Raw genomic sequence first — 56231 nt, forward strand, 5'->3', positions numbered from 1 at the left:
GTCCGCGCTCTGGGGGGGAATGAACGGGTCCATCCTCTTCTGGTGCGCGCTGCTGGCCGTTTTCTGCTCCTTGGCCGTGGTCCTGAACCGGACCAACAACTTGAGGCTGTTGCCCTTCACCAGCTTCGTGCTGCTCCTGACCCTTCTCTTTTTCCTCGTCCTCCTGAACTTCAAGACGAGCCCCTTTGAGCCCCTCATGGACTCCGAGGGCCTGGCCGTCAAGGCCTATGCCCCTGAAATGCTGGCCCGAATCGAGGGGAACGGCCTCAACCCCCTCCTTCAGAACGTCTACATGGCCATCCACCCGCCCATGCTCTACCAGGGCTACGTGGGCTTCGCCATCCCCTTCGCCTTCATCCTGGGCGCGCTGGCCCACAGGGAGCGCAACACCTTCTGGATGCGGTCGGCCAGAAACTGGGCCATGTACTCGTGGCTCACTCTGGGCATCGGAATCCTCCTGGGCGGATACTGGGCCTACATCGAACTCGGGTGGGGAGGCTACTGGGCCTGGGATCCCGTGGAGAACGCCTCCTTCCTGCCCTGGGTGACGGGGACGGCCTTTCTTCACTCCTTCTTGATGCAGGAGAAACGCGGGATTTACCGGTTCTGGAACGTCTTCTTCATCATGGCCACCTTCCTGCTGTGCATCTACGGGACCTTCCTCACCCGCTCGGGCATCCTGCAATCGGTCCACGCCTTCGGACAGGAGGACCCGACGATCCCCTGGTACTTCAAGATCGGGAACATCTTCATCGCCTTCATGCTGGGCATGCTGGCCCTCGGCGTGGTTCTCATCCTGAGAAGGCAGGGCCTTCTGAAAAGCGGGCAGAGGCTCGAATCCGCCGGGAGCCGCGAGAGCCTCTTCCTGTACGGGAACCTGCTCCTGGGCCTGATGACGTTGATCGTCCTTTTCGGCGTGACGAGCCCGATTTTCGTCCGGATGGTCACGGGCAAGGAGGTGAGCCACGGCCCCGAGTTTTACAACCCGAGGATCCTGCCGGTGGCCCTCGCCATTCTCCTCGTCATGGGCATCGCATCCATCGCCCCCTGGCGGCGCGGCGGCTGGGCGGGCTACCGCCGGCACCTTCTCTTTCCCTCCTTGGCCGGCGGCTCGGCCCTGGCCGTCTCGATCGCGGCCTTCCTATACGGCGGAGCCGCCTCCCGAGCGGACTTCGCCTCCCGGCCCCTCACCTACGCCTACCTCTTCGCCTGCATCGCGCTCTCTTTCTTTGTGGCCGCCATCCTGGTAGAGGAGTACATCCGCTCGGTCAAGACATCCGTGGCCCACGGGCGGGCGACCATGCCAAGGGCCCTCCTTTCGCCCTTCCGCGACAACCCGCGTCGATACGGGGGATACCTCGTCCACCTGGGCATGGTCTGCCTCTTTCTCGGCGTGGCCTTTTCCGGGACGTTTCAAAAGGAGTACCAGGAGACCATGCGCCCCGGGGACGCCGTGCGCTTCGGGCCCTACACGGTCCGAATGGCGGGGCTCAACCATGACGATCTGAACGCCGACCTGACGAAGGTCAACGAGGCCCGGGTGTGGGCCGACCTTCACGTGTTCAAGGGGGACCGATTCGTGGCCCACCTGAGGCCCCAGCGGGTCTTCTACGCCGCGAACCCTCAGCAGCCCACCTACGAGGTCGCGATTCACTCCCGCCTCATGAACGACTTTTACACCCTCCTGGCGGGCTTCGACCCCAAGGACGGCACGGCCGTGATCGGGGCCTTCGTGAACCCCATGGTGGCATGGCTGTGGCTCGGCGGCCTGCTCGTCCTCATTGGCGGCACCACGGCCCTCGTGCCGATGAGGAGATACTGATGGCGCCCCTTCTCGCGACCCTCGTCCTGGCCGTCGCCGCCTTCGTCTGGGTCCTTCGGCCCCTATTCGAGGAGGCGCAGGCGATTCCGCAGGAGCGGGCGGCCGGCCTTTTGGCCGACGCCGTGACACGGTCCGTCCAGGAACTGGAGACGGACCTTCGCCTCCAGAAGATCGAGCCCGCAGATTTGGACATGATCCAGGAACACTTGAAACGGGAATCCGCGTCTTGAGGGGGGCCGATGCGCGCTCACATCCGGTGGACGGGGAGGGGCAGCCTCGAGCTTCTCGACCAGAGGCTCCTGCCTTCCGAAGTCGTTTTCAGGGAATGTCGCACGGCCGCCGAGGTAGCAACCGCCATCCGTGACATGGTTGTGAGGGGCGCGCCCGCCATCGGAATCTCCGCCGCGTATGGCATGGCGCTGGCCGCCCGAGCGGCCAGCGTGTCCTGCGCGAACCGCCGCGACTTCCGGCGCCAGATGAACTCCGAGGCCGAGGTGCTGGCCTCCGCGCGGCCCACGGCGGTCAACCTTCGATGGGCCGTGGACCGCCTCCTCCGCCTGGCGACGGATCTCGCCAAGAGCGGCGCGGATCCAGAGGACGTGGCCGCCTCCGTGGAGGAGGAGGCCATCCAGATCCATCGGGACGACGTCAACGCGTGCAAGTCCATCGGCAAGGTCGGCGCGGCCTTCGTGCCCAAGAAGGCTTCCATCCTCACCCACTGCAACGCCGGGGCACTGGCCACCGGCGGCTTCGGGACGGCGCTGGGCGTCATCCGCGCGGCTCGGGAGGCGGGCAAGGCTCCCCGGGTTTTCGCTGACGAGACTAGGCCCTTCCTCCAGGGAGCCCGTCTCACGGCCTGGGAGTTGATGGAGGACAACATCCCCGTGACCGTCATCTGCGAGTCCGCGGCGGCTTCCCTCCTGGCCTCCGGTAGGATCGACCTCGTCCTGGTGGGCGCCGACCGGATCGCGGCCAACGGCGACACCGCCAACAAGGTCGGGACTTACCCCTTGGCGGTCCTGGCCCATCGGCACGGCGTGCCCTTTTACGTGGCCGCCCCCCTGAGCACCTTCGATCCTGACCTGCCGGACGGCTCCGGAATTCCCATCGAATTGCGGCCCTCCCAGGAGATTCTCCGATGGGGCGAACAGGCCGTTGCTCCTCCCGGAGCCGAGGCCTTCAACCCCGCCTTTGACGTGACCCCGCACGATCTTATCACGGCCCTGTTCACCGAGGCGGGGGCGGTAAAGCCCGTGGACGCCGGCACGGTGGGGGATCTCCTTGGCCGCCTGAGGCCATGAGCCTCATCCTCGGGATCGAGACTTCCTGCGACGACTCCTCGGCGGCCCTCCTGCACCGGGACGGCCGGGTGGTTTCGTGTCGCGTCGCGGGTCAGGACGAGGTGCACGCTCCTTATGGAGGCGTCGTTCCCGAACTGGCGAGCCGGGCGCATCTCCAGAAGCTCCCCGGAACGGTGGAGGGGGTGTTGGCCGACGCGGGATGCACCCTCGCCGACGTGGAGGAGATCGCCGTCTCGTGCGGGCCTGGACTCCTTGGCAGCCTCCTGGTGGGGGTGGCGTACGCCAATGCCCTCGGGTGGGCCAAGAACCTCCCGGTTCGAGGCGTAAACCACATCGAAGCGCACCTCCGGTCGCCGTGGATCGAGCGTCCGGATCTTCCCTATCCCGCCCTTGGCCTTGTGGTCTCCGGGGGGCACACCCATCTCTTTTGGTGCCGAACCGCAAGCGAAATCCAGCGGATCTGCGCAACGCGCGACGACGCCGCGGGCGAGGCCCTGGACAAACTGGCCAAGCACCTCGGACTGCCCTACCCGGGAGGTCCGGTGATTGACCGCCTGGCTGAGCGCGGGAATCCCCGGGCCGTGCTCTTCCCCCTTCCGCGGATGTCCTCCGGAGACCCTCTGGACTTTTCCTTCTCGGGGCTCAAGTCGGCGGCTCTCCACTGGCTGAGGAGCCATGGGTACGGTCCACCTTTCGAGACGGACACTCATGCCCTCCCCGGATGGGAATACGACCTGCTGGCATCCTTCCAGAAGCGTGTCGTGGACCACCTGATCCAGAGGATGCGTGTGGCGGCCATCCGCAGAAAGCCCGCTTGCCTCACCATGGCGGGCGGGGTCGCCTGCAACCGCCTCCTTCGCCGCAGACTCCTGGCCCTCGGCGAGGAGCTGGGGGTTCCCGCGGCCTTCCCTTCTCCACGATACTGCACCGACAACGCGGCCATGGTGGCCTTCCGAGCGCTCGACGGGTGCGGACCAGCCCGACCGGGAGTGGCCCCACTGGACGCCTTTCCAACGGCTCACTGGACCCCCTCGGGTTGACTTCGAAGCCGTTTTCGGGCAAACTGCCCCGGCTGGATGGGCCATTAGCTCAACCGGTAGAGCAGGGGACTCTTAATCCCAAGGTTGTAGGTTCGAGTCCTACATGGCCCACCACCCATCCCCCCTTCACCAACCGGAATCGTGAGCGAAGGCGCCAGGATCACGGCGCCTTCGCCGCCTCTTTGCGCAAGCGGCGGCTTCGGTCGCACATCGGTGGGTCCATCCGGCGAGCCCCGGTCCACGCCTCCGGTCCCGCCCGCCGTCCCGAGGGCGCATCGGCTTGCGGCAGGCGCCCCGCCCGTTCTAAAATGAGAGGCCTATGACGGGGTTGAGCCCATGAAGTCGGCATGGAATCTGCTCTGGAGGTACACACTCGGGGCGGCCGTGTCGGTTCTTCTTTCGCTCCTGCTCCTGCTCGGTTTCTTCCGGCCCTTTCGAGTGTCCGGTCAGAGCATGGCGCCCACCCTCGGAGACCGGGACCTGATCCTCGTGGACCGTTGGGCCTTTCGCCTGGGGGGGCCCCAGCGAGGCGACCTCGTCATTCTGACGGACCCTTCCGGAAGCGGGTTCCTCGTCAAGCGCGTGGCCGGGCTTCCGGGGGATCACCCCGAGGCGCTTCCCGCCTCCGCCGGGGGAGTCCCCGACGGATTCCTCTATTGCGTCGGAGACAATGCCGCGGAAAGCCTGGACAGCCGGCACCTGGGGCCATTTCCCATGGACCGGGTTTATGGGCGGGTTCTCGTCCGCATTCCGGAGCGCCATGCCGCCCGCGTCACCACAGGGGGCCTCGCCCAGGCCATCGGGCCCGCGGCCCCTCGGAAAGAGCCGCCATGAGCCTCGGAGCTGTTCCCCTCCAAGGCGACTACTCCCAGCTCGGCCTCCCCGAGATCCTGGACTTTCTCAAGACCACCGGGAAGACCGGCGTCCTCCTCGTCCGGAACGGGACCGTGACGAAGACCCTTCACTTCAAGAACGGCGTCGTCACCTTCGCCACCTCCAATGTGCCCGAAGAACGCTTCGGGGACATGCTCCTGCGCCAAGGCCGGATCAGCCAGGCCCAATTCGACGAGGCCAGCCGCCACGTGACCCGAGGCAAGCGGCTGGGCAAGATTCTCGTGGAAATGAAAGCGCTCACCCCCAAGGACCTCTGGAACGAGGTCCGGCGCCAGGTGCAGGAGATCGCCTTTTCCATCCTCCGTTGGGATTCGGGGTCGTTCCAGTTTTTCGAAGGGGAGGAGAAGGCGGGCGAGAACATCACGACGGCCATTTCCGTCCCGGAGCTTCTCCTGGAAGGTCTCCGACGCATCGAGGACCCGGCTCTTTTCGAACGCTACATGCCCAACAAGGACGTGGTCTTCGAGCGGGTGCTTCCGGCCCACCGCCCCCAGGGCCTCCACTTCGAGGAATACGAGAAGCACGTCTTCCGCCTGGTGGACGGGGCACGCAGCGTCCAGGAAGTGTGCGACCTGAGCGAAATCGGGGAGTTCGAGACGCTCAAGACACTGTATATCTTCTTCTCCATCGGGTTCCTCCACGTCAAGGGCCGGAAGGACCGGTTCGAGGAGGAGCGCCGCGAGTTGAAAGAACTGGGCGGCCTCATCCGCAATTACAACGAAATGTTCTCCTTCCTGTACCACTACCTTCTGCGTGAAGTCGGGCCCATCGCGGAGAACATCCTGGAGAAGTACCTCGGACGCCTCAAGACCGTTCAACCGGAGGTTTTCGGGAGAGTCACCATCCGGAGCAACGGATCCCTCTCCGAGGAACGGCTGATCGAGAACCTGCGGGCCCTTCAAGGGGATCGCCAGGCCCTCCTGGTGCAGTCCCTCAACGAGTTCCTCTACAGCGTGCTCCTGGCCATTCGAAGGACCCTCGGGCCGGACCACGAGACCCGGGTCCTGGAGACCCTCCGCCACACGCGAAAAGACCTTTTCCGTGAGCCCTCCTGACGGCGCCCTCTTCCCGGAGGGCCCTCTCCTCGCCTTCGTCGGTCCCACCGCCACGGGCAAGACCCGCCTGGCGGTGGAAGCGGCGCTCCTCCTCGGGGGAGAGATCGTCTCCTGCGATTCGATGGCCGTGTACAAGGGCTTCGACATCGGGACGGACAAGCCCTCCCCAGCGGAGCGCCGGGGGGTCCCCCACCACCTCATCGACGTCGCCGAGCCGGGGAGCTTCTACTCCGCGGGCTCGTTCCGGGCGGACGCGCTGAAGGCCCTTTTGGACATCTGGTCCCGGGGGCGGACGGCCATCCTCGTGGGTGGAACGGGCCTCTACTACCGGTCCCTAACGCGCGGGCTCGTCTCCGCGCCAGGACGGCACGGAGAAATAAGGGAAAGGCTCAGCCGCCGCGCCCTGGCGCGGGGCCCCGAAGGACTGCACCGGATCCTTTCCCGGCTGGACCCCGACCGCGCCCGCGAGGTGGGCCCCCGCGACACCCTGCGGATCGTACGGGCGCTCGAGGTGCGACTGCTGACCGGGAGGCCCTTTTCCAGGTGGATCCGGCAGGACCCGGCCCAAAAAGGAGTCACCCCGGGGCTCACGGTGGGTTTGACGGCACCCAAGCCCTTCCTCTACCATAGAATCGAGCGCCGGGTCGAGGAGATGATGGCCGCGGGCCTGCTGGATGAAGTCCGGCGGCTGAGGGAAGCGGGCCACCTTTCCGGACCCGCCTCCAAGGCCATCGGCTACGGGGAATTGGCGTCCTTCCTCGAAGGTTCCTTGGACCTGGAGGAGGCGGTCCGGCGAATCAAGCAGCGGACCCGGAACCTGGCCAAGCGCCAGCAAGCGTGGTTCAAGAAAGAAGAAGGAATTCATTGGTTCGATATCCAAGAGGAGGAATGGCGCGATGATGCCCTCGAACTCATCCAGAGATGGCGCGAAAAAGCCGGCGCCCAACCGTGAAATCAACATCCAGAACCAGATCCTCAATTTCGTCCGCAAGGATCGTTCCCTCATCACGATCTTCCTCGTCAGCGGGAAGAAGTTCGTCGGTCAGGTCCTTGGCTTCGACCGCTACACGATCCACATCCGCGGGCGCGACTACGACCAGATCGTCTTCAAGCACGCCATCACCAACGTGTCGGTTCCCCGCCACGTGATGCAGAAGATGACCGGTGGAGAGGGCGACGAGCCCATGGACGGGGCCCTTCCCTCCTCGGAGGGGGAGGACCCGATTCCCGAGGACGACGAGTCCCAATGAACCGCATGGGGAAGGGGGGCCGGGCGGCCCCCCTTCCCGCCTTGCGCGGGCCGGCCCTCGTCCCGGCCGCTTGGGGTGAGCGTTGGACCAGACGGAACTGCTGAAACGGATCACCTGCTTCAGCGGGCTGGATGAAGCCCATCTGGAGGAGGTTCTCCGCTTTTCGGAACGTCGCACCTTCAGCCGCGGGGAAGTCCTGTTCGAGTTGGGCGATCCGGGCGAGGCGCTTTACATCCTCCTCTCGGGGCGGGTCAAGTGTTACATCAACGGCAAGGACGGACGTCAGGTGACGCTCGCATTCCTGGGTCCCGGAGAACTGGTCGGCGAACTGGCCCTGTTCGATCCGGCGGAACGCCGCTCGGCATCCGTCCAGGCGGTGGAAGAGACGGACTGCGTGTGGCTTTCCCGGGAACGCTTCCTGGAGGCCCTCGCCTCCAATCCTTCCCTTGCCCTCTCCGTCATCCGGACCCTTTCCCAGAGGCTTCGGGAAACCTCCCAGCGCGTGGGCAGCCTGGTTCTGATGGACACCTTCGGCCGCCTCGCGCGCTTCATCACAGAACTGGCGGAGCGCGAAGGGCGCCAGCTGGCCGACGGCTCCATCCTGATCACGCGGCCGACCCAGGAGGAGATCGCCCATTTCATCGGAACCAGCCGCGAGACCGTGAACCGCCTGCTGAAGGAACTGGAGACCCAGGGGTTCTTGCGCCTTCTCGGCCGGAAGATCCTCCTGTTCAAGACCCCCTCCTGAGGAGGACCCAAAGCCCCCGCGTGGTACACTCCCACCGCATGGAGGGATGCATGAACGACGCGTCCTGGAAGAGGGTGCTCCTCGTTGCCTGCACCGTCACCTTCGCCGCTCTGGGCGGTGTGGACCCCGAAGCCCCCTATCGAGAAACCGTTTCCGGAGGGAGCGTGGATTGGGACGCGGGGTGGATCCGGGCCGAAGCGGAGGTCCCCCTTCCTGCCGCGGGACCTTCCACCGCCCAGGCCCGTGTGGATGCCCGGAGAGTCGCCGTTCTCAAAGCCCAGGCCGCGGCGCTTCGAATCGCCATGCGCCTTCCTGTCGACTCCGAGCGTCGGCTCGAATCCTTTGAGGCGCTCCGGACCCGGGTCCGGGGCATCGTCTCGGGAGGCCGGGTCGTTTCGGAGGGGGACCGGGACGGACGCTACGTTCTGACCCTCGAGGTGCCCATCAACGGCGTCCAGGGCCTCGCTTCGGAGGTGGCCCTGGTCACTCTCCCCGCGCCCCCGCCCGAACCCGCGCCCCCCCGGAGAACGCCCTCGGACCCGCCTGCTCCGCGGGCCGAGCCGACTCCCCCGCCGAGTCGCGAGCTCTCCTCCTTCGCCACGGTCACCGTGGATGCCCGGGAGGCGGGAGTGAGGCCCGCCCTGCAGCCGAGGATTCTGGATCCCGCCGGGAGGGAAGTCTACGGCATCAAGACCATCAAACCCCTGCGCGCCCGGGAAGGGATGCTCGCCCGCTACGTAACCCGGCCGGCCGCCTCCCAGGGGCGCTTCCGCCTCACGGACCCGCACCTCTCCCCCGCCCTCCCCCTCGCCCTCGCCGCCCTGCCCCGGATCGAAAGGGCGCAGCGGCCGCCCTCCACCCGTCCGCGGGGGGAGGAGGCGGCCATCGAGGTGAAGGCAATGGGAGCCTCCGGCTCCCTCGGGGCCGACATCCTCGTCACCGAGGAGGAGGCCCGCCGCCTGCGCGAGGCCGAAGCCGCAACGGGGGCCCTCTCGGAGGGGCGGGTCCGAATCGTGGTTCGTCCCGACGTGGGCGGAGTGGAGGGTCGCGGCCTCCGCCCGAAACCCTCGGACCTCTGGCTCGCCGAACGCTGAAGGGGGTACCGTGGCGCTGGCCTGGCCCCGCTTTCGCCGGGGCGGACTCATTCTCGGCGGGATTCTGACCGTCCTCGGGGCGCTCCCCCTCGCTCTGGGGATCGCCTCGCCCGGCGAGGGAAGGCTGTACGATCTCCTGCTCCGAACGCGGAGGCACCCTCCCTCCGGCCGGGTGGTGCTCGTTGCGGTGGACGATGCCGCGTTTCAGGCCTTGGGGGGACGCAATCCCAGCCGCGCCGACATCGCCGCTGTCGTGGATCGCCTCTGGGCTTCGGGCGCCGCCCTGGTGGCGCTGGATTTTTTGTTCCTCGAGCCAAGAACGGAAGCCGAAGACGCGCTCCTGGAAGGCGCTCTCGCGCGCGCGGATTGCCTCCTGGCCTGCAGCCCCGGCAACGGTCTCTATCCCTTGGACCGGTTTCGGCGCCAGGCCGTCGGACTCGGCTCCATCGACCTCCTCTCCGATCCGGACGGCATCTTCCGCAAAATCCCCGCTCCGTACGTGGAGGCGCAGGAGGGCCGATTCAAGATCCGGCACCCGCCTCTCGCCCTGGCAAGCGCTCTTCTTTACTGGTTTCCCGAGGGACCGCCGGAGGTGAGGCTGGAAGGGAACACCCTGCACCTGGGAGAGAGGCGGTTCGCCACCGATGGCACGGGATGGTGGATCCCTTACCTCGGCGGTGAAGGAACCCTGCCGCGGATCCCCTTTCTGGAGGCGTTGAAGGGGTCAGGGCCCCTCCCCGCCTTGAAGGGCCGCATCGTCCTCGTGGGTTCCGCCCGCCCCAGCCAGCACGACTTTTTCTCCGTCCCCCTCCCCAGGCTTGCGGACCCGGGACAGACCTCCCTTTCGAGCCACACCATGGCGGGGGTCGAGGTCCATGGCCAGGCTCTGGAGGCCCTACTGGCCGGCCGGGAAATCGTACCCGTCCGCGGGCCATGGGCCTGGGCCCTTTTCGCCCTTCTGGCCGCCCTGGGCACGGTGCTCACATCCCTTGCCCTCCGGCCCGGCCCGGCCCTGGCCGTCTGGTTCCTGGTTTTCGCCTCCCTGGCGTGGGGCGCCATCGCCGCCGTGCGGGCGGGAAGGCCCCTTCCGATCTTGGGCCTGGCGCTTTGCGCGCTTCTCTTCGCGGGGGGGTCCTTCGCCTACCACCGGGCCCGCGACTACAGCGAGCGCCGGGCGGTGGAAGGCCTTTTCAGCCGGTACGTCTCGCCGAACATCGCCAGGACGCTCCTTCGGAACCCGGGTGTCGTCCAGCTCGGAGGCCGAAGGAAGGACCTGACCATTCTCTTTTCCGACATCCGCGGGTTCACGCGCCTCTCCGAAGACCTTCCGCCGGAGCGCGTCTGCCTCCTGCTCAGCGAGTACTTCAACGAGATGACGGAGGTTCTTTTCGCCTTCGACGGCACCCTGGACAAGTTCATCGGAGACGCAATCCTGGCCTTCTTCGGCGATCCCCTGACGCAACCCGACCACCCCGCCCGCGCTCTGGCCTGCGCCGTCGCCATGCAGGAACGCGCCAGGGCCCTCCGGGAGCGGTTCTCCAGGGAGGGGAAACCGCCGCTGCACATCGGAATCGCCGTTACGTCGGGGCCCGTGGTGGTGGGGAACAACGGCTCCAGGAACAACTTCGCCTACACGGTGATCGGGGACACGGTGAACCTGGCCTCCCGGCTCCAGGGCCTCGCCGTTTCCGACGACGTGATCGTGCCGGCCGGCTTGGCGGCCCGCATCCCCGAGTTGTACGAGACTTACGAGGTCGAACCCCTCGATCCGGTCCGGGTCAAGGGCAAGAGCGAAGAGATCCCCATCCTGCGCGTTCGGGGGAGGCGGTCCTCCGGCTCCGACCCGGCGCAGACGCACGGAGGTGTTCCATGAAGCGATCGGCTGGACTCTTGGCGTTCCTTCTCTTGCTTTTGGGAGGCGGCGCCGCCTCCGCCCAGTCCCGGGTGACGGCCACGGGAACGGCCGCCATCCTGTCCGGAGACGCCGCGCGGGCGCGCGACCGCGCGGTGGAGGCCGCTCTCCGCACGGCCGTCGAGCAGGTCATCGGGACGCTCGTGGACTCGGAGACCCTGGTTCAGAACAACCAGCTCCTGGCGGACCGCATCTACACGCAAACCAGGGGCTACGTCTCCAACTACTCGATTCTCTCCGAGAACGCCGACCGGGACTCCAATATCTACACGGTTCAGGTGGAGGCGGAGGTGCGGGAGGGCAGCCTGGCGGACGACCTCGGTGGTCTCGGGCTCCTTCTGAGGCGGATGAAGATGCCCCGCGTCGCGGTGGTGCTCAAGAACGACGACGGGACCGTCGCGGCCTTCGTTCAGAAGGTGCTGAGGGAAAAGGGCTTCCTCCTTGTGGAGACTCCGGACGAGGCGGGAGGCGCAGGGTTCTGGTCCATGGATCAGGGCGCCCAGTCCGACCTCCTTCGACGCTACGGAGCGGAGGTGGCCATCCTCGGTGCCGCTTCCGGTGGGGCCGGCGGAAGCGTGAGGGGCTCCAACTTGACCTCCTACCAGGCGTCGGTCAACCTGAAGGCGGTAAAGGCCGATACCCGGGAGATTCTGGCCACCGCCTCGGGACATGGCACCTCCGTCCACGTGGGCGAGGCCGGATACCAGGAGGCGGCCCGCCAGGCGGCCACCGTGGCGGGAGGCGACCTGGTCCGCCAGATCACGTCCCAGTGGGCCCGCGAATCCTCCTCGTCCCGGGCCCTTCTGCTTGATATCGATGGCGTGACGCCCGAGCGGGCCGCGGAGGTGGCGGCCCGGCTGGAGCGGGAAGCCCGCGGCGTTCAGGAGGCGATCCTTCGAAGCTCGGAAGGGGCCCGCGCCACGCTCCACGTGTCCATGCAAGGAGACGCCTCCGATCTGGCGCAGGAGATTCGAAAGCTCTGGCCCAGGGCCAAGGTCACTTCCCAGAGCGCCAACCGTTTGACAGTGGCTTTCTAGGACCGCTATCCTGGGCCCTTAGGAGGAATCCCGATGAAACGCCTCGTAGCCCTGTCGCTCGTCCTCGCCTTCTCGGCCGCATCCCTGGCGACCTTCGCCCAGAAGCCCCGCATCGCCGTGCTGAAGATCAGGAACGAGTCCCAATACGGCCACGGGCGTCTGGGGCCCGCCATCGAGGACTGGCTGGTGGAGAAGCTCGTCCAGTCCGGCCAGTTCCGAGTCATCGAGCGAAAAGAGCTGGAATCGGTCCTCGCCGAGCAGGAGCTCTCCTTGAGCGGAGCCATCGACGACAAGACCGCCGTCAAGGTGGGCAAACTCCTGGGCTGCCAGCTCGTGGTGATGGGCGCCGTCACCGATTTTTCCATCCGCAAGGCCGGAGGGGAAGCCTTCTTCAGGCTCGGCGTCGACGCCAGCAAGACGACCGCCGAAGGCACCCTCAGCCTCCGCCTGGTCAACACGACCACGGCCGAGATCCTCTTTACGGGCAGCGAATCGGGCAAGGACTCCTTCGGGAAACTCCGGATCGCCGGTATCGGCGGCGGCACGGACTGGGACGAGTCCCAGGCGCGTAAGATCTTCCAGCCGGCGGTGGACCGCCTGGCCCAGCAGATCGTCAACAGCGCGTCGAGCCTCAAAGAGGGGCTCGGCGCCGCGGCCCTGGTCTCCGGAAAAGTGGCCAAGGTGAGCGACGGCAAGGCCTACGTCAATCTGGGCAGTACGGACGGAATCCGCGAAGGACAGCAGTTCGGCCTCTTCCGGGTGGGGGAGACCATCACCGATCCCGACACGGGAAAGGTCCTCGGCCAGGAGAAGTCTCGAATCGGAACGCTGACCATCACCAAGATCGTGGGCGAGCACCTGTCCATCGGGGTGGTGGACGGAGGCGGCCAGGCCCAGGTCGGAGACGTCCTGGAATAGTCCGAGGGAGCCGGCCATCCGGGCCGGGGCGAGCGCATGACCGTTCCCAACATGCTCTCCATCCTGCGCATCGCGCTCATCCCCGTGTTCATCCTCGCGGTGGCCTACGGGCATCCGCGCCTCGCCCTCTGGGTCTTTCTTGGATCGGGAATCACGGACTCCCTGGACGGGTTTATCGCGCGCTTCTTCAACCAGCGGTCGGAGCTCGGGGCCTTCCTGGACCCCATGGCCGACAAACTCATGCTCACGGCCACCTACGTCGCCCTCGCCCTTCCGGAGACGGGCATCAGCCATCCCATTCCCGCCTGGGTCCCCATCCTCACCATCGCCAGGGACGTGGTGATCGTCACCCTGGCCCTGATCTTGAACCTGACCCACGGGATCAAGAGTTTTCCGCCCTCGCTCCCGGGAAAGTGCACCACCGTCGTCCAGATCTCCTACGCCGTGGCGGTTCTGATCCAGAACGCCTTCTGGTTCGACCCTCGTTTTGTGGCCGCGCTCAAGTGGGGTGTCGCCTGTTTCACGGTGTACTCGGGCGTTCACTACTTCTGGAGAATGCGCTCGTGGACACGCACCCAGCCTTGAGCCGCCTGGGGGCGATGATCGCCATCGCCACCCTCGGGCTCGCCTGCGCGGGGGGACCGCCCGCGTCCCCGCCTCCGCCCTCCCCCGCCCCGACCACGGTGGTCCTCCCCAACGGATTCACGGTCCGGGTGGAGCCCGCCCTGAACCCCCTGGAGCAGGCGAGAGGATTGATGTTCGTGGAGTTTCTCGCCCCCGACGAGGGCATGCTTTTCCTGTTCGACACGGAGGAGGCGCGACCCTTCTGGATGAAGAACTGCAAGATCCCTCTCGACCTGGTGTGGCTGGACGCGGGGTTTCGCGTCGTCGAGATTTCTCCCGACGTGCCCCCCTGTCCCGGCGACCCCTGTCCGAGCTACGCCCCTTCCGTCCCCATTCGCCACGTGCTCGAGGTGAACGGAGGCTTCTGCGCCCTGCACGGCCTCCGTCCGGGGGACCAGCTCCTCGTGGTCGGGCTCCCGCCCCATCCAAGGGGGGAAGGGATGCCTGGGTGAGATGAGCGGGCCCCCGTTCGCCCCTCCACCAGAAGGAGGCCCGACATGGCGCCTGGCCCCGTTTCCAGTGACCCCTTCGCGCCTCGCCTCCACGTGTACACGGGCGACGGCAAGGGAAAGACCACGGCCTGCATCGGCCTCGCGGTCCGCGCTGTCGGAGCGGGGCGAAGGGTCTGGATGATCCAGTTCGACAAGGGGTACGACGGCACGAACGAACACTACGCCGAGCGGAAGGTACTCCGTACCCTGCCCCGCCTGAGACTCGACCCCACCGGCTGCGAACGGATACGGCCCGACGGGACCTTCCGCTTCGGCGTGACGCCTCCCGACCTCGAGGAGGCGTCACGCGGGCTCTCCTTGGCGAGGGAAGCCGTGCGATCGCGGGACCACGACCTGGTGATCCTGGACGAGGTCCTCTCGGCCCAGCAGTACCGGCTCATCCGGGAGGAGGACATCCTGGACCTTCTGAATGCGTGGCGAAGCGATGGGCAGGCGGAACTCGTCCTTTCGGGCCGGACCCGACTCCAGTCCGTCCTGGACGCCGCGGATCTGGTCACCGAGATGAGGAAGGTGAAACACTACTTCGATGCGGGCGTCCCGGCCCGCGAGGGCATCGAGTATTGACGGGGCCTGCGGCCTCGGATTCCCCCCTCGTAAACCCCTGGAAGGCCCCGGGCCCGGCCGGCCCCGGACAGGGGCCTCCCGGCCTGCCCCCGCCGGCGACCCCATCTCATTGACAGCAGGTGGGTTCCGGGATACAATCGGTTCAGATTTCGTCTTCGGGCGGGATCAAATCCAAGATCGGGAGGTACACGTACATGTCGGTTACGGAAGAACGGGACCATCAGGGTCCAGGTGCGCCCTTTGAGGTGCCCCAGGAGTGGCTCGACCTGAACTCCGACAACATCGGGGAAGAGAGCCAGGTGGATATGGGGGCGCTCCTCAAGGCCCAGGTGGCCGATCATAGCGAACGGCACCTCATCCGCGGCCGGGTGGTCGCCATCACGCCCACCGACGTCCTCATCGACGTGGGTCTCAAGAGCGAAGGCGTGGTGCCCAAGGAGGAGTTCCTCAACGCGCGCGGCGAACTCGCCGTGGCGCCGGGGGACGAGGTGGAGGTCTTCCTGGAGCGCTTGGAGGACCAGAACGGGCACGTGGTTCTGAGCAAGGTCAAGGCCCAGAAGATGAAGGCCTGGGAAGAGGTGGAGCGCGCCTACAAGGAAGGGCGTCCCATCAAGGGCATCATCCTGGACCGGGTGAAGGGCGGCCTGGCGGTGGACGTGGGCGTTCGCGCCTTCCTCCCCGGCTCCCTGGTGGATCTTCAGCCCATCCGCAACCTCCGCGCCCTCAAGGGCCAGGAGGTCGAAATGCGGGTCATCAAGGTGAACCGCAAGCGCGGAAACATCGTTCTCTCCCGCAAAGCCTACCTGGAAGAAAAGGTCTCGGTCCAGAAGGAAAGGATCCTCGAGGCCGTCCAGCAGGGCGTCCCCCTCCGCGGCACCATCAAGAACCTCACGAACTTCGGCGCCTTCGTGGACCTGGGCGGCATCGACGGCCTGCTTCACGTGACGGACATGTCCTGGAAGCGGGTGAACCACCCCTCCGAGATGTTCCAGGTCGGCGATCAGATCGACGTCCTCGTTCTGAACTTCGACGAAGAGACGGGGAAACTCCAGCTGGGCTTCAAGCAGCTCGAGCCCTCCCCGTGGACGAACGTGGGCGACAAGTATCCCATCGGGATGAAGGTCCGGGGCCAGGTCATCTCCCTGACGAACTACGGCGCCTTCGTGGAACTGGAGCCCGGCATCGAAGGCATGATCCACGTTTCCGAAATGTCCTGGACCAAGAAGGTCAAGCATCCCTCCGCCGTCCTCAACGTGGGCGACATGGTCGAGGTGGTGATCCTGGACGTGGACGTGGAGGCCCAGCGCATCTCCCTCGGCCTCAAGCAGGCCGAACCCAATCCCTGGGACATCATCACGGAGACCTTCCGTGAGGGCGATCGGGTGACCGGCAAGGTGCGCAACATCACCGATTTCGGGGTCTTCGTGGAGGTCCTCGACGGAGTGGACGGCCTCGTCCACATTTCCGACCTCTCCTGGAAGCGGATCAACCATCCCAGCGAAGTGCTGAAGAAGGGGGACGACGTCTCGGCGGTCATCACCAACATCGACGCCGTGAACCAGCGCCTTTCCTTGAGCATCAAAGCCCTCCTGCCCGACATCTGGGAGCAGTTCTTCCAGAATCACTACGTGGGCGACGTGGTTCCCGGCGCCGTCACGAAGATCGTGGACTTCGGCGCCTTCGTGGACCTGGGCGACGGTGTCGAGGGGCTCGTCCACATTTCCGAGCTATCCGACAAGCACATCACGAGCTGTTCGGAGGTGGTGGAAGTCGGACAGAGCTACCCCTTCAAGATCATTCGTCTCGAGCCCCACGAAAAGCGCATCGGCCTCTCTCTCAAGGAAGGCCAGAGGCGCGAGCGCCAGGCGAGGGAGCGTGAGGACGACCCGCAGTACCGTCCGGCCGAGGACGGTCGGGTGAGCCTCGGGGACGTCCTGGATTTCAGCGGGTTCCAGAAGAACGGAGAGGAGTGAGGTCATGACGAAGGCTGACCTGATCGAACTGGTGGCCAAGCAGTCCACCCTGCCGAAGAAACCGGCGGAGATCATCGTCAACACCATCTTCAAGGCCGTGACCGACGCCCTCGAAAGCGGAGAGAAGGTCGAACTCCGCGGCTTCGGGAGTTTCCGCATGAAGGTGCGGGAGGCCCGCACGGCCCGCAACCCCAAGACCGGCGAAAAGGTCCAGGTCTCACGGAAGAAGGTCCCCTACTTCCGGGCTGGCAAGGAACTCAAGGAAGCGGTGAACCGTCACTGAACCCGCGCGGGGCGGGGGCCCCAGCGGGCTCCCCGCCCCCACCGCCGCTCGGCCGCCCCGGGTCCCGGCGGGGCCCGGGGCCATTTCTGCGGGGGCGCGACCATGGAGATCGTCTTTTCGCCCTGGCGCCTTCAATACGTGAAGGATCCCGACAAGCAGGCCGGCGGGTGCGTGTTCTGCAAGGCCTTTACCGATCCGCCTTCGTTGGACAACCTGGTGGTGTACCGCGACGGCGCGACGGCCGTTCTCCTGAACAAGTTCCCGTACACGAACGGCCATCTCCTCGTGGTCCCCAGGGCCCACGTGGACACCCTCACCGGCCTGGACACCGCGGCCCGGGCTTCAGCCATCGAGACCGTCGCGTATTGCGAGCACCTCCTCAGGCGGGTTTACAACCCGCACGGATTCAACGTGGGCCTCAACCTGGGCGAGGCGGCCGGGGCCGGAATCATCGACCACCTGCACTTCCACATCGTGCCCAGGTGGACCGGAGACACGAACTTCACGACGCTCTTCGGCAAGCTCCGGGTCATCCCCGAGGATCTCCAAGGCCTTTTCGAGCGCCTCCGCGTCGAATTTCCGGAGAAGATCGGGTAACCCCCCGTGCGCGAGAGCCGTACCGCCGATCGCGTCGTTCAGTGGTTGGACCGGGCAACCGAGGCCCGCCGGGCGTGCCTCCGCTCGGCCTCCGAGGGCAGGGTTTACGACAGCGCCCTCTCGGCCTTCGACTCGGTGCGATTCGCCCTCCACGGCGCCGCCGAAGCTCACGGCATCGCCTCCCGTGAAGGAGACAGCCTGCTGGCCCTGGCCGAGTCCCTCTCGAAGGCCACGCAATTCGGGTGCATCCCCTGCCGATTCTCCTCGCTCCTCGTGCTCGGGCAGGACCTCCGGGCCGCCGGATATCCCCCGGACCGCGTGCGGCGGATGCTGCCGAAGGCCCTGGAGGTATCAGAGAACCTGGCCCACCTGGCCCTGGCAAGGGTCCCCGAGGCCTCCCGGCAGGACTAGTCCCTCCCCTTCCGATCTCTGCCCCTCCCATCCTCCAAGGGATTCTCCGGCGCGGAGAACCCCCCTCGGACCTCCGGGTGGCGGATCTGCCCTCCCAGGTTCGCGGCCCAGGTCACCAGGCCGGCGGCGGCCAGGAGCAGGACGAGGCAGAGGGCGGTGGCCCTCCGGCCCGGCGATTCCGCTTTCCGTTGAAGGAGGAGAACCGCCCCCGCGGCGAGGCCCGCGACGGCCATCGCCAGAAGCGCGGCAAGGGCCGCCTCCTCGTGAGCCTCCAAGATCGCGTGGGGCATTTCCGGAAAATCTTCCACAACCTCCTCCGCCTCCCGTCCGGAAAAGAAGGCGAGGAGGGCGGCGGGCGCCAGCAGGAAACTGCCAAGAAGCGAGGCTCGCCGTAGCTCGGCGCTTCGCCTGACGAAGGCCCACGCGCCCAGGGCCAGCACGAAGAACGCGCCCATGACGGGCGCGTGGTTCACGATAAGGTGCAGGTGGGCCCAGTTCATCGCCATCTCCTCGAAAAAAATATGCCGTTAGAATACTCCAAACGCTCCTTCGCCGCAGTCCATTGCCGGAGGCCTGCTCCCGCCGTATACTCGGGTCTCAGGCATCAGCGGCGTGCGTTTCGCCTTTTTGGAGGTGCGTCCATGGTCGGCTCCTCGTTCACCGGTCCCGCCGGTGGCCCGAAGGTGGGGATGGTCTTTTCCGGCGGCCCCGCGCCTGCCGCCAACGCCGTCATCTCGGCGGCCGCTCTCGGTTTCCTGGACCACGGAATCGGAGTCCTGGGGTTCCTCGACGGGTTCTCCCGCCTGGAGAGGTGGGATGGGTCCGAGGGGTCCCGGCTCGAGCCCGGCCGTGACTACCTCGTCCTCGACGACTCGATCTCCACGATCCGGAACCACCGGGGCATCTTCCTCCGGTCCTCGCGGGCCAATCCCGGCAAGTCCGTTCGAAGCCGCGGCGACCTTGAGGACGCGTCCAAATCCTCCAAGCTGCGCGCCATCGTCAGCGGGCTGAAGGCCCACGGCGTTGGCGCCCTTCTCACCATGGGCGGCGACGACACGCTGAAGACGGCCAACTTCCTCCACCTTCTCGGGATGCCCACCATCCACATCCCCAAGACCATCGACAACGACTACTATGGAATCGCCTGGACCTTCGGATTCTGGACGGCGGTGGACTCCGCCCAGAAGGCCCTTCTCAACCTGAAGGCCGACGCCGACTCCACCAACGCCTACTTCCTGGTGGAGCTCATGGGGCGCAAAGCCGGCTGGATCACCTACGCCGCGGGGGTGGCGGGCGAAGCGTGCGACATCCTCGCCGCCGAGGACGTGGACGGAGACGTGGACCCGGATGCCCTCGCCTCCCGTTTCGCGGACCTGATCATCCGGAGGGAGAAGGCCGGGCGCACGGCTGGACTCATCTGCATCGCGGAGGGCCTCGCGGACCGCCTCGGCGAATCCCACCGTCCCCGGGAGGTGGACGCCCACGGGAACGTGTACTTTGGCAAAGCCGAACTCTGCAGAAGCCTCGCGGAAAAGACCGCGGCCCTTTATACGGAGCGGACGGGACGGATCAAGAAAGTCAATCCGAAGCAAATCGGATACGAGACGCGCACGGCCCCACCCATCTCCTTCGACGTGGTCCTGGGTTCCATGCTGGGCCACGGGGCTTTCCGGCTTTATCAGGAAGGCCGCTTCGGGTGCATGGTGAGCGTGGAGGACCAGTTCCAGATTCGCGCGGTGCCCTTCGCCGACCTCATCGATCCGGAAACCCTGCTCACGAAGATCCGCCTCGTGGACCGGGACAGCGACCTCTTCCGATTGAAGGACGCCCTCTCCTACCCGAGGGGCTGAGGGCGGCCCGGGGTTCTCGCCCCGTGACGCGGGAGGGGCCTTCCGTGATAAGATAGGCGCTGGTCTGAGGAGAGGGAACCCATGTCCGGTCACAACAAATGGGCCAATATCAAGGCGCGCAAAGGCTCCCAGGACGCCAAGCGCGGTAAGATGTTCACCAAGATCGCCAAAGAGATCATCGTGGCGGCCAAGCTCGGCGGAGGCGACCCCGATAACAACCCGCGGCTTCGGGCGGCCATCCAGGCGGGCCGGGCCATCAACATGCCCAACGACAACATCAAGAGGGCCATCTCCCGCGGGACGGGTGGCGAGGGCGCCGAGGCCATCGAGGAAATCCTCTTCGAAGGATTCGGGCCCGCCGGCGTCGCCATCATGGTGGAGGTCCAGACCGACAACCGGAACCGTACCACCGGCGAGATCCGCCATCTGTTCAGCAAGTACGGGGGGAACATGGGCGTCCCCGGTTGCGCTGCCCGGAACTTCCAGCGGCAGGGGCAGATCACCGTGGCGGGCGAGGGGCTCACCGAGGAGAAGGTCTTCGAGGCCGCCATCGAGGCCGGGGCGGAGGATGTTCAGAGCGACGGCGATACCTACACGGTCGTCACAACCTTCGAATCCCTCAACAGCGTGAACGATGCGCTCGTCAAGGCCGGCCTCCCGGTCACCGGCTCCAGGCCCGCGTACGTCCCACTCCTGACCGTCCGCCTCCAGGGGGACCAGGTGAAGGGCCTCCTCAAGCTGGTGGACGCCCTGGAGGACAACGACGACGTGGCGGCCGTTTGGGCCAACTTCGACATCGACGACAAGGACCTGGAGGCTTTCGAGGCCGGATGATCGCGCTCGGGGTGGACTCGGGCTCCCGGTGCACCGGTTACGGCGTCGTGGAAGGACGCGGGCCCGCCCACCGGGCGCTTGCCTTCGGGGCCGTGCGGTTGTCCCCGGATCTGCCCCACTCCGAACGGCTCGCCCTCATCGGCGAGAGGCTCCGCGCTCTCATCGGGGAATTCCACCCGGAAGTCCTGGCCCTCGAAGGGGTCTTCATGGCCGAGAACGCCCAGAGCGCGCTCAAACTGGGGCAGGTGCGAGGGGCCGTCATGTTGACCGCCGCCCAGGTGGGCGTGCCTGTCTTGGAGATTTCGCCGGCGGAAGTCAAGGCGGCCGTCACCGGCTACGGCCGGGCGGAAAAGGTTCAAGTCCAGAAAATGGTCCAGGCCATCCTCGGTTTGCCCAAGCCTCCGACGCCGCTCGACGCCTCCGATGCGCTCGCCCTGGCCATCTGCGCCCTGGCCCGGAGCCGGCTTGGGTCCGTCGGAGCCCCAAGATGATCGGGCGCCTCCGGGGGAAACTCCTGGAGCGCGAGCCCTCCGGCCTGGTGGTGGAAGCGGGCGGCGTGGGCTACCAGGTCCAGGTGCCCCTGACCACCTTCACGCGGCTCCAAGAAGACACGGTGGACCTTTACATCCACACGGAGGTGAGGGCCGACGCCATCCTGCTCTTCGGCTTCCTCACCCGCCCCGAAAGGGAAACCTTCCGGAGACTCATGGCCGTTCAGGGCGTGGGTCCCATGACGGCTCTGGCCGTGCTCTCGGGACTCACGTTTGACGAGCTTCTGGCGGCCATCCGGGGTGGCGACACCCGAAGGCTCCAGTCCATCCCGCGCGTGGGCAAGAAGACCGCCGAGCGGATCTGCCTCGAACTGCGGGAGAAGATGTCCGATTTCGGCGGGATCTCCCTCCCGGGGACCCCAACCTCCACCCTCGGCGGCGAACTGACGGACGCGCTGACGGCCCTGGAGAGCCTCGGATACAAGACCGCCCAAGCCGAAAAGGCCCTCGCCGACGCGCGCGCTCAGGCGCCCGCCGGACCCATCGAGACGTGGATCCGCCTCGCCCTCAAGTCCTTGTCCTGAATCACGAGGAGCGCCCGGCCCCAGGGGCCTTGCACCGCCGGCCGCGGGCGGGAGGCTAAAGGCCGCCCCTCAATCCCGCGTCCACGAAAGCCTGGATACGGCGCCGGTCTTCGGGGCCGAGGTCCTCGAACTGGACCCCGTAGGCGTTGAGGCGCGAATCCACCTCCCGAGCCTCCCTCACCACCTTGCCCGAGACCCTCACCTTGTCCTTTTCGAGGGGGAGGGTGATTTGGAGTTGAATGGAGTCGCCCAGCTTCAATCGCCGGGCGGTCAAAATCAGGATGCCCGAGGCACTCAGGTTGAGGGAATTGCACAGGAACAGACTCGATTGCACGTACCCCTGCACCTGAACGTAGACCAGAAGGCGGGCGTCCTTGCGCACGGCGATCGAGAGGAGGCGGCGGCAGGCCTCGTTGAAATCGCCCCCCACGACGGGTTTTCGCAGGACGGTGTTGACCCCCTCCGGCTTCTCCGCCGACGGGCTCCCGCTCAGAAGGATCAGGGCGGCGTGGCGGCCCGCCGGGTTGAGCCGAACTTGCTTTACGAAATCCCGGACCTCCATGTCGGCCAGTCGGTCGTCCGTGATGATGAGGCTCGGGCTCACCTCCGAGATTTTTCGGAGGGCCTCCTCGCCCGTCGCGGCGCGTAGGACCTCGTGCTCCTTCCTCAGGAGGAGGCTCTGGTCAAACGGCACCACCGGAATTCCGCTCTCCAAGATCAGAATGCGATGTCCCATGGGCCCCTCCGGGTCCGCACCCCCCTCGGCGGGGACGCGGGCCCATGATGACTCGATTGCGCCTAGCCCCGTAGCAAGTGTAGGCCCAGGCGGGAGCCCGATTCAAGAGCCCACGGGTCAGGGGGCGGCGGATTCCGGCTCCTCGTAGGGATAAAGCGGGGTGGAGAGATACCGTTCGCCGCTATCGCACACGACGCTCACGACGCGCTTCCCGGGCCCGAGCTCCCGGGCCACCCCGAGGGCGGCGTGAAGGATCGCCCCCGAGGAGATGCCCGCCAGGATGCCCTCTTCGAGTCCGAGGCGGCGGGCCGCCTCGAGGGCCTCGTCGAACCCGACGCGCACGACCCGGTCCACCACCGAGGGGTCGTAGTTGTCCGGAACGAATCCGGCTCCGATTCCCTGGATCCGGTGCTTTCCTGGCTCTCCACCCGAGAGCACGGGCGAATCCGACGGTTCCACCGCCAGGACCATGACCGATGGCCCCAGGCTGGCCTTGAGCATTCTCCCGACGCCCGCCACCGTTCCACCCGTCCCGACCCCCGCCACGAAGGCGTCCAGTTTTCCCCCCGTGTCCCTCAGTACTTCCAGGGCCGTCGAGTTCCTGTGGATCCAGGGATTCGCCGGATTGTCGAACTGTGAGGGCACGAAGCACCCCGGCGTTTCGGAGGCGATGCGGAGGGCCACGGCGATGGCCCCCTTCATCCCCTTCTCTCCCGGAGTCAGAATCAGCCGGGCGCCGAAGGCCTGGAGCAGCCGCCTCCGTTCCAGACTCATGGTGTCCGGCATCACAAGGGTCAGCCGGTATCCCTTCTGCGCGGCCACCATGGCGAGACCGATCCCCGTGTTCCCGGAGGTCGGCTCGACGATGGACATCCCAGGCAGGAGGGTTCCCGCTTCCTCGGCGGCGGATATCATCGCGTGCGCGATGCGGTCCTTTACGCTGGCGCCGGGATTGAGGGATTCGAGTTTGACGCACACTTCGGCCATGTCCGCCGATGGAATCCGGTTCAGGCGCACGAGGGGCGTATCCCCTATGACCTGCGAGATGTTGTCGTAGATTCGTCCTCTCATCTCTCTCGCTCCTGAGCCTCGGGACGGACCGCGCCCTCCCTGGCCCGCTCTCTCCCGAAGACAGGCCCGGCGGCAGGACGTTCCTGGCCGAGGCCGATTCGGGGACAATCGCTCATCAACAGGCATCCGCCGCACCTGGGCACCCGGGCCGTACAGATGGCCCGACCGTGCCGGATCAGCCGGTGGCCGAGGGCCGTCCATTCCCGCCTGGGAAACCGGGCCATGAGATCCGCCTCGATGGCTTCGGACCTTCGATGCGCCGTCAACCCGAGCCGCCTCGAAAGCCGCGCCACGTGCGTATCCACCACGAACCCCTCTTGGATTCCAAATCCCGTTCCCAGAACCACGTTGGCCGTCTTCCTGGCCACTCCGGGGAGCCGAAGCAGTTCTTCCATGGTCCCTGGCACCGCTCCTCCGTGCCTTTCGGCGATGAGGCGGCTGACCTGCCTCAGGAAACGGGCCTTGTTCCGGAAAAACCCCGTGGGACGAACGATCTCTTCCAGTTCCTGGGGCTCGGCCTCCGCCAGCTCCCCGGGTCCAGGCCATCTCCCGAACAGGGCCGGCGTGACCTGGTTCACACGCTCATCGCGGCATCGGGCCGACAGGATCGTCGCCACGAGGAGCTCAAAGGGCGTCCGGAAGGACAGGGTGCAGGATGCGTCCGGATAGAGAGCCCTCAAGCCTTCCGCGACGCGTTTGGCCCGTCCAGACTCCTCCCGCATGCCAACCCCCTTCCGGACCTCTCCGGAAAACGATGACGGTAAAGGGAAAAACCGTCCCCTTCACCCGGCCTATTCCCGCAGGCGGCCGGACAAACCGGGTCCGGAGGAGGGTGGATCGCCCTTATAGGGTGCGTCCTTCCTTTTCGCCCGACGATCTTCCGGCGAACCCGCCGACCCCTTGAACCCGAATTTGGGTCGGACGTGCCCCCGGAAACCTACTAACCTGAAGCGGCCCGATTCAAACGGCCCTGCGGGCGACCCTTTCCTGCGCCCAAGAGAACACCGACTCGGGCTGGTCTAGGAATGCGCCTCGACCGGGTGGACTCCCGGAATTCGACTTATCTCACGCCACACTCGCCAAACATCTCAACAATGAGGTGATTTCGATATATAAAATATAGCCAGTAGCCAAGTTCCAACACCCGTTTCAGCGCACCCCAGACAAGGCCAAATGGGGGTTCTTTTCTTCCCACTGTGATGGTTGACCCGCAACCATTCTACTGTAGAAATTGGTGCCCAAGTCTGGAATGCTCTCTCCGGACCATTCGAAGAACCCAAAGGAACCCGGCGATCTCCGGTGTTTCTTCATGAGGTTTCCTTCAACGACCCAGGCGCTCTTGGTCCCCCTCCCCCTCCCTCCGCTCAGGGGCTCTCGATCTCCGCGGCGGGCGCGTCCAATCGTCTTCCCCCGAGTCTTGGCCAGGGCACGGCGGCCAGGAAAAGCAGAACCAGGGGCGCCACCAACCAGAGGGCCCCCACTTTCACCCAGAGAGTCTCCGTCTTCCTTGGGGCGACGATGCCCCAGAACGAAGCCGGTTCCCCCGGCGTGGCCGCGGATTGCAGCCGGCCGCGGGGATCCACGATTCCGCTGATCCCGCCGTTGGCGCTCCGGATCAGGAACCGGTCCGTCTCCACGGCGCGGACGCGTTCCATGAGGAAATGCTGGGCGGGACCGGGGGTCCCTTCGTACCATGCATCGTTCGTGAGATTCACGAGAATCTCGCCCCCCTCCCTCACCTGCCTTCTCACTAGACCGGGGAAGATGGCCTCATAACAGATGGTTACGGAGGCCGCGCCGGCGGGAGTGGACAGGGGTCGGAGGGAGTCTCCTGGAACGAAGTCCCCCACCGCCTCCACGAGGGGTCGGGCAAAGAAGAGAAGGCGGCGCAGCGGCACGTATTCCCCGAAGGGGACAAGGTGGGTCTTGGCGTAGCGACCGCCCTCCCCACCCTCCGGCGGCACCAGCACGGCGCCGTTCTGGAACCCCCCTGGACCCTTGAAGGTCGTACCGAGCAGGATGGGAGCGGACAGCTCCCGAGCAATGGAGGCCACCCCCGATCGGTAGGCCTCGTCCCCGTCCCATGCCACGGGTGTGCAGGACTCGGGCCAGACGAGCAACCGCAGGCCGAACTTGCGGAAAGCGAGGCTCAGGGTCTCCAGCCTGGTCCAGGTGCGATCCGCCTCCTCGGGGTCCCATTTCTCATCCTGACGGATGTTCGGCTGAAGGTATCCGACGGCGAGGCGGGGCATGGGAGACACGGGGCGCCCGGCCTGGACGGTCCCCCAGGCGAAGGCGCCCCCATACAGGAGCACCGATAGAAGGACGCCCGCCAAGGTGGACGGGGCCCCGCGCTCCCGGATCCAGAGGGCCACGGCCGCGGCGCCCAGCACGGCCAGGAAGGAGAGGCCGATGACTCCGAGGAACCTGGCGTTCTGGAGCAAGGCGGAGTAGAGGCTGAGGGAATAGCCGGGGCCCCACCACGGAAACCCCGTGAGGAGATGGCCCCTCAGCCATTCCCAGACCACCCAAGCGCAGGGCGCGAGGAGAAGCGCTCCCTCTCCCCGGCGCTTCACGGCCCAGGCCACCGTTGCGTAGAAACCCGCCCAGTAAAGCCCGAGGAGCACGGACAGCCCCGCCACGAGGGGAATGGCCATCCATGGAGCGATCCCCCCGTACCGGACCATGGTGGGAACGAGCCACCAGAGGGTGACGGCTTCGCAAAGGGCTCCGCCCGCCCACCCCCACGACGCCGCCCGGCGGGGTGTCTCTTCCGGCAGAAAGAGAAGGCCCGGAACGAAGGCGGCCACCGCGAGGATGCCCACGCCGTACGGAGGGAGCGAAAGACCCCACAGGACGGCCCCCGCGACCAGGGCCAGGGGGAACCTCAACCGATCTGAGCCAAGCCGCTCGAAAAGACGCCCGACCGTTCCAGCCACTCCAGGTACCTCTCCCTTTCACCGGTCCCCCATTTTCGGCCGGGATCCGAGAGTCGCGCCGCCCAGAGGCGCGCCCGCACCAGCGTATCATGATCTCTTACCGGGTCCGCCACGCGAAAGCCCGCACCGCCCCACTGCCGGACGCCCGCCAGATCCCCTCCCCCCCGAAGACGGAGATCCGCCTCCGCGATCTCGAACCCGTCCTGAGTCCTTTCCAGGACCCTCAGCCGCTCGATGGACTCGGGCGCGGCGGCGGGGGAAACCATGAGCACGCAATAGCCCTTCTGCCCTCCGCGCCCGACCCGCCCGCGAAGCTGGTGCAACTGCGCGAGTCCAAACCGTTCCGCGTGTTCCACCACCATCACGCTGGCCCCGGGCAGATCCACCCCCACCTCCACCACCGTCGTGGCCACCAGAAGCCGAACCTCTCCGGACCGCACCCTCGCCATGACGGATTCCTTCTCCTCGGGCCTCATGCGCCCGTGGAGAAGGGCCGACGGGTACCCGCGGAACGCGCCGGTGGAGAGCCGCTTGAATGCCTCGCTCGCGGCCTGCAGGTCCAGAGCCTCGGACTCCTCCACCAAGGGGAACACCACGAACACCTGGCGCCCCGCATCCATCTCCTTCCTCATGAAGGCTTCCGCCTTTCGCCGGGCCCCTTCTTCGCGGATGGCCGTCACCACTGGGGACCGTCCGGGAGGCATCTCGTCCAGCACGGAGAGGTCCAGGTCTCCGTACAGGGTCAGCGCAAGGCTCCTGGGAATAGGCGTCGCCGTCATGACGAGCACGTTGGGCCGTCTGCCCTTTTCCACGAGGTGGGCCCTCTGAAGCACCCCGAATCGGTGCTGTTCGTCGATGACGACGAGGCCCAGCTCTCGGTACGTCACATGTTCCTGGAAGAGACTCTGGGTCCCGACGAGGATCTGGATGTTCCCCGCGGCCACCTGGGCGAGGATCTCCTTTCGCCCTTTCCCCTTGACGCCGGACGTGAGGAAGGCGGCCCGCAGACCCGTCCCATCGAGCATGGCCTCGAGTTTGAGGTACTGCTGGCGCGCCAGGACTTCCGTGGGCGCCATGAAGGCGGCCTGCAGGCCCTTGTGGGCCGCAAAGATCATGGCCAGAAAAGCGACGACGGTCTTGCCGCTTCCCACGTCCCCGTGAAGGAGCCGGTACATGGGCCGCGGCGAGGCAAGGTCCTCGAACACCTCCCGCAGGACCCGCCGCTGGGCCCCCGTGAGGCGGAAGGGAAGAACACGGCGCAGCAAGTCGCCCGCATCGGGCGACGGGGCGATGACCGGTCCCGGCTTCAAGTCCCGGTCGCGCCGAACCAGAGCGAGGGACCACTGGAATCGCAGGAGTTCCTCGAAGGCCAGCCGCTTGTGGGCCTCGGGCGGCGGCCCCACGGGAACGCCCTCCCCGGGCGCGGGGGGAAAGTGGGCGGTCCTGAAGGCATCGGCCCGTGGAAGCAGGGACTCCTCCCGGAAGAGGTCCCCCGGGAGGATCTCCTGGATCTCCACCGACCCCTTGTCCAGGAGCAGGCCCATGAAAATCCGTCGCAGGGTGCGCGGATGCACCTCTCCTTCCCGGCGGTAGACGGGGACCAGGCGATCTGAGAGGAGGGCCTGGTCCGGACCGTCCGCGGCCTTCTCGACCTCCGGGTTTTCGAGCTGAAGCCGCAGTCCTCCCCGGACCGAGTAAAGTCCCACCTTTCCGTAGAGGAACACCTCGGTTCCAGCGGGCAGGCTCTTCGACAGCCACGGCTGGTTGAACCACACCGCGTGGAGACTGCCCGAGTCGTCCTGAACGATGGCCTCGGTGACGTGAACCCCGCCTCGGAAGCTACGCCTCGGATGGATGGCCGCGATCCGCGCCCGGAAGCATGCGACGGTGCCCGGCTTGGCGGCCCCAAGGCGGGAGGGCCTACGTCGGTCCTCGTATCGGAAGGGAAGCCTCCACAGGAGTCCCTCCAGATCACGCACTCCCGCGGCGGCCAGGCGGCGTGCCGTGGCCGCCGTGATCCCGGGCAGGAGTGCGAGCCCCTCGGTGGACCGCTGGGCGTTCGAAGGACCGCCGGGCCGACTAGTCCGCCTTTCCATTGCCGTTGGAGGCGTACATCTCTTCGATCAGGTGGCCGAACTTCTGGTTGATGACGCGCCGCTTCACCTTCATGGTGGGGGTCAGCTCGCCCTCCTCGGCGGTCAGTTCCTTGGGCAGAAGGCGGCACTTCTTGACCTGCTCGAAGCGGCTCAAGTTCGCGTTCACCCTCTCGAGGACGTTTTCGAAGAGGTGGGCGACGACGGCCTCCCTGCACAGGTCCCGCGGGTCGATCTTGTTCACGCCCTTGCTCTTGGCGTAGTCGATCACGTTGTCCCAGTTGGGAACGATGAGGGCCGTGATGAACGGGCGTCGGTCTCCGATGAGGACGGCCTGGGAGACGTACTTGTTGCGCTTCAGCTCGTTCTCGATGGGCTGGGGAGCCACGTTCTTGCCGCCCGAGGTGACGATGATCTCCTTCTTGCGGTCCGTGATGTAGAGGTACCCGTCCTCGTCCATGGTGGCGATGTCCCCCGTGGCGAACCAGCCGTCCGGAGTCAGGACCTCGGCCGTCTCCTTTTCCATCTTGTAGTAGCCCTTCATGATGCTCGGTCCGCGGACCCAGAGCTCGCCGTCCTCGGCGATCTTGACCTCCACGTTCTTCAAGGGCCTGCCCGGGGACCCGAAACGAATGCGGTCGTTTCCGTGCTGATCCACCTCGTTCACCGTGACCACGGGCGTCGTCTCCGTGAGCCCGTAGCCCTCGGCGATGGGAATCCCGCATCCGTAGAAGAAGGAGGCCAGGTGCCGCGGCAGGGGGGCCCCGCCCGAGACAAAGAAGCGGACCCGCCCGCCGACCCTTGCCCGAAGCTTCTTCGGGACGATCTTATCCGCCAGGGCCCTTCGGAACGAAAGCCCGGCCGGCACCTTCCCACCGCCCGCCTTGAAGGCATCGGCCCATTCGCTGACCGTCCGGATGCTCCAGTGGATCAGGGCCTTCTTGAGGGCGGAACTCTGGGCGGCCTGGTCCATGAGGCGGGCGTATACCTTCTCGTAAAGGCGCGGGACGGCGGCCATGATGGTCGGCTGAACCTCGCCCAAATTGTCGGCCACTTTCTCGATGCTCTCGGCGTAGGCGATGGAAACGCCCTTCCAAAAGTAGCAGTAGTCGATCATGCGTTCGAAGGAGTGGCAGAGGGGGAGAAACACCAGGGCCTTGTCGTTCTGGTCGATGTACAGGTAGTCCATGCCCGCCCGACAGTTTTCCACGAAGTTGTAATGGGTGAGCATGACCCCCTTCGGGACCCCGGTCGTCCCCGAAGTGTAGATCAGGGTCGCGAGGTCCTCCGGCTTGACCTGGGCCGCCACCCGGCGGTGGATGCCCGGGTTCTTGGCGGCGTAATCCTTCCCCCACGCGATGACCTGGTCCCAGGGTAGAAGGTCCCCCAGGCCCTCCGAAGGCGGGTCGAAAATCACAATGTTCTTCAGCCGTTTGAGGTTTTCCTTCTGGGAGAGGAGCTTGTTCGCCTGGTCCTGGTTGGAGACGACCGCGACCTCCGCGTCGCTGTTGTTGGCGATGTACGCGGTTTCCTGGGCGTTCAAGGTCGGATAGATGGGCACGTCGGCCGCCCCTGCCGTGAGCACCGCGTAGTCCGTGAGCAGCCACTTGGGACGATCCTCCGAGATCAGGACCACCTTGTCGCCCGGCTTGACCCCCAATGCCATGAGGCCGCACGAAAAGGCCTCCACCGTCTCGGCGATCTCCTTCGTGGAAACGACCTCCCAGAGGCCTTTTCGCTTTCTCATCAAATGATCCGGCCTTTGAAGCGTTTCGATGGTGTTGAAATAGAGGTCGCAAAGGGTCTTGATTTCGGCCATGGTCCCCTCCTTACCCTGGCATCCGGCCCGAATGGCGTTGCCCGATGCCTCCATGGTGAGAGCCCCGTCGAGCCCTGTCAAGGGGGCACCCCGTTGCCCGGGCGGGTTGCCGCCCCGGCTAGGGGCGTGGGTTCCAGTCGACCTGTGCCATGAGAACCCGAGGGACGGCGACGCCCAGAATCCCGTCCACGAGCCGGTCCCCCTCCTGAAAGAAGGGAACCACGGCGTAGGCGACCCGCTCCACTTCAAAAGAAGCTTCCACGCCCGTCACGTCCGCCGCTCGGTCCACGTGGGCGAGCCACGCCAGACGGGCCATCTCGGAAAGGGGAGCCGGGTCCCTGACGCCGTCGAGAAGGGGACCCTCGAAAGGCTCCTGGAAGGAGAGAAGGGACGGGTCCGCGAGGGCGTACCGGCGCGTCAAGTCGTCGTAGTAGGAAAGCCGCAGGGTCCAGAAGGCGGGGAAGAACAGGGGGCCGAGCCGCCGCACGCGCGAAATAGCGGCTTCCTTACGAGCGTCGGGGCACCGGATCCGCAAGGCGCCCGTGACCATCCAGAAGGGCGCGCCGATCGGTTCGCCCGCCGCCCCGACGCGGGGGCTCAGCCATCCCGCCGCGTAGACGCGCCCCGGGTCTTCCATGAAGACGGCGGTTCGGCAAGTCCGGCACACGAAGATTCGCGCCGCATCCCCTCCCGCGAGTTCGCCCCCACAGGTGGAACAGGTCAACGGGACGAGGACGGGGCTTGCGCTCATTCGAGCCACCTGGGTGCGCGGTCCGGGCCGAAGCCGGACTTGAGGATTGTCCAGATCACCCGGCGGACGGGGTTGAGAGGGCTGGGAGGGACGTCCGCGGCCGCCTCCACCCGAATCCCCGTTCCCGTAATCCTCACCAGAAAGGGCGTGCGGATAAACGCCCACGCCAGGTCCAGCCCCGCGGCCACCAGAACCCCGAGAATTCCGAGTATCACCGCCAGGGCCGGCCATGCCGCCGCACCCCTGCCCGGGGCGTCGAAGTCCGGAGCGAGAGCCCTCACCATCCCCTGGAGGAACTGGCCCGTCAGGAGACCCATGAGGCCAACCAGCACGGATCCCGCCAGGACCGCCCAGTCACGACGAAAAGGCAGGGTCCCCGAGAGCCAGCGGCCCGAAACCTCCTCCCTGACCATCTGGAAGATCTGGGATCCGTAGCGGAAGGTCAACAAGGCCACGGGCACGTAGACGAGCGTGGCCTCAACCGCCAGGATCTTCAACTCGCCCGTCGAAGAAGCCTGGCTCTCAACGCCCTTTTCCAGCACCGTTTCCAGAGGTATGTTGGCGTCCACGACCTCTCCGGTCCCGGACAACTTCGACAGGTCCGCCGGCTCCGCCGAATCCAGCGCACCCAGGACGGTCTCCCTCACGTCTGCGTCGCTGAAGTCCCAGGCATGGAGGCTCACCGCCGGATAGAAGTACCTGAAGTCCCCCAGGACGACACGGCTGTCCTCCTCCACCACGACGCTGGGCCTTCGGGGCCGGGCGACCGCCTGGAGGTCCGGATCACCCGACATGGCCCCGATGCGCTGCCACGGACTCAGGAAATCCCGTTCGCTGACAACCCTCTCCCGGCCTGTTTCCAGAACGCCCCCTCGCTTGCCCGTCAGGAGATAGAAGGGCAAATAGAGCCGTCGTCGGTTCAGGAGAAGCGCCCTCCGGGAGAGGTCCCGGGGCGCCACGAGACGGCCCATCATTTCCGCCGCCGAGGCCCGCAAATCGGCCTCGCCCAAGCGCGGCGGGACAACCAGCGCCGGAAGGAAGTCGCCGCCGACGCAGTAGTGGGCACGGCCGCAGTAGGCGCATCGGACCTTCCGGGAGGCCAGGGGAGCCGCCACGGCGCCCCCGCAGGCCGGACAACTGAGGGCCCGCACCCGATTCATCGGGGGGCCCCCTGCACCATGCGGCGAAACAGGGGAAAAACGAGGAACCCCGTGAGCGGGACCGCCGCCGCCGCGGCCGGCCCGGGAAGGAAGAAGGACTCGACGGCGAACACCATGAAGAGAAGGCTCATGGCCGCCCAGAACCGATGCGAAATGTGAGCCGAAAGGGGCGGTGGAGTTTCTTCGAAATAGGCCCTCCCCAGCACGGCATCCACCCAGGCGGTGTAGGCCCTTCGAGCCGTCCCGTACTGGATCCGAAAGAAAGGAACCAGGTAGAGGCTGAAGGAGGACTCCTCCCCAGGCCTCATCCACGCCGTGGAGGCACCCTGGGTGCAGGGAACCGCCGTGAACCCTCTTGGCTCCCCCCCCTCAACTCGGGCGCCCGCGCCGGGAAGCCGGAAATCCTCCAGGCAGGAGGGCCGGGGCGAAAAAGCGGGCACGGCGCCCTGGCTCTCACTTCCCCTCACGCTCCAGAACGGCAACAGGAGGCCCTCGGTCTTCAAGACGGGGAGTTCGGGGAGTTCGCCTTTCCTCCACGCCTCCCTCAGTTCAAGGAGGGCCCGGGCCGGAGAATGCGATGGCGGAAGCACAAACCTCAGAAAGGTCCGGGCCCGGTCCAGGTAGAGGGTCGAGGCGCAGTACGGGCAATCCAGGAAGGGGAGATCCCGATCGAGGCCGAATTCGCCTCCGCAACTCGCGCACCGGACCTTCATCGCCCGTTCCTTCTACTGGATTCCTTTCCCGCCGCAAACCGGCTCGTCCAGGAGAGCCAGCCTCCCCGCCAGCTTCTGGGGGAGCCCGTGAAACGCGCCCGAGGAGAAAAAGGCCACCAGACCCGGCTCCAGGGCGCCCGCCTCGAACTCCCGCTCGTATTCTTCGGCAGAGGCCAGAGCCCGGGCCTTCCGGCCGAGGGACTCGATGTCCCGGACAACCCGCTCGACGTCCAGTCGGCTCCCGGAGGGGATTCTCCCCGGGGCAGGCAGGGGACCGATCCAGACTTCGTCCGCCAGGGAGAGGGCTCCCGGTAGCTCCCCCTGGTGCAAGGCCGTCTGGCAGGTATAGGAGCGCGGCTCGAAGCAGGCCGTCACACGCCGCCCGGGGAAGCGCTGCCTCAAGGCCTTCAGGGTCTCCCTCAAAGCCGTCGGATGGTGCGCGAAATCGTCCACGACGGCCCAGCACCGCCCCGCGTGCAGAACTTCCTGCCTCCTCCGGACTCCGGGAAAGGAGGCCAGCCCCTCCTTCAGGGCCTCGAGTTCGGCGCCCGCCTCCAGCGAGGCGGCGAGGGCGGCGAGGGTGTTGCGGAGGTTGTGGGGGCCGTGAAGGGGGCTGGTGAAGGCGCCCAGCCTTCTCCCGGAGTGGAAAAGGAAGAAACGGGTCCCTTGCTCGCTGTAGGTGACGTCGGTGGCGGTCCAGTCCTCCCCGCCCCCCAGACCGAACGTGGTCGTGCGGCGGCCCACCTGCGGGAGGAGCCTCGCGACGGACGGCGACTCGGTCCCGGCCAGGACGGTTCCCCCCGGGTTCACAACGCCGAAGAGACGCACGAAGGCCGTCTCCAGGGCCGAGAGGTCCGCGAAATTGTCGAGGTGGTCCATTTCGATGTTGTTGAGGATCAGGATGGAGGGCGCATAGTGAAGAAACTTCGGCCCCTTGTCGAAGAACGCCGTCTCGTATTCGTCCCCTTCCAGGACCGTCCAGGTTCCGTCGCCCCAACGGAAGGAGGCTTCCCATCCTTTCACGATGCCGCCCACGAGGAGGTTGGGCCGCATGGCCGCGGACTCCAGGAGCCATCCCGCGAGGGCCGTGGTCGTCGTCTTGCCGTGGGTGCCGGCCACAACGAGGCTCTTCCTGCCCTCCACCGCGAAGCGCCGAACGGCCTCCGCCATGGAGCAGTAGGGAACGCCGTCGGCGAGGGCCGCCTGAGCCTCGGGGTTGTCCGCGTGGATGCTGTTTCCGATGACCAGGAGGTCCGGACGGAGCCGTTGAAGGTGCCCCGGATCGTACCCCGCTTCCACGGGGATGCCGTACCGCGCGATGGCCTCCGACATGGGCGGGTACAGGACCGTGTCGCACCCGGTAACGTCATGGCCCTGCGCCTTGAGGAGTCCGGCCAGGGCCCCCATTCCCGTTCCTCCCACGGCCATCATGTGGATCCGCATGGCGCCCCCTGGAAAGTAGACTACCACAAGAGAGCGGGGCCTCCTGTTGTATTCGGGCCTCCGCCCTGATACCTTGGCCCGCGGAGGTCCTATGAGCGGGGCGGCACGCATCGCGCGGGAGTGCGGCATCGTGGGGGCCGGCGGAGCCGGCTTTCCGACGCACGTCAAACTGCAGGCGAGGGCCGACACCTTCGCCGTGAACGCCGCCGAGTGCGAACCGCTCCTGTACAAAGACCAGGAGATCCTCGAAAACTTCCTGGAGCCTTTCGCGGAGGGCCTCGTGCGTTGCGGCGAGGCGGTTGGCGCCAGGCGGCTCCTCGTGGGGATCAAGGACAAGCATCCCAGGCTGATCGAGCGTCTGAGGGACGAACTGCCCCGCTCGGTGGAGGTCCTCACGCTCCGGGACACGTACCCATCGGGAGACGAGCACATCCTCGTGTGGGAAACGACGCGCCGCGCCATCCCGAAGGGAGGCCTCCCTCTGGACGTGGGGGTCGTGGTCCAGAACGTGGAGACGGTCCTCAACGTGGGTCTGGCGAAGCCCGTCACGGAGAAGTTCGTCACCATCTCGGGCGCCGTGCCGGAGGTCCTCACGTTGAGGGTCCCCCTCGGGACTTCCCTTCGAGATGTCCTCTCGGCGGCGGGCGCGCCCGTCTCCGGAATGGGCTACGTGGTCAACGGCGCCATGATGGGGACCGTGGCCGAGGACCTCGACGAACCCGTGACCAAGACCACCTCGGGGATTCTCGTCCTGCCCCTCGACCACTCGGTTCTGGCCCGCAAGAAGCGGACGCCGCTCCAGGTCCACAAGATCGCCGCGACCTGCGACCAATGCATGCGATGCTCGGACCTTTGCCCCCGGGACCTTCTGGGTCACTTCGTCAAGCCGCACAAGGCCATGATCTCCATCGGCTTCGCTCCTGACCAGGCGGTCGCCTGGCAGGAAACGGCCCTCTACTGCTGCGAATGCGCCCTCTGTTCCCTCTACGCGTGTCCCGAGGACCTGGACCCCTTCCGCGTCATGGTGGAAAGCAAACGCGCGCTCCTGGCGAGGGGAGTTCGCCCCAGCAAGGAGGAGGTCGCGCCCTCCCCCCTCTTCGAGTACCGCCGGACGCCCACCCGGCTGCTCATGCGCCGCCTGGACCTTCTCCGGTTCGAAGCGCCCCACCGTTTCGATGCCCGGCCCATCCCGGCGCGGATCCTTCGGCTTCCGCTCAAGCAGCACGCCGGAGCGCCCTCCGCCCCAACGGTTCAATCGGGCGACAGGGTCCAGGCGGGCCAGGTGGTTGCGGAGATACCCGATCGCGCCCTGGGAGCCAGGATCTTCGCACCCAAATCGGGCCGCGTCCTCGTGGACGAGAGCGCGGTGACCGTGGAGGTCTCATGAGTCCAAAGATCAGCCAGATCCGGTCGGGCGCCACGCGCCCCACCGCCTCGTCTTCGGCCCCCCCGATCGGCGCCGCCCCGGGGAGCGGGGCCCGCGACGCCATCGGGCTCCTCGAGCTGACCTCCGTCGCCAAGGGCGTGGAGGCCACCGACGTCATGCTGAAGGCGGCCGACGTCGAACTCCTGGGAAGCCGGTCGATCTGCTCGGGCAAGTACATGATCCTCGTACGGGGAGACGTGGCCGCCTGCACCTCCGCCGTGCGGGCCGGGGAGGACCTGGCGTTGGAGACGGTGGCCGACTCCATCGTCATCCCCAACCTTCACGAGCAGGTGTTCCCGGCCCTATCCCAGTCCTGTGAGGTGGAGGAAGTGGAGGCTCTGGGCATCCTGGAGGCCTTCAACGTGGCCACCCTCATCGAGGGGGCCGACGCCGCCGTCAAGGCGGCGGAGGTCCACCTGCTGGAAATCCGCATCGCCATGGCCCTGGGTGGAAAGGCCTTTTGCATCCTCACGGGCAGCGTGGCCGCGGTCCGCGCAGCCGTGGAGGCGGGAAAGAGCCTGATCGGAGAGAAGGGCCTCCTGACCAACTGGGCCGTGATTCCGGCTCCGAAGAAGGAACTCGTTCGCGAAATTCTGGGCGGCCGGCTCATCTGACCCGGCACCCCTGGGGGAATGCGCCATGGCTATCGAGAGTCCCATGTCCCTGAACGGCTCCCTTCGGTCTCCCCTCCTCGCGAGTCTTACCTGGATGTCCATGCTGATCTTCGGTTCCGCCATGGGCCAGGGCGCGCCCCCGCCCGCCCCTTCCCAGCCGACCCCGGCGGCCGCCCCGTCTCCGCCCTCGAACCAGATCACGGGCGTCATCACGGAGAGCGGATTCACGCGGCTCGCCATCGCCGTTCCGCCCTGCCGCACCGATTCCCAGAACGCCGCCGCAGGCCAGGAGGTCCTTTCGGTCGTTTCCGCGGACCTCGACTTCTCCGGCTATTTCAGGCTCGTGGATCCTGCCCTCTTTGCCGGCTTGAGCCTCCAGGACGCCAAGGTGGACTTCGACGCCTGGAAAGCCATGAACGCGGATTACCTCCTCCTCACGTCCCTGTTCTCTTCCGACGGCCAGCTGAGCCTCGAGGGAAGGCTCTTCGACGTGAAGCGCTCGGAGATGGTCACCGGAAAACGGATCAAGGGCCCCAAGGCCGACGCCCGCGTGCTTGGACACAACCTTTCCTCGGTGATCTTGGACTACCTCTTCGGCGCGGGAATGTTCCCGACCAGCCAGATCCTCTTCACCTCCCATCTGGGAGCCACCGAGGACATCTTTCTCTGCGACTACGACGGGAAAGGGCTGGTCCGCCTCACCGCCCTGGGCCAGTTGAACGTCACGCCCGACGTGAGCCCAAAGGGCGACCGGATGGTCTTCACGTCCATCCTGAAGGACCGGCAGGAGCTCTTTCTCCTGGACCGCCAGGGACGCCGGGTCAAACTCTACGGCGAAGGCGAGGGCCTCAACTCCAACCCGCGCTTTTCCAGGGACGGGAAACTCATCGCATTCTGCTCCTCCCGGTCGGGCAACCCGGACATCTGGGTCCTTGGACTGGATGGAAAGAACCCCACGCGGCTGACCTTTTCCTGGGCCATCGACACGGCGCCCTCGTGGTCTCCCAACGACCAGCAGATCGCCTTCACGTCGGACCGGTCCGGATCGCCCCAGATCTACGTGATGGACCGGGACGGAGCCAACGTGAAGAGGATCAGTCCCGAGGGGGGAGGCCGCTGCGACCAGCCCGCGTGGTCGCCCCGGGGGGATAAGATCGCCTTCAGTTCCTTCCGAAACGGCCATTTCGACATCGCCGTGAAGGACCTCAACTCCGGCGAGGTGTCCTTCCTGACGGACGGGCCCGGCAACAACGAGGCCCCCTCCTGGTCCCCGGACGGACGCTACATCGCCTTCGCGAGCAATCGCACCGGCTCCTACCAGATCTACATCATGCGATGGGATGGGACGGGGGTCACCCGGATCACCAGCCAGCCCGACTGTTACGGCCCCTGCTGGTTCCGGGGCTAGGGCCCCGGGCGGTGCTCGCCCATGCTTCGTGAACTCCGCCTGAAGGATTTCGCTCTCGTCGAGGACCTTCACCTGGATTTCGAGGAGGGTCTCACCCTTTTGACGGGCGAGACCGGCGCCGGAAAATCCATCCTCGTGGAGGCGCTCGGCCAGGCGGCGGGCGAAAGAGCGGAACTCGAGATGATCCGCCATGGGGCCCGGGAAGCCTGGGTGGAGGCTCGTTTCGTCCCCTCCGGTGGCCCCGCCCTGGCCGTTCGTGCCCTCCTCAATGGATGGGGGCTCCCTTCCGAGGAGGACGTCGTGATCCGACGCCGGATCGCGCGGGAAGGCCGAAGCACGGCGTGGGTGAACGGGGCCGTTGCCTCCGTGGGCCAGCTTCGGGAACTCGGCTCCCATCTGCTGGAGATCCACGGACAGAACCAGGGACACCGCCTGGCCGACGAGGCCCGCCAGAGGGAGCTCCTGGACTCCCTGCCCGAGGTGCGCGTTCGGGCGACGGACACGCGGTCCGCCTACGCCCGCCTCGCCTCCGCCATGGAGCGTCTCGCGGCCCTTCGGCGGACCCAGTCCGAGAGGTCCGCCCGACTGGAGGCCCTTCGCCGCGAGCGGGAGGAGATTGAGCGGGCGGACCCCCGGGAGGGCGAGGAGGAGGAGCTCCGGGCCGAGAAGGAGCGCCTCCAACACGCCGAAGAGATTTCCGGCGCCGCGTCCTCCGTCGCCTCCCTCCTGGGGCCGGGCGAGACATCGGCGGCCGGAGCCCTGAAGGAGGCGGCCCGCCACCTGAAGCGGCTCTCCGAGGTGGATCCCGCCTGGAGCCCCTATCTCAAGGACCTCCAGACGGCGACGGGGGTCCTGTCCACCATCGCGACGGAAGCCGAGCGCACCGCGTCCACCGTTCAGAGCGACCCGGAAAGGCTGGACCGGATCCAGGCTCGGCTGGCGGACCTCGACCGCATCAAGCGCCGCTACGGTCCCTCGGTGGCAGAGGTCTTGTCCCGCCTCGAGCAGGTCCGCAGGGAAGAAGACCTTCTCTCCGGCGGGGCCGGCACCGTGGAGGGCGCTTCGGCGGCCCTCGAGGAAGCCTTTGGAGTGTACGCCCGCGCGTCGCAGGCTCTGAGCCGGGCCAGGGGGGAGGCCGCCTCCGCGTTTGCGCGCCGCGTTGAAGCGGCCTTGCGCCCGCTGGCCATGGAGAAGGCCCGATTCGAAGTGGAGGTGGAGAGCCGGCCGCTCCGGAACCCGGAGGATGCATCGCCCGCGGGGCAGGATGAGGTGCGGTTCCTCTTCTCCGCGAACCCCGGGGAACCCCTCAGGCCCCTGTCCAAGGTCGCCTCGGGAGGCGAGTTGAGCCGCACCCTGCTGGCCATCGCGAGTCTCGCCACGGGCGAAGGCCCCCGCGCCGCGGTATTCGACGAGGTGGACGCGGGCATCGGCGGACGCCCCGCCGAGCATGTGGGGCGCCGTCTGCGCGATCTCTCCTCCACCCGCCAGGTGCTGTGCATCACGCACCTTCCCCAGATCGCCGCCTTCGCGAGACGCCACATCCGGGTCGAAAAGACCCAGTCCGAGGGCCGAACGGTGGTGCGGGCCCGAGTCCTTTCGGAAGAGGAGCGACCGGGGGAGCTCGCGCGGATGCTGGCCGGTGAGCGCGTACCGGAAACGGCCCTCCGTCATGCCCGGGAGCTTCTCAAGGGCGCCCGGCTCCCGACGGCGGACGGACCCTGAGGCGCCCTCACCGAGGGCGGACGGACGACAGAGCGACGCCACGGGGAGCCTTCTAACGGGAAGGTGTCCCGCTCCCGGGCCCTTGAGGCCGCGGCTCAGTCCTTTTGGGTGTAGGCCGCCACGAAGGTGCGCGTATCCGGATCCATCTGGCGGAAGGCCACGCCGTACCCGCCGTCCGTGCTGCGGACCACGCGGGCCTTGAACTCCACGATCTTGAGGGGAACGGTTCCAGGGATTCCGATGATGAGGGTGATCAGGTCGTTGATGTTCAATTTGCCATCGAGGTGCACTTTCGCACCGGTGAGGGAGATGTCGCGGATCAGCCCCTTGTACTTTTGCCCGAGGGTGGAAATGATACAGGCGGCCTGGAGGGGTTTCCTCGAGGCCTTTCTGGCCTCGGGCCCGTCGAACTCTTCCGGCACGCGCATGGGCGAAGGCGGAGCGGCGGTCTCCTCCCCCCTGCGCCCGCAGAAGGTCCGGAGGGCCTCAAGGAAACTACCCACGCTGACGGGGCGGAGGAGGCAGAGGGAGGCGCCGGCGTTGTACGCATCCACACGGTGATCTTCGGTGGAAACGAGAACGATGGGCAACCGTTCGAACCCGGGCTGCTTCTTGAGCGCGGCCACCGTTTCGAGACCGATGACGCCCGGGAGATCCAGGTCCACCGCCATGATCTCCGGCATCCCCGTGATGTAGACGGACTGGACCGCCTCAAGGTCCGTCGAGAAAACGCTGAGCCGGGCCGCGTCGCCCGAATAGGCGGCGAGCGCTGACCGAAAGGCGGTCAATTCGGGCTCACGAAGTACGGCCGTTGCTTTCAATCCTCTCCTCCCTGTACCCGGTCCCCTGCCCTCCCTGTCCAACGCGGGGAAGGCGCCTCATGTTTCAAAAACGTGTTGGACTCCTTGTACCACAGGTTCGGAGGAATTGGAACCGGCCTCTCAAGCCGGTGCGGGCGCGTCTCTTCGGCGGAACATCCAGGAAATGAGCAAGCCAAGCCCGTAGAGCAGGATGAGAGGCACAGCGACGGCGGTCTGGGTCACGGGATCTCCCGAGGGTGTGATCACGGCGGAGATCACGAAGGAGCCGAGGACGGCCCACTTGAATTTCCGGGCCAGAGTCCCCGTGGACACGAGCCCCAGGCGGGTGAGCAGGAAGATGAGGATGGGCGTCTCGAAGGTCAGCCCCATGCCCAGGAGAAAGACGATCTCGAAGTTCCAGAAGTAGGAGATCGTCACGACGTTCGTGAAGCCCTCGTTGAACTGGAAAAAGAACTTGAACGTCAGGGGGAGGATCACGAGATAGCAGAAAACCACTCCACCCATGAAGAAGAGGCTCGTGGCCAAGACGAAAGGAACGGCCCACCGCCGCTCGGCCGGCTTCAAACCGGGGGAAATGAAGGCCCAAAGCTGGTAGAAAATCCAAGGGGCGGCCAGAAACACCGCGAGAACCATGGCGATCTTCATGTAGACGAAGAAGATCTCCGTCACCTGCGTGTAGGCCAGGCTCTTCTGCCCTTCAGGCAGATAGCGGTAGTACGGGGCCACCAGCAGCCTCATGACGCGGTCCATGAAGGGGATCACGGCCACGAACGCGACGAGAAGGCCGAGGACGGCCCGCACGAGGCGCATCCTCAACTCCTGGAAATGCTCCAGGAAGGTCATCTCCCCCCGTCCCCCCTTCCTGTCCATCAGGAGGCCCCGTCCTTTCCTTCCTCCGTCCCACCGGAGGGCTCCGGCGGAACGGGCTCCGGCATCCGGGGCGGCGGGGGGGGCAGGGTTGAACGGGGGAAAGAGGGAGTGCGGTCCCCGAGAAGGTCCGCGTCCTTCTTGAGATCCTCCACCTCCCGTTCGATGGTCTCCTGGAGTTCCGCGCTCGCGCGCTTGAACTCCTTGATCGCGCGAGCAAAAGACTTTCCCAGCTCGGGCAGCTTTTGGGGTCCGAACAGCAGGAGTGCCAGCACGAGGATGAGGATGATCTCAGGCGTTCCCAATGAGCCCACCGTCCTTCTCCTTTCGCTTGGGATTCAGACTCCCCGATCGAAAGCCATCCAGATCCAGGACGACAAACTCGAACCCCAGGCGCCCGAGGGCCGCGCAGATCTTCTCGCGAACCCCCTCCCCACAAGCCCGGGCCAGATCGCCGACCTCCAACTCCAACCTGGCCCCCGAATCCAGGAGCCGGACCCTGCATTGCCTGAAACCCAGGCTGTGCAACAGATCCTCGGCCCGTTCGACGCGGCCCAAATCGCCGAGGCGGATGGGCCGACCCGTCGGAAACCGGGAAGAAAGGCAGGCCGCCTGCGGCTTGTCCCAGGTGGGTAGCCCCTTCCGGCGGGACAGCTCCCGCACTTCGGCCTTCGTCAAACCCGCCTCCAGGAGCGGCGCGCGGGCGCCCCGCTCCCGGGCCGCTTCCATACCGGGTCTCCAGTCCCCCAAATCGTCGGCGATGGCGCCGAACAGAATCCACCGGTCCCCCCTCTTCCCCGCCAGGTCCTCCATCGCCTCGAAGAGAGCGCTCTTGCAGTAATAGCATCGCCGGGGGTCGTTCGCCACGAAGCGCGGGTCTTCCATCTCGTGGGTCTTGAGGAGGATGTGCTCCGCCCCCAGGCGCTCGGCGAACCGTCTGGCCTCGTCCAGTTCGGATCGGGGGAGGGTCGGCGAATCGGCCGTCACCGCGACGCAGGCCGATCCGAGGATGCGCCGCGCCTCGCTCAGGAGCAGGGCCGAATCCGCGCCGCCCGAAAAGGCCACGAGGACCCCGCCCTCGAGACCCACCAGGATCTCCTCCAGGCGTTTGATCTTGGAATCCAGGTCATCCACGGGCTCCTCCGGTTCGACTGCCACTGTAGACTGCGCCGCCGCTGGAGGCAACCGTCCCGGGTTACGAGGAGGGTCCCTCCGGTTCCCTGGCCAGGCGGCGCCGGTCCCACAAGGTCAGAAGCGCCACGAGGACCGTCAGGGTCGTGACCATGCTGTAAACCGTTCCCAGAAGGGAGACATAGCCGATGCTCCTCAGCCCCGGGTAGGAGGAGGTGATCATGGAACCGAACCCCGCGATGGTCGTCAGCGCCGCTATGACGATCGGAGACCCCACCTCCTGGATTACCCGGTCCATCTGGGCCCCGTCGGGTTCGCGGTGGCGGTGAACGAAATAAATGCCGTAGTCCGATCCGATGCCCAGGATCAGGGTGGTCACGAAGATGTTCATGAGGTTCAAGGGCTCGCCAAGAATCGCGAGGGACCCGAGCATCCACACCATGGCCACGCAGAGCGGCACGAGCGCGTAGGCGGCCATCCGGAAGGACCGGAAGTCCGCCGCCACGATGAGGAGCACGAGCAGGTTCCCCACCAAGAAAGCCAGGAGTGCATCCCGTTTGATGAGGGTCCGGAGGGCCTTGCTGAATACGTTGATGCCCACCACCTTCGCCTCGGGAACTCGGGCTTGGACGGCCTCGATGAGGCCCGTTGGCTCGAACCTCCTGAACTCCTCCGACATGTACAGGTACACCACCCCCCGGTACCTGCCGGGACCCTTCTCCACGATGAATTTGTCCAGCACCGGACCCAGGGGCGTGCGACGAATCTGGTCGTAGGTCAAAGGGCCGTCGGGACGGAGCATGCGACCGAGATTCACCAGGTACTCCCGGAAGAACTCCGGGTTGAACCCCTCCTGGCGGCAGGACGCCAGGAAGGTCCGCCGAATCCGCGTGAACGAAAATTCCGCCTCCCCTTGCCGGCGAAGTGCCTCCACCACGAGTCGTTGCCGGTCCACCGGCGGGAGATAGGTGGAGGGACTGTCCGTGAAGAGGATGTCTCCCGTCTTGAGGTAGGGCTGGACCGCCTCGGTCACCTTCTCCGCATCCGCCACGATGCCCTCGGGTGAGGAGGATTCCAGAAGGACCATCATGTAGGTGAGAGACGCGCCGAATTTCTTCGCGATTTCCGAGGAGACGTGGATCCCCCGATTGCGGGAGCTCCTGAGGTTCTTGATGTTGTCGTCCAGGCGGATGCCGAGAGCGAACATACCGAACACCGCCGTGAGCCCCGCCGCGATCAGCAGCGTGGTCCACGGCCTTCGGTGGGCCACCCGCGCGATCCCGTCCACCCAGAAGGCGTGCATGTGGAACGAAGGCTCCGCCGCACGCTTTTCCTTGTGAATCTGATGGAACTGGAGCATGGCGGGAAGGAGGACGAAGACGCTCGCGGCGCTCAGGAGAATGCCCACGGAAGTGAAAATGCCCACCTGGCGCATCCCCGTAAATTCCGTGACGATCATGGCCCCGAACGTGCAGGCGGTCGTGACGGCCCCGACGAAAACGCCCTTTCCCGTCCGGCCGAGGGCCGTCGCGATGCTCTCTTCGGATCCCCTTCCCGCGTTTCGCTCCTCCACGTAGCGTCCGTAGATCACCGTCGAGAAATCGATGCCGAGACCGATGAGCAATGCCGCGAATCCCGCCGTGGCGCTGTTGAGGTGGATCCCCAACAGGTGGACCACGGCGAAGGTCATGAGGATCCCGAATAGCAGCGGGATCCAGCCGTAGGCCAGGGCGCTCTTGCGCCGGAAGGCCCAGAGGAACACCCCCATGACCAGGACCGCGGAAGTGGCCGTGTTGAGGACGGCGTCGCGCTTGATGAGGTCCGCGTCATCCTGCGCGATCGGATAGCCCCCGCCGTACCGCACCGTAAGCGCCTCGAGGCCCTCCTCCCCCTCGGCCGTCCACCTCTCCCTCTGGGTCCTCTCCGCCGAGCGGACCCCGGCCATGAGTTCCTTCCCGAAGGGAATGTTCTGCGCGGGCCTCTTGGGCCGGACGATCATGAGAAGGGCCGTCCCGTCGCGGGAGAGGTAGTAGCCGTCGGAGAGATCGACCTTGAGCTGCCGGGTTTTCCCGGCGAAGTTGCGCTTCAGGATGGGAAAGAGGCCGAAGGGATCGTACTGGACGAGTTGCTTGGTGACCAGGGACGCGGGATTGGAGATGAGCTTGCGGTTGCTCTCCACCTGGGCCCGGACTCCTTCGTTCGTAAACCGTTGAGCCACCTCGGGCAACGAGTCCGGGGAGAGGTACAAGAGCGTGTAGGGAAGGAGGGCCTGGACCATTCCCTCGAAGTCGTGGAGGCGGTATTCCACGGTCTCGACGAGCCCCGTCTCCCGGATCGCCTCCGCCAGCTGGTCGGCGTACTCCTCGTATTCGGAGATCGGGTGCGCCTCAGGATCGGCGGTCTCGAGCAGAACGAAGAGGTAGTCGAGGCTCTTGAAATCCTCCGTCGCCTGCCGGAAATCCTGAACGGAGGGGTTCTTCCTGGGGAGCAGGTCCAGGATGTCCGACTCGATGCTGGGCGGCTTGAGGGCGAAGAGAACGAGGGCCATCGCCGCCAGGAACGCCGAAACCGCGAATACGCCTCGGTAATGGCGCGCGCAAAACAGGGCGATCCGAGTAAGGAGAGCCTCCCTCACCGGACCCGTCCAGTCCCCGGAGCGGCTGGGCTCATCCGAGGGCCTCCCCCTTGAAGAGGTCGATCTTTTTGGAAAACTCCTTGAAGTACTCGACCATGGAGGCCACGGCGATGAAGGCGACGATGTACAGGAGCCAGTTGCCCGTGATCTGGACCCAGTCCCATTCCTTCTGGTTGCCCCAGATGATGAAGCAGATGGCGATGACTTCCACCACCATCTTCCATTTCCCGAGGCGCCCCGCCGGAATCACGACCTGATTGATGGCTGCGATGAGCCTCAGCCCGGTCACCGAGAACTCCCGGCCCACGATCACCACAACCACCCAGGCCGCCGTGAGCTGGAGCTCCACCAGGGAGATGAGAACCGAGGCCACGAGGAGCTTGTCCGCGATCGGATCCAGGAGCTGGCCGAGGGTCGTCACCTGGTTCCTCCGGCGCGCCAGATACCCGTCGAGCAGGTCCGTCAGCGAGGCGAGCAGGAAGATCCCCACCGCCAGCGTCTCGCGGTTGAAGAAGAACCACTTCTCGAATTGGAACTCGGTGAGCAGGACGACCACCACCAATGGCACCAGGAAGATCCGGAAGGCCGTGAGGAGATTCGGTAGGTTCAGGACTCTCTTGGGCATGGTCCGCCTGCTCCGGCCGGTTTTTCAGCGCGGGCGCTTTCTTCGGTCCAGGTCGAACCGCTCGATCATTTTGATGAGGCCCCTGCGGGTGATCCCCAGATCCTCGGCGGCCCGGGTCTTGTTCCAGCGGTACTTCTGAAGGGCTTCCACCAGCATCTTCTTCTGGATGGCGTCCAGGGAGTCCTTCAACTTGGCCCCGGTGTGGGTGGCCGCTAGCAGCGCCGCCTGCTGGATGACCTCGGAAAGATGCTGGGGGGCCACCATCTCCCCGTCGCCCAAAAGGATCGCCAGGCGCTCCATCTCGTTCTTGAGTTGGCGGACGTTTCCGGGCCAGGCATAGGCGGAAAGCATGTCCACCGCCTCCTTCTCGAAGCCGAGGTGGCGGCGCCCCATCCGCGTTCCGTAGAAGTTCAAGAAGTGGCGGGCGAGGAGCCCGATGTCCTCCTTGCGGTCTCTCAGGGGAGGAAGCTTCACCGTGACCACGTTGAGGCGGTAAAAGAGATCCTCGCGGAACAGCCCCTTCTGTATCTGGTCCTGAAGGTCCTTGTTCGTGGCCGACAGAATCCGAACGTCCACCTTGCGGGGCTTGTTGTCACCGATGCGCCGGATCTCCCCCTCCTGCAGGGCGCGCAAAATCTTCGCCTGGGAGGACAGGGAGAGGTCGCCGATCTCGTCGAGGAAGAGGGTTCCACCGTCGGCCACCTCGAAAAGGCCCGGCTTGTCGTGGGAAGCCCCCGTGTAGGCCCCCTTCTTGTATCCGAAGAGCTCGCTCTCCAGAAGGGACTCCGGAAGGGAGGCGCAATTCTGGGCCACGAACTTCTTGTCGCGCCGGGACGATTTGAAGTGGATCGCCCTGGCGATGAGCTCCTTTCCCGTTCCGCTCTCCCCCATGATCAGGACGGATACGTTGCTCGCCGCGACGAGCTCCACGGTCTCGAGGATGCTGATGATCTTCGGAGAGTTGGAGATGATTTCCGGGAACCCTTGATCGGCGGAGGCCATTTGCCGCAGATAGGTGTTCTCGAGACGGTAGCTTTCCTTCTCCTGGGCGGACTTGATTGCGGATGAGGCGAGGTCCACGAAGGACTTCAGGAACTTGTGGTCGCGTTCGGTGAACGCGCCGGGCCGCTTCCCGTGGTCCACGTAGAGCGCCCCCAGCAGCGTGCCGGCGAAGTTGAGCGGCATGCAGATCACCGAGAGGATGTTGTAGTGGATCGCGCTTTCGCTTTGAAAGCGGGGATCGCTCTGCGCGTTGGCGCTCAGGATCCCTTCCTGGCTCTTCATGGAGGCGTGGACCACGGAGAGCGCCACGCGCTGAACGTCCACGAGTTCATCGGGGTAAAGGGAGCGGGCCACGGTGGGGTAGAGCTCCCCCTGGGGGTTCAGGAGGAAAATGACCCCCCTTTCCGCGTTGAGGTGCTGGATCGCCAGGTCGACGAGATTCTCGAGGAGGGGCTGAAGGTCGGTGTAGGAGTGCACGACGTACGCGAGGCGGTACAGGGTTTCCAGATCCTGATGGGCGACTGGGATCTGGGGCTCCTCGGGAAGCGGGGTCCTCTCGTCCTTTTCGGTCATGCGTCTCCCTCGAGGGCCTCCAGGCGTTTTTTCGCCCTCTGCAGGATGGAGGGTTCCTCCCCTTCCTCCGTCCCCTTCATCAGTTCTTGAATCTTCTTGTAGGCCTCGGCGGCCTTCGCTTTCTCGCCCCGCCGCTCGTAGTACTGGCCGAGTTGCCACAGGCCCTCCCCCTTGGGGAGAGTTGGAGATTCGAGCTGGGCCAGGGCCTTGAAATCGGCCTCCGCCTTGGAGAACTCGCCCAGGGCCTCGTAGAGCCCTCCCCTCATGGGAAGGGCCAGCGGCGCAAGGACGCCGCCCTTCGTGGCGGGCTCCAAAGCGGCGGCGGCCTCCCGGGTCTTGCCCTGCCGAGCCAACGAAATGGCCTTGTAGAAAACGGTCAGGCCCCCCGATCCGCCCGAACCTTCCGCTTCCAGGGCCTTCAGCCGCTTTTCCACCTCGGCCGTCTTCTTCGCCTCGTCCGAAAAACGAAGCGCGGACGCCCCCCCGGCCGCAGCGGCCTCGCCCACGGGAGCCGCGAAGGCTTCGATGACTTCATTGAGACGGTGGGACCGCTCGGCCTTCTTGGCCTCCAGGTGGTTCCAGAACGCGAAGGCGCCCGCCGCCGAGGCGACCAGGACCGCCAGCCCGGCCAGATAGATCCTCCAATGGGTCTCCATGCTCCGGATGGAGGCAACGAACGCCTCGGAAAGGAGGCTTCGGAACTGGTCCTGGCGCATTTCCTGCTTGCTGAGTCTCCTGCTGGCCATTCGGTCCCCTTTCTCTCTTCCGCGCGTGGGTGGTGTGCCTGGCGGGAGTTGAACCCACGACCCCCTGCTTAGGAGGCAGGTGCTCTATCCAACTGAGCTACAGGCACACGGTCCGGCCTACGTCCAGCCGAACTCGGATTCTATCGTGAATGAAGAGGCCCTTTCAAGGGAACCGGAAGGGGGCAGGGCGGCCACCCTCTCTACGCGGGAATGAGGGGGGCCCTCCCCCAGGACGCGCTCCAGAGCGGCGAGAGCGGCGGAAGTCCCCCTGGCCTGAACCTCCACCGATCCGTCGGCCAGATTCCGGGCCCATCCCCTCACGCCCAGGATCTGCGCGTGGCGGGCCACGAAGTATCGAAACCCGACGCCCTGGACCTTCCCCGTGATCCGCCAGGCCGCCCTGGCATCCTCGGCACCCATGGAGACCATTCTCCACCCGGCCAGGGTGCAAGGAAAGGGATCTCTCGGGAGGGCCCGCGAAGAGGCCCCTGGATGGACCGCTTTTCGCCCGCGCGGCCGTGCTATACTCTTTCGGGAGGAACCCGTGCGCAAGGCCGTCGCCCTCGTCGCCCTCCTTCTTCTCGCGCTGGCCTTTTCCTGCGGCCGGAAGGGGGACCCCTATCCCCGACGAAGCCTCCACTCCCCGGGGCAGCCTGCGGGGCCTCAGAACCCGGACCATGATTGAGCAGATCGAGTTCTTCAAGATGTCCGGCGCCGGGAACGACTTTATCCTGGGCGACAACCGGCAGGGCGCCTGGAGCGGATTTCCACTCGACCGCCTCTCCCGCGGACTTTGCCGGAGGGGCACGTCGGTAGGCGCCGACGGGCTCATCCTCCTGGAGGGCTCGAGCAAGGCTCATTTCCGCATCCGGATTTTCAACCGGGACGGATCCCTGGCGGACATGTGCGGGAACGGAGCGCGGTGCGCCGCCCGCTTCGCCTTCCTCAAGGTGATCGCGGGACGGCAAATGAACATCGAAGCCCCGGCGGGGGTGTTCTCGGCCCGCGTCCTGCCCGATTCGCGAGTGGAGGTGGAGGTCCCCGGGGCCACGGAGGAACCGGCCCCCATCCCGGTGGAGGTTCAGGGAAGGACCTTGACGGGGCTCCTGGCCCGAACGGGCGTGCCTCACCTCGTGGTCTTCGTCCGGGACGTCGAAACGGTGCCGGTGGCCGCCCTCGGCGCCGCCTTGCGCTCCGCCCCGGAGCTCGGTCCGGAGGGAGCCAACGTGGACTTCGTCTCCACAACGAAGGGGGAGCCCTTCCCGATGCGCACCTTCGAACGGGGCGTCGAGGCCGAGACCCTGGCTTGCGGGACCGGAGCTACGGCCGTGGCGTGGGTTCTCCACCGTAGGGGCTTGACCGGCCCAAGAGTCCGGCTGGGCGTCCGGTCCGGCCAGGAGCTGTCGGTCGAGATCTCCGGCACACCCCCGACCTTCCGCCTCACCGGGGAGGCCCGCGTCGTCTTCCGGGGGATTCTGCTCCAAGAGTCCATCGAGGAGGCCTTGACATGCGGGTAGGAAGGGTTCTTCTCAACGGGCGGAAGGTACCCGTCAGGGTTTTGGAGGATCATGCCTGGATCACCCCGGAAGGGGTCCGCGTCCCACCTGGCGAAGCCGTCCTGCTGCCTCCCTCCACACCTTCGAAGATCGTCTGCGTGGGCCGGAACTACGTGGAGCACGCCCGGGAACTCGGGAACCCGATGCCGGACCGCCCCCTCCTCTTCCTCAAGGCACCCTCCTCCGTCCTCGCCCCGGGAGGGACCATCCTCCTTCCCGAGGATTCGGAACAGGTGGAGTACGAAGGGGAGATCGCTCTGGTGGTGGGAAGGACGTGCCACAGGATTCCCGACGGCCATGACCCCCTCATCTACCTCGCCGGGGTGACCCCCCTCAACGACGTGACGGCCAGGGACCTCCAGCGCCTGGACGTCCAATTCACGAGGGCAAAGTCCTTCGACACCTTCTGCCCCTTCGGACCCTGGATGGAGACGGAGCCGGACTGGGAAAACCTGATGGTGACCACGGAGCTGAACGGACGTCCCGTCCAGCAAGGACGGGCGGCCGACATGGCGTTCCCCATCCCCGATCTGGTCCGGTACATCTCGCGGGCCATGACGCTCTTGCCCGGAGACCTCATCGCCACCGGGACCCCTTCGGGCGTGGGCCGCCTGTCGCCGGGAGACCGGGTGACCGTGGAAGTTGCGGGCATCCGCCTGGAGAATTCCGTGGCCCACTGGCCGGCGTCTTGAGACGGGAGGGCGAAGTGGAGGACCTTCCGCGAAGACTGGATCCGCTTCTGGAGAGATTCCTGGCCGGGATCCCCCAGGCCATCCTCGCTCTCGATCCCGACAGCCGTGTTCTTTTCGCCAACACCAGCGCCGGTCGGATCCTCGGTTCTCCCCCGGAGGACCTCGCCGGCGTCCCCCTGGAGAAGGTCTGGCCGGGGTTGCTGCGCGCCCTCCGGGAGCGCCTTCCCGGCACGCTCCCGGGCGTGGACGGCGTGCCGGTGGAGCGGAGCGTCTCGGGTCAGCTCCGGACGTTCCTGGCCCTGGAGGATCCCCTGCCCGACGACGGCGGAGGGTCGGCCGGACGGGTCATCTGGCTCCTGGCCCCCTCCGCTTCGGAAGCGCTCGTACGGGAGAACCTGCGCCTCAGGGACCAGTTCCGGACTCTCACGGACCAGTCCACGGACGTCATTTTCGTGCTCTCCCGCGACTTGAAGGTGGAATACGTCAACCCCGCCCTGCGGGTGGTCCTCGGCGTGGACCCGGAGGAGGTGGTCGGGCGACCCCTCGACCTCCAGGCCTTCCTGCCGCCCGACGAAATCCGCCGCCTGCGCCTGGTGGGAACCCACCGGATCCTCCGCGAGGGAATCCGGAACAAGCTGGTCAGGGTCCTTTCGAAGTCCGGGAACGCCTTCTGGGGCCTTCTCACCGTGGCTCCCTCCCAACCCTCGCGCCGTTCCACGTCGTTCCTGGGGATCCTCCGGGACGTGTCCGAGTTCTACCGGACCCGGGAACAGCTCGTCCGCCACCACACCCAGCTGAAGAAGACCGTGGCCCAACTCGAGGAGGCCAACCGCCTGCAGGAGCAGTTCGTGGCGAATGTGACCCACGAACTGCGGACCCCCCTCACCACGATCCTCATCTCGGCCGAATCCCTCCAACGCGGCGGCGGGTCTCTCACCCCCGTCCAGGCGCGTCACCTGGAGATCCTTCTCCGGAACGCCCGCCAGCTCCTCGACATCATCGGGGACATGCTGGACCTGGCCAAGCTGAAGCGCGCGGCCTTTACGGTCCAGGAGCGACCCGTGGAAATGGGGGCCTTTTTCACGTCCCTTCTCGACGAGTCGGAACCGCTCTTCACGCAGAAGGGGCTCCGTCTGGAGAGGGTGCTGTCCGAAGACCTGCCCCCCGTCGCCTGGACCGACCCCGAGCTGCTGAGCAGGATCCTCCGGAACCTCCTGAGCAACGCCGCCAAGTTCACGAGGGAAGGAGGGGCCACCTTCACCGCGGAGGCCTCCGACGGTCGTCTCCGAGTGGAGGTTTCCGACACGGGCCGGGGCATCCCGCCCGAGGAGACCGGCAGGATCTTCGAGGAATTCCGGCAGGTGGACGGTTCGGACTCCCGACGGCATGCGGGGACGGGCCTCGGGCTCTCCATCGCCGACCGCTGCGCCCGACTCCTCGACGGCGCGATCACTGTGGAATCGAAGGTAGGAATGGGAAGCCGGTTCACCGTTGTTCTACCCCTCAGAGAGGTCCCCCCCCCACCCGTCGCACCGGGGAGTGACGAGCAAGACGAGTAAGGAGATCAGCGTGCGCCTTGGAGAAATGGAAGTCCTGTCCCTCGTCGCGGGCCGGTTCCGGTTGGACGGCGGAAGCATGTTCGGCGTCGTTCCCCGGGTCCTATGGGAGAAGAAAATGCCCCCCGACGAGAAAAACCGGATCGCCATGGCCATGAACGTCCTCCTGGTCCGTTCGGGCGGCATGAACCTCCTGGTGGACACGGGTGCCGGCGAGAAGGAGGACTCGAAGTTTCACGAAATGTACGCCATGGGGCCCTGGCTCCTGCCCGAGGCCCTCGGAGCCGTCGGGCTCAAACCCGAGGACATCCACGTGGTCGTCAACACCCACCTCCACTTCGACCACGCCGGGGGCAACACGCGGCGGGACGAATCGGGACGAGCCGTCGCCTCCTTTCCCAACGCCCGGTATGTCGTGCAGAAGAGGGAATACGAGGACGCGGTGGCGGCCCACGAACGAAACCGGGCCTCCTACTTTGCGGAGAATTACGAGCCCCTCCGCTCCCAGGGGCGCCTGGAGCTCGCCGAGGGCGAGGTGGAGGTGGCGCCCGGCGTGAGGCTGTTCCCCCTCCCGGGCCACACTCTCGGGATGCAAGGCGTGCTGCTGGAGTCGGGGAACCGGAAGGCGCTCTACATGGGGGATTGCGTCCCCACACGCCACCACATCCCCCTCCCCTGGATCATGGCCTACGACCTCCATCCGACGGTGACGCTCGAGACCAAGCGACGGGTGCTTCCCGAGGCGGCCCGCGAGGACTGGCTTCTCTTTCTCGAACACGATCCCGACTCCCCCGTCGGCCGCATCGAAGAAGAAAAGCCCCTCTCCTTCCGGTTCCACCCCGTGGAGGCCTGACGTGGCACACCCCCGGACCGTGGTGGCGGTGGAGGTGGCCGGAGAACCCGGACCGGATGAAGGCGGGTTCCTCACCCTCGTTCGGCTGAAGTACCGAAACGTCTACGCCGACGGTGGGACGTCGCGGCCTTACCTCTACGAGTACATCCACCGCCGCGGGTACGACGCCGTGGCGATCGGGCTTTTCCACGAGGAGGGAGGGGCCCCGGCCATGGCCTGGCGACCGGGCATCCGCGTGCCCGTCTACTTTCGAAGGGACCTTGCCCTCGCCGTCGATGACCCCCGTCCCTATCAGACCGTGCCGGAAGCGGTGGCGGGGAGCCTGGAGCCCGGAGACCTCGGACCCGAGGGTCTTGTCCGCAGGGTCGTGGAGGAAGTCCTGGAGGAGACCGGCTACGGGATCCAGCCCCGGGACGTGGTCCCCCTCGGGGGAGGCTTCTTTCCCTCCCACGGCCAGTCCTCAGAGAAGATCCACCTCTGCGCGGCGCGCGTGAATCCCGCCCTTCAGGGCGAAGCCACCGGCGACGGATCGGTGAACGAGCGCGACGCCCCACCCGTCCGGTTTTCGCCCGTCCGGGACATCCTTCTCGCCTCGGCCCGAGGGGAGATGGAGGATCCCAAGCTCGAGATCCTGGCCTGGCGGCTGTGCCTTTACCTGCATTACCTTCCCTTGGAGGGCCGTTACGCGAAGCCGGAAGAGCGCGCCGCCTTCGAAGAGTTCTCCCGGGCCCTGGGGTCGGGGGGATGGTTCTCCAAACGGGGGGCTTCGCCGTGATAGACAACGCCGTCTGCCGCATTCTGGGGATCCGGCTTCCCATTCTCCAGGGGGGAATGACCTGGGTATCCGAGGCGGTCCTCGCCGCCTCCGTGAGCGAGGCGGGCGGCCTGGGCTGCATCGCGACCGGCAACATGCCGGGGGAACTCTTGCGGGAGGAGATTCGCAAGATCCGGACCCTCACGGACCGCCCCTTCGCGGTCAACCTCATCCTCCTCTCGCCCAACTTCAAGGCGTGCGTGGACGTGGTCCGCGAGGAGAGGGTCCCCGTGGTCACCCTGGGGGCCGGCAACAGCGGGCCGGTCATCGCGGAACTCAAGGCCGCCGGCGTCCGGGTGGTGCCCGTGGTCAATTCGGTGGCCCTCGCGCGCCGGCTCGAACGGTCGGGCGCCGACGCCATCGTCGCCGAGGGCGAGGAAGCCGGCGGCCACATCGGCGATACCGCCACTCTGCCGCTGATCCCCCAGATGGTCGACGCCCTGAGCATCCCCGTCATCGCCGCCGGCGGAGTGGCCGACGGCCGTGGGATGGCGGCGGCCTTCGCCCTCGGCGCCCAGGGGATCCAGCTCGGGACCGCCCTCGTGGTGGCCGACGAATCCCGGGCGCACGAAAACTACAAGCAGGCCATCCTCAAGGCCTCGGACCGATCCACCGCCGTCACGGGCCGCTCCATCAGCAAGCCGGTCCGCGCCCTCAAGAACATGCTGACCCAGGAATTCCATGAAATGGAGGCACAGGGAGCTCCCTGGGAAGAGATCGAAGGCCTGGCCGTGGGCCGCTTGCGCGCCGCGGTCATGGAGGGGGACGTGACGCGCGGCTCGGTCATGATGGGCCAGGTGGCGGGGTTGGTGCGGACCCGTGGGCCGGTGAGGGACATTCTGCGAAGGATTGTGGAGGACTTTAACGCCACCATGGATAGGATCGGCGCCTACCGGATTCCGCCGGAGGGATTCGACCCTGTCGGATCCTGAAAAGTCCCCTCCTTCCGCGAGCGACCGCATGACCTCCGGACCCTATCCCTCGTACCTGGGCCTCCTCGAATCCGGCGAGCTGAACCGGCGCGTTGAGGCGCTTCTCGACCTCCTCTCCGAGTGCCGGGTCTGCCCCAGGAACTGCCGGGTGAAACGCCTCCTCGACCGGCGAGCCGTGTGCCGCACCGGACGCCGGGCGGAGGTGGCCTCCCACTGTGTGCACCGGGGCGAGGAACCGTGCATCAGCGGGAGCCGCGGCTCCGGCACCGTCTTCTTCGCCCACTGCAATCTGGCCTGCCTTTACTGCCAGAACGCTCAGATCAGCCAGGACTGGCGACCGGGCGACGGCGCCCTCTCGGCGGAGGAACTGGCCGCCCTGTACCTCGAGCTCCAGGGTCAGGGCGTCCACAACCTCAACTGGGTCAGCCCCAGTCACGTCGTTCCTCAGGCGGTGGAGGCCCTGGCCCTCGCCGCCCGCCGCGGCCTGAAGATACCGGTGGTGTACAACTCGGGCGGCTACGACTCCGCCTCGACCCTCGCGCTCCTCGACGGGATCGTCGACGTGTACATGCCTGACATGAAGTACTTCGACGAGCCCGTGGCCAGGGAACTTTCGGACGCCGTCGGGTATGTTCCGAACGCTCAGGCGGCGCTGGCCGAAATGTGGCGGCAGGTGGGCCCCCTGGAAATGGACGAAAACGGGCTGGCCCGGCGGGGCCTCCTGGTCCGGCACCTGGTTCTTCCCAACCGCCTGTCCCAATCCGCCGAAGTCCTCCGGTTCCTGTCGTCGGCCCTGGGGAAGGGCGTGGCGGTGAGTCTTCTCGCCCAGTATTTTCCGCGCCACCGCGCGGTGGGGCATCCCCTCCTATCTCGCCCCCTTCACGAGGGAGAATACGCTCGCGTCCTGGAAGCCCTTGAAAAAGAAGGGTTAGAGGAGGGCTACGTCCAGGAGTTGCGGAGCGCTTCCCACTACCTTCCCGATTTCCACGCCGAGGGACACCCCTTCGAAAGGGAGTGAGCGCGCACACACACCCTCCGCGTGCTTCGGGTGAATTGCCCCTATGGCCCTTCTGGCTCGGGATGTTCCGCTTCGCCAGGGAGGGCCCAGAGTATAATCCCCCACCTGGCGGCGACCCGCCCCGGGCGCCGACGAACAGGAGATTCAAGAGACCACAAGCCCCCCCCGCCCCACCACGGATCCCGCCCGCGCTCCGGAGGACTGACATCGGCCCGGCCTTCCGAGGGAGGTTGAAGGGCGGATGCCGCCAAAGCGGGGGGCCAGGAGGAACACCATGCACGTGATGGATCGGATCAAGGCCAAAGTGAAGGCCCGGAGGCCGCACATCGTGCTCTCCGAAGGCATGGACAAACGCATGGTCCAGGCCGCCGTCGAGGTAGCCCGAGAGGGATTCGCCGAGGTGACCCTCCTCGCCACCCCTCGACAGGTGGAGGAAGCCCTGGGTCCCGGTGCGCCCGGAATCGAAGGGGTGAAGGTCCTGGATCACCGTGCCTCCCCGTGGCTGGAGGAATTCGCCGACGAGTTCCACGGCATGCGGAAGGCCAAGGGCATGACCCCGGATCAGGCCCGCGAGGCGGTTTCGGACAACGTCTTTTTCGGCGACTTCATGGTCCGGCGCGGATACGCCCACGGGTGCGTGAGCGGGGCGCACAACACCACGGCCCTCGTCATGCGGGCGGCGATCCAGGTTCTCGGATGCGCCCCCGGGATCAAGTCCGTG

General features: G+C 66.4%; 57 protein-coding genes and 2 tRNA genes (2 of these 59 running past the window's edge). 38 read left to right on the forward strand and 21 right to left on the reverse strand.

Features of this window, described 5'->3' with window-relative positions:
* From AB1824_00510 to AB1824_00610, 21 genes are all read left to right on the forward strand, one after another.
* Positions 1-1822, forward strand: the 3' portion of a protein-coding gene (locus AB1824_00510) for a cytochrome c-type biogenesis CcmF C-terminal domain-containing protein (GenBank protein MEW5763430.1). The gene continues 251 nt to the left of window position 1, outside the view; only the last 1822 of its 2073 coding nucleotides appear in the window; its start codon lies beyond the left edge, outside the window; it ends in the stop codon at positions 1820-1822.
* Positions 1822-2052, forward strand: coding sequence for a hypothetical protein (locus AB1824_00515; protein MEW5763431.1), 231 nt, complete (start codon positions 1822-1824; stop codon positions 2050-2052). Before AB1824_00510 ends, AB1824_00515 begins: the two co-directional genes overlap by 1 nt.
* A gap of 9 nt (positions 2053-2061) precedes the next feature.
* On the forward strand, positions 2062-3123 hold the full coding sequence (gene mtnA, locus AB1824_00520) for an S-methyl-5-thioribose-1-phosphate isomerase (GenBank protein ID MEW5763432.1): 1062 nt from the start codon (positions 2062-2064) through the stop codon (positions 3121-3123).
* Positions 3120-4163, forward strand: a complete 1044-nt coding sequence (gene tsaD / locus AB1824_00525) for a tRNA (adenosine(37)-N6)-threonylcarbamoyltransferase complex transferase subunit TsaD (protein MEW5763433.1) — start codon at positions 3120-3122, stop codon at positions 4161-4163. Before mtnA ends, tsaD begins: the two co-directional genes overlap by 4 nt.
* Positions 4164-4201: 38 nt before the next feature.
* A tRNA-Lys gene (locus AB1824_00530) sits at positions 4202-4277 on the forward strand.
* 222 nt (positions 4278-4499) lie between these two features.
* Positions 4500-4997, forward strand: a complete 498-nt coding sequence (gene lepB / locus AB1824_00535; GenBank protein MEW5763434.1) for a signal peptidase I — start codon at positions 4500-4502, stop codon at positions 4995-4997.
* Positions 4994-6112: a DUF4388 domain-containing protein gene (locus AB1824_00540; GenBank protein MEW5763435.1), complete on the forward strand. Its 1119-nt coding sequence runs from the start codon at positions 4994-4996 to the stop codon at positions 6110-6112. The genes lepB and AB1824_00540 overlap by 4 nt, the downstream gene beginning before the upstream one ends.
* Positions 6099-7064 carry a tRNA (adenosine(37)-N6)-dimethylallyltransferase MiaA gene (gene miaA, locus AB1824_00545; GenBank protein MEW5763436.1) on the forward strand — a complete coding sequence of 322 codons (966 nt, stop codon included), beginning with the start codon at positions 6099-6101 and terminating at the stop codon, positions 7062-7064. The genes AB1824_00540 and miaA overlap by 14 nt, the downstream gene beginning before the upstream one ends.
* Positions 7009-7362 carry an RNA chaperone Hfq gene (locus AB1824_00550; GenBank protein ID MEW5763437.1) on the forward strand — a complete coding sequence of 118 codons (354 nt, stop codon included), beginning with the start codon at positions 7009-7011 and terminating at the stop codon, positions 7360-7362. The genes miaA and AB1824_00550 overlap by 56 nt, the downstream gene beginning before the upstream one ends.
* Before the next feature lie 82 nt (positions 7363-7444).
* On the forward strand, positions 7445-8110 hold the full coding sequence (locus AB1824_00555; protein MEW5763438.1) for a Crp/Fnr family transcriptional regulator: 666 nt from the start codon (positions 7445-7447) through the stop codon (positions 8108-8110).
* Between the two features lie 50 nt (positions 8111-8160).
* On the forward strand, positions 8161-9204 hold the full coding sequence (locus AB1824_00560; GenBank protein MEW5763439.1) for a hypothetical protein: 1044 nt from the start codon (positions 8161-8163) through the stop codon (positions 9202-9204).
* Between the two features lie 10 nt (positions 9205-9214).
* Positions 9215-11077, forward strand: a complete 1863-nt coding sequence (locus tag AB1824_00565) for an adenylate/guanylate cyclase domain-containing protein (GenBank protein ID MEW5763440.1) — start codon at positions 9215-9217, stop codon at positions 11075-11077.
* Positions 11074-12153, forward strand: coding sequence for a flagellar assembly protein T N-terminal domain-containing protein (locus tag AB1824_00570; protein ID MEW5763441.1), 1080 nt, complete (start codon positions 11074-11076; stop codon positions 12151-12153). Before AB1824_00565 ends, AB1824_00570 begins: the two co-directional genes overlap by 4 nt.
* Positions 12154-12186: 33 nt before the next feature.
* On the forward strand, positions 12187-13071 hold the full coding sequence (locus AB1824_00575; protein ID MEW5763442.1) for a CsgG/HfaB family protein: 885 nt from the start codon (positions 12187-12189) through the stop codon (positions 13069-13071).
* Positions 13072-13107: 36 nt separating this feature from the next.
* Positions 13108-13656 (forward strand): CDP-alcohol phosphatidyltransferase family protein, encoded by a 549-nt coding sequence (locus AB1824_00580; GenBank protein MEW5763443.1) that lies wholly within the window; start codon positions 13108-13110, stop codon positions 13654-13656.
* A complete protein-coding gene (locus AB1824_00585; protein MEW5763444.1) occupies positions 13635-14147 on the forward strand; it encodes a DUF192 domain-containing protein in 513 nt (170 codons plus the stop codon). Before AB1824_00580 ends, AB1824_00585 begins: the two co-directional genes overlap by 22 nt.
* Positions 14148-14192: 45 nt before the next feature.
* Entirely contained in the window at positions 14193-14771 is a 579-nt protein-coding gene (locus tag AB1824_00590; GenBank protein MEW5763445.1) for a cob(I)yrinic acid a,c-diamide adenosyltransferase, read from the forward strand.
* Positions 14772-14965: 194 nt separating this feature from the next.
* Positions 14966-16744: a 30S ribosomal protein S1 gene (locus tag AB1824_00595; protein ID MEW5763446.1), complete on the forward strand. Its 1779-nt coding sequence runs from the start codon at positions 14966-14968 to the stop codon at positions 16742-16744.
* A 4-nt stretch (positions 16745-16748) separates the two neighbouring features.
* A complete protein-coding gene (locus AB1824_00600) occupies positions 16749-17027 on the forward strand; it encodes an integration host factor subunit beta (GenBank protein ID MEW5763447.1) in 279 nt (92 codons plus the stop codon).
* 102 nt (positions 17028-17129) lie between these two features.
* A complete protein-coding gene (locus AB1824_00605) occupies positions 17130-17624 on the forward strand; it encodes an HIT domain-containing protein (protein MEW5763448.1) in 495 nt (164 codons plus the stop codon).
* A gap of 6 nt (positions 17625-17630) precedes the next feature.
* Positions 17631-18035 (forward strand): hypothetical protein, encoded by a 405-nt coding sequence (locus AB1824_00610; GenBank protein MEW5763449.1) that lies wholly within the window; start codon positions 17631-17633, stop codon positions 18033-18035.
* On the opposite strand, the gene AB1824_00615 is transcribed toward AB1824_00610, so the two are convergent.
* A complete protein-coding gene (locus AB1824_00615) occupies positions 18032-18535 on the reverse strand; it encodes a hypothetical protein (GenBank protein MEW5763450.1) in 504 nt (167 codons plus the stop codon). The two genes, AB1824_00610 and AB1824_00615, sit on opposite strands and share 4 nt — an antisense overlap.
* Before the next feature lie 141 nt (positions 18536-18676).
* Here AB1824_00615 and AB1824_00620 point away from each other — a divergent pair, with 141 nt between their 5' ends.
* The 4 genes from AB1824_00620 to ruvA all read left to right on the forward strand — a co-directional run bounded on the left by AB1824_00620 (position 18677) and on the right by ruvA (position 21794).
* Positions 18677-19885 carry a 6-phosphofructokinase gene (locus AB1824_00620; GenBank protein MEW5763451.1) on the forward strand — a complete coding sequence of 403 codons (1209 nt, stop codon included), beginning with the start codon at positions 18677-18679 and terminating at the stop codon, positions 19883-19885.
* Positions 19886-19966: 81 nt separating this feature from the next.
* Positions 19967-20719, forward strand: coding sequence for a YebC/PmpR family DNA-binding transcriptional regulator (locus AB1824_00625; protein MEW5763452.1), 753 nt, complete (start codon positions 19967-19969; stop codon positions 20717-20719).
* Positions 20716-21210, forward strand: coding sequence for a crossover junction endodeoxyribonuclease RuvC (gene ruvC / locus AB1824_00630; GenBank protein MEW5763453.1), 495 nt, complete (start codon positions 20716-20718; stop codon positions 21208-21210). The genes AB1824_00625 and ruvC overlap by 4 nt, the downstream gene beginning before the upstream one ends.
* Positions 21207-21794 (forward strand): Holliday junction branch migration protein RuvA, encoded by a 588-nt coding sequence (gene ruvA, locus AB1824_00635; GenBank protein ID MEW5763454.1) that lies wholly within the window; start codon positions 21207-21209, stop codon positions 21792-21794. Before ruvC ends, ruvA begins: the two co-directional genes overlap by 4 nt.
* 55 nt (positions 21795-21849) lie before the next feature.
* Here the strand turns inward: ruvA and AB1824_00640 are convergent, their stop codons facing one another.
* From AB1824_00640 to AB1824_00685, 10 genes are all read right to left on the reverse strand, one after another.
* Positions 21850-22530: a response regulator gene (locus AB1824_00640; GenBank protein MEW5763455.1), complete on the reverse strand. Its 681-nt coding sequence runs from the start codon at positions 22528-22530 to the stop codon at positions 21850-21852.
* A gap of 117 nt (positions 22531-22647) precedes the next feature.
* A complete protein-coding gene (gene cysK / locus AB1824_00645; GenBank protein MEW5763456.1) occupies positions 22648-23601 on the reverse strand; it encodes a cysteine synthase A in 954 nt (317 codons plus the stop codon).
* Entirely contained in the window at positions 23598-24323 is a 726-nt protein-coding gene (gene nth, locus AB1824_00650; GenBank protein MEW5763457.1) for an endonuclease III, read from the reverse strand. The genes cysK and nth overlap by 4 nt, the downstream gene beginning before the upstream one ends.
* A 642-nt stretch (positions 24324-24965) precedes the next feature.
* Positions 24966-26540: an apolipoprotein N-acyltransferase gene (gene lnt / locus AB1824_00655; GenBank protein ID MEW5763458.1), complete on the reverse strand. Its 1575-nt coding sequence runs from the start codon at positions 26538-26540 to the stop codon at positions 24966-24968.
* Positions 26489-28636, reverse strand: coding sequence for an ATP-dependent DNA helicase RecG (gene recG / locus AB1824_00660; protein MEW5763459.1), 2148 nt, complete (start codon positions 28634-28636; stop codon positions 26489-26491). The genes lnt and recG overlap by 52 nt, the downstream gene beginning before the upstream one ends.
* Positions 28620-30452, reverse strand: coding sequence for a long-chain fatty acid--CoA ligase (locus AB1824_00665; GenBank protein ID MEW5763460.1), 1833 nt, complete (start codon positions 30450-30452; stop codon positions 28620-28622). The genes recG and AB1824_00665 overlap by 17 nt, the downstream gene beginning before the upstream one ends.
* A gap of 118 nt (positions 30453-30570) precedes the next feature.
* Positions 30571-31203 carry a hypothetical protein gene (locus tag AB1824_00670; GenBank protein MEW5763461.1) on the reverse strand — a complete coding sequence of 211 codons (633 nt, stop codon included), beginning with the start codon at positions 31201-31203 and terminating at the stop codon, positions 30571-30573.
* Entirely contained in the window at positions 31200-32363 is a 1164-nt protein-coding gene (locus AB1824_00675) for a hypothetical protein (protein ID MEW5763462.1), read from the reverse strand. Before AB1824_00675 ends, AB1824_00670 begins: the two co-directional genes overlap by 4 nt.
* The gene (locus tag AB1824_00680) at positions 32360-33076 is read right to left on the reverse strand and encodes a hypothetical protein (GenBank protein ID MEW5763463.1); all 717 of its coding nucleotides are present in this window, start codon (positions 33074-33076) and stop codon (positions 32360-32362) included. Before AB1824_00680 ends, AB1824_00675 begins: the two co-directional genes overlap by 4 nt.
* A 12-nt stretch (positions 33077-33088) precedes the next feature.
* Positions 33089-34519 carry a Mur ligase family protein gene (locus AB1824_00685; protein ID MEW5763464.1) on the reverse strand — a complete coding sequence of 477 codons (1431 nt, stop codon included), beginning with the start codon at positions 34517-34519 and terminating at the stop codon, positions 33089-33091.
* A gap of 91 nt (positions 34520-34610) precedes the next feature.
* Between AB1824_00685 and AB1824_00690 the strand changes: the two genes are divergently transcribed.
* Genes AB1824_00690 through recN form a run of 4 tightly spaced genes read left to right on the forward strand, consistent with a single transcriptional unit; the run spans position 34611 to position 39689 of the window.
* Positions 34611-35906: a 4Fe-4S dicluster domain-containing protein gene (locus AB1824_00690; GenBank protein MEW5763465.1), complete on the forward strand. Its 1296-nt coding sequence runs from the start codon at positions 34611-34613 to the stop codon at positions 35904-35906.
* Positions 35903-36559 carry a BMC domain-containing protein gene (locus AB1824_00695; protein ID MEW5763466.1) on the forward strand — a complete coding sequence of 219 codons (657 nt, stop codon included), beginning with the start codon at positions 35903-35905 and terminating at the stop codon, positions 36557-36559. The genes AB1824_00690 and AB1824_00695 overlap by 4 nt, the downstream gene beginning before the upstream one ends.
* Before the next feature lie 25 nt (positions 36560-36584).
* Positions 36585-37967, forward strand: coding sequence for a hypothetical protein (locus tag AB1824_00700; GenBank protein ID MEW5763467.1), 1383 nt, complete (start codon positions 36585-36587; stop codon positions 37965-37967).
* Positions 37968-37988: 21 nt separating this feature from the next.
* Positions 37989-39689, forward strand: a complete 1701-nt coding sequence (gene recN / locus AB1824_00705; GenBank protein ID MEW5763468.1) for a DNA repair protein RecN — start codon at positions 37989-37991, stop codon at positions 39687-39689.
* Between the two features lie 95 nt (positions 39690-39784).
* Here the strand turns inward: recN and AB1824_00710 are convergent, their stop codons facing one another.
* From AB1824_00710 to AB1824_00755, 10 genes are all read right to left on the reverse strand, one after another.
* Positions 39785-40510, reverse strand: a complete 726-nt coding sequence (locus AB1824_00710; protein MEW5763469.1) for a PilZ domain-containing protein — start codon at positions 40508-40510, stop codon at positions 39785-39787.
* A 120-nt stretch (positions 40511-40630) separates the two neighbouring features.
* Positions 40631-41380 carry a twin-arginine translocase subunit TatC gene (gene tatC / locus AB1824_00715; GenBank protein MEW5763470.1) on the reverse strand — a complete coding sequence of 250 codons (750 nt, stop codon included), beginning with the start codon at positions 41378-41380 and terminating at the stop codon, positions 40631-40633.
* Positions 41380-41691, reverse strand: a complete 312-nt coding sequence (tatA, locus tag AB1824_00720; protein MEW5763471.1) for a twin-arginine translocase TatA/TatE family subunit — start codon at positions 41689-41691, stop codon at positions 41380-41382. The genes tatC and tatA overlap by 1 nt, the downstream gene beginning before the upstream one ends.
* Positions 41669-42511 (reverse strand): ATP-dependent sacrificial sulfur transferase LarE, encoded by an 843-nt coding sequence (larE, locus tag AB1824_00725; protein MEW5763472.1) that lies wholly within the window; start codon positions 42509-42511, stop codon positions 41669-41671. Before larE ends, tatA begins: the two co-directional genes overlap by 23 nt.
* A gap of 61 nt (positions 42512-42572) precedes the next feature.
* Positions 42573-45143, reverse strand: a complete 2571-nt coding sequence (locus AB1824_00730) for an MMPL family transporter (GenBank protein ID MEW5763473.1) — start codon at positions 45141-45143, stop codon at positions 42573-42575.
* Between the two features lie 31 nt (positions 45144-45174).
* Positions 45175-45768, reverse strand: a complete 594-nt coding sequence (gene pgsA / locus AB1824_00735) for a CDP-diacylglycerol--glycerol-3-phosphate 3-phosphatidyltransferase (protein MEW5763474.1) — start codon at positions 45766-45768, stop codon at positions 45175-45177.
* Positions 45769-45792: 24 nt separating this feature from the next.
* Complete coding sequence (locus AB1824_00740; protein MEW5763475.1) at positions 45793-47343, reverse strand: sigma 54-interacting transcriptional regulator; 1551 nt, start codon at positions 47341-47343, stop codon at positions 45793-45795.
* Complete coding sequence (locus AB1824_00745; GenBank protein ID MEW5763476.1) at positions 47340-48089, reverse strand: hypothetical protein; 750 nt, start codon at positions 48087-48089, stop codon at positions 47340-47342. The genes AB1824_00740 and AB1824_00745 overlap by 4 nt, the downstream gene beginning before the upstream one ends.
* A 30-nt stretch (positions 48090-48119) precedes the next feature.
* Positions 48120-48196 (reverse strand) — tRNA-Arg (locus AB1824_00750).
* Positions 48197-48206: 10 nt separating this feature from the next.
* A complete protein-coding gene (locus tag AB1824_00755) occupies positions 48207-48509 on the reverse strand; it encodes an acylphosphatase (protein MEW5763477.1) in 303 nt (100 codons plus the stop codon).
* A gap of 124 nt (positions 48510-48633) precedes the next feature.
* Between AB1824_00755 and AB1824_00760 the strand changes: the two genes are divergently transcribed.
* The 9 genes from AB1824_00760 to pta all read left to right on the forward strand — a co-directional run.
* Positions 48634-48774, forward strand: coding sequence for a hypothetical protein (locus tag AB1824_00760; GenBank protein MEW5763478.1), 141 nt, complete (start codon positions 48634-48636; stop codon positions 48772-48774).
* Complete coding sequence (gene dapF / locus AB1824_00765) at positions 48767-49606, forward strand: diaminopimelate epimerase (protein ID MEW5763479.1); 840 nt, start codon at positions 48767-48769, stop codon at positions 49604-49606. Before AB1824_00760 ends, dapF begins: the two co-directional genes overlap by 8 nt.
* On the forward strand, positions 49597-50337 hold the full coding sequence (locus AB1824_00770) for a fumarylacetoacetate hydrolase family protein (GenBank protein MEW5763480.1): 741 nt from the start codon (positions 49597-49599) through the stop codon (positions 50335-50337). Before dapF ends, AB1824_00770 begins: the two co-directional genes overlap by 10 nt.
* A gap of 14 nt (positions 50338-50351) precedes the next feature.
* Positions 50352-51896, forward strand: a complete 1545-nt coding sequence (locus AB1824_00775; GenBank protein MEW5763481.1) for a PAS domain-containing sensor histidine kinase — start codon at positions 50352-50354, stop codon at positions 51894-51896.
* A gap of 10 nt (positions 51897-51906) precedes the next feature.
* Positions 51907-52746, forward strand: coding sequence for an MBL fold metallo-hydrolase (locus AB1824_00780; protein ID MEW5763482.1), 840 nt, complete (start codon positions 51907-51909; stop codon positions 52744-52746).
* Between the two features lies 1 nt (position 52747).
* Positions 52748-53521: an NUDIX hydrolase gene (locus AB1824_00785; GenBank protein MEW5763483.1), complete on the forward strand. Its 774-nt coding sequence runs from the start codon at positions 52748-52750 to the stop codon at positions 53519-53521.
* Complete coding sequence (locus AB1824_00790) at positions 53518-54492, forward strand: nitronate monooxygenase (protein ID MEW5763484.1); 975 nt, start codon at positions 53518-53520, stop codon at positions 54490-54492. Before AB1824_00785 ends, AB1824_00790 begins: the two co-directional genes overlap by 4 nt.
* A gap of 28 nt (positions 54493-54520) precedes the next feature.
* A complete protein-coding gene (locus AB1824_00795) occupies positions 54521-55510 on the forward strand; it encodes a radical SAM protein (protein MEW5763485.1) in 990 nt (329 codons plus the stop codon).
* Between the two features lie 274 nt (positions 55511-55784).
* A protein-coding gene (gene pta, locus AB1824_00800) for a phosphate acetyltransferase (GenBank protein ID MEW5763486.1) crosses the window boundary here: on the forward strand, positions 55785-56231 show its 5' portion. The gene runs 549 nt beyond the window's last position; the window shows 447 of its 996 coding nt (coding positions 1-447); it begins with the start codon at positions 55785-55787; the stop codon falls past the right edge of the window.

The sequence above is a fragment of the Acidobacteriota bacterium genome, from assembly GCA_040752915.1.
Taxonomy (GTDB): domain Bacteria; phylum Acidobacteriota; class UBA4820; order UBA4820; family DSQY01; genus JBFLVU01.

What these genes read in the sequence shown, in the direction of transcription:
- AB1824_00770 (MEW5763480.1), top strand. Translation starts at nt 49,597, where the DNA reads ATGCGGGTAGGAAGGGTTCTTCTCAACGGGCGGAAGGTACCCGTCAGG.
- AB1824_00795 (MEW5763485.1), top strand. Translation starts at nt 54,521, where the DNA reads ATGACCTCCGGACCCTATCCCTCGTACCTGGGCCTCCTCGAATCCGGC.
- AB1824_00685 (MEW5763464.1), bottom strand. Translation starts at nt 34,519, where the DNA reads ATGCGGATCCACATGATGGCCGTGGGAGGAACGGGAATGGGGGCCCTG.
- AB1824_00560 (MEW5763439.1), top strand. Translation starts at nt 8,161, where the DNA reads ATGAACGACGCGTCCTGGAAGAGGGTGCTCCTCGTTGCCTGCACCGTC.
- ruvC (MEW5763453.1), top strand. Translation starts at nt 20,716, where the DNA reads ATGATCGCGCTCGGGGTGGACTCGGGCTCCCGGTGCACCGGTTACGGC.
- AB1824_00600 (MEW5763447.1), top strand. Translation starts at nt 16,749, where the DNA reads ATGACGAAGGCTGACCTGATCGAACTGGTGGCCAAGCAGTCCACCCTG.
- AB1824_00640 (MEW5763455.1), bottom strand. Translation starts at nt 22,530, where the DNA reads ATGGGACATCGCATTCTGATCTTGGAGAGCGGAATTCCGGTGGTGCCG.
- AB1824_00755 (MEW5763477.1), bottom strand. Translation starts at nt 48,509, where the DNA reads ATGGGTGCCGAGGATGCCAGGGCGGCCTGGCGGATCACGGGGAAGGTC.
- recG (MEW5763459.1), bottom strand. Translation starts at nt 28,636, where the DNA reads ATGGAAAGGCGGACTAGTCGGCCCGGCGGTCCTTCGAACGCCCAGCGG.
- AB1824_00605 (MEW5763448.1), top strand. Translation starts at nt 17,130, where the DNA reads ATGGAGATCGTCTTTTCGCCCTGGCGCCTTCAATACGTGAAGGATCCC.
- tsaD (MEW5763433.1), top strand. Translation starts at nt 3,120, where the DNA reads ATGAGCCTCATCCTCGGGATCGAGACTTCCTGCGACGACTCCTCGGCG.
- ruvA (MEW5763454.1), top strand. Translation starts at nt 21,207, where the DNA reads ATGATCGGGCGCCTCCGGGGGAAACTCCTGGAGCGCGAGCCCTCCGGC.
- AB1824_00740 (MEW5763475.1), bottom strand. Translation starts at nt 47,343, where the DNA reads ATGACCGAAAAGGACGAGAGGACCCCGCTTCCCGAGGAGCCCCAGATC.
- AB1824_00575 (MEW5763442.1), top strand. Translation starts at nt 12,187, where the DNA reads ATGAAACGCCTCGTAGCCCTGTCGCTCGTCCTCGCCTTCTCGGCCGCA.
- nth (MEW5763457.1), bottom strand. Translation starts at nt 24,323, where the DNA reads ATGCGGGAGGAGTCTGGACGGGCCAAACGCGTCGCGGAAGGCTTGAGG.
- AB1824_00615 (MEW5763450.1), bottom strand. Translation starts at nt 18,535, where the DNA reads ATGAACTGGGCCCACCTGCACCTTATCGTGAACCACGCGCCCGTCATG.
- AB1824_00595 (MEW5763446.1), top strand. Translation starts at nt 14,966, where the DNA reads ATGTCGGTTACGGAAGAACGGGACCATCAGGGTCCAGGTGCGCCCTTT.
- AB1824_00515 (MEW5763431.1), top strand. Translation starts at nt 1,822, where the DNA reads ATGGCGCCCCTTCTCGCGACCCTCGTCCTGGCCGTCGCCGCCTTCGTC.
- tatC (MEW5763470.1), bottom strand. Translation starts at nt 41,380, where the DNA reads ATGGACAGGAAGGGGGGACGGGGGGAGATGACCTTCCTGGAGCATTTC.
- AB1824_00690 (MEW5763465.1), top strand. Translation starts at nt 34,611, where the DNA reads ATGAGCGGGGCGGCACGCATCGCGCGGGAGTGCGGCATCGTGGGGGCC.
- AB1824_00680 (MEW5763463.1), bottom strand. Translation starts at nt 33,076, where the DNA reads ATGAAGGTCCGGTGCGCGAGTTGCGGAGGCGAATTCGGCCTCGATCGG.
- cysK (MEW5763456.1), bottom strand. Translation starts at nt 23,601, where the DNA reads ATGAGAGGACGAATCTACGACAACATCTCGCAGGTCATAGGGGATACG.
- AB1824_00675 (MEW5763462.1), bottom strand. Translation starts at nt 32,363, where the DNA reads ATGAATCGGGTGCGGGCCCTCAGTTGTCCGGCCTGCGGGGGCGCCGTG.
- AB1824_00670 (MEW5763461.1), bottom strand. Translation starts at nt 31,203, where the DNA reads ATGAGCGCAAGCCCCGTCCTCGTCCCGTTGACCTGTTCCACCTGTGGG.
- AB1824_00580 (MEW5763443.1), top strand. Translation starts at nt 13,108, where the DNA reads ATGACCGTTCCCAACATGCTCTCCATCCTGCGCATCGCGCTCATCCCC.
- AB1824_00570 (MEW5763441.1), top strand. Translation starts at nt 11,074, where the DNA reads ATGAAGCGATCGGCTGGACTCTTGGCGTTCCTTCTCTTGCTTTTGGGA.
- dapF (MEW5763479.1), top strand. Translation starts at nt 48,767, where the DNA reads ATGATTGAGCAGATCGAGTTCTTCAAGATGTCCGGCGCCGGGAACGAC.
- AB1824_00695 (MEW5763466.1), top strand. Translation starts at nt 35,903, where the DNA reads ATGAGTCCAAAGATCAGCCAGATCCGGTCGGGCGCCACGCGCCCCACC.
- AB1824_00590 (MEW5763445.1), top strand. Translation starts at nt 14,193, where the DNA reads ATGGCGCCTGGCCCCGTTTCCAGTGACCCCTTCGCGCCTCGCCTCCAC.
- AB1824_00550 (MEW5763437.1), top strand. Translation starts at nt 7,009, where the DNA reads ATGATGCCCTCGAACTCATCCAGAGATGGCGCGAAAAAGCCGGCGCCC.
- AB1824_00700 (MEW5763467.1), top strand. Translation starts at nt 36,585, where the DNA reads ATGGCTATCGAGAGTCCCATGTCCCTGAACGGCTCCCTTCGGTCTCCC.
- lepB (MEW5763434.1), top strand. Translation starts at nt 4,500, where the DNA reads ATGAAGTCGGCATGGAATCTGCTCTGGAGGTACACACTCGGGGCGGCC.
- mtnA (MEW5763432.1), top strand. Translation starts at nt 2,062, where the DNA reads ATGCGCGCTCACATCCGGTGGACGGGGAGGGGCAGCCTCGAGCTTCTC.
- AB1824_00540 (MEW5763435.1), top strand. Translation starts at nt 4,994, where the DNA reads ATGAGCCTCGGAGCTGTTCCCCTCCAAGGCGACTACTCCCAGCTCGGC.
- pgsA (MEW5763474.1), bottom strand. Translation starts at nt 45,768, where the DNA reads ATGCCCAAGAGAGTCCTGAACCTACCGAATCTCCTCACGGCCTTCCGG.
- recN (MEW5763468.1), top strand. Translation starts at nt 37,989, where the DNA reads ATGCTTCGTGAACTCCGCCTGAAGGATTTCGCTCTCGTCGAGGACCTT.
- AB1824_00620 (MEW5763451.1), top strand. Translation starts at nt 18,677, where the DNA reads ATGGTCGGCTCCTCGTTCACCGGTCCCGCCGGTGGCCCGAAGGTGGGG.
- AB1824_00665 (MEW5763460.1), bottom strand. Translation starts at nt 30,452, where the DNA reads ATGGCCGAAATCAAGACCCTTTGCGACCTCTATTTCAACACCATCGAA.
- AB1824_00625 (MEW5763452.1), top strand. Translation starts at nt 19,967, where the DNA reads ATGTCCGGTCACAACAAATGGGCCAATATCAAGGCGCGCAAAGGCTCC.
- AB1824_00745 (MEW5763476.1), bottom strand. Translation starts at nt 48,089, where the DNA reads ATGGCCAGCAGGAGACTCAGCAAGCAGGAAATGCGCCAGGACCAGTTC.